Consider the following 57,263-nt stretch of genomic DNA (forward strand, 5'->3'; position numbering starts at 1 on the left):
GAACCCGGCTGCTGGCTGCATCTCGACGGCTTCCATATGGGCGTCGGCGGCGACGATTCGTGGAGCCCGAGCGTCAGCCCGGAGTTTTTGCTTTCTCAGCGGCGCTGGCACTATGCGCTGACGCTGCGTCAGCCGGCTTAGTGGCGGCCGCCGGGCTAAGGGGTTTCAGCTCGGTTTTTGGCCGGCGATAGAAGCGCTGCAGCAACAGCACATTGAGCAGGACGACGACCGCAGTAGCGAAGAATACCCAGCGGTAACCGGTGGCGGCTGAGACCGCTGCGCCCAGCAGCGGTCCGGCGACGTTACCGAGGTACATGAACGACTGGTTATAACCAAAAATACGGCCGGTGACGTTATCGCGTGAATGACGCACCAGCAGGGTTTGCACCGCCGGCATCATCGCGCCATCGGCAAAGCCGAGCAGAAAGCGCAGGACGCCCAGCTGCGTGGCGCTGGTGACAAACGACATGGCAATCAGCAGCAGCAGCGAGGCGATCATGGTCGCCAGCAAAATACGCTGGGTACCGATGCGATCGCCGAGTTTGCCGAGACGCGGTGCGGCGATGAGTGCCGACACGCCGGGCAGCGCGGCAATCACACCACTGAGAAACGCGATATTCTGCGCATCCGGCGCCAGCTCACGCACGAACAGCGTCAGGATAGGATTCACCGAGCCGTTACACATCTGAATCACCATGGTGGTGACGAACAGGCAGAACATCAGGCGTGGATTATCGAGGCTGCGCATCACCTCGCGTCCGCTCAGTTTGTCCTGCTTGCTCACCGGCGTGTAGCCGGTCTCCTTAATCAGAAACAGCGTCACCAGAAAGCTGACCATCAGCAGTACCGCGGTAACGATAAACACCATGCGCAGGCCCAGCCAGTCAGCCAGCAGACCGCCAATCATCGGCCCGAGGATCACGCCGCCAATTTGTCCGGTCGACACGCAGCTCAGCGCCCAGCCGCTGCGCTCACGCGGCACCTGCGCGGCCACCAGCGCCATGGCGTTGGGAATATAACCGGACGTCAGTCCCATCAGCGCGCGCAGCAGCAACAGTTGCCACGCCTGGGTGACAAACGCCTGCAGCAGAATCACCGCGCCCATGCCAAACGAAGCGCGCAGTAGCATCAGCTTGCGCCCTTTGCGATCGGCAAGGCTGCCCCACAGCGGCGCCACGGCGGCAGAAACAATAAAGGTGACACTGAAGGTCAGGCCTGACCAGATACTGAGCGCGTTGCCGCCACGGATACCCAGCTCTTCCACGTAAAGCGGCAGGAAAGGAATGATCTGACTAATGGCCAGGCCGGTAAAAAAGCAGCCAAACCAGACGGATATCAGATTGATCTTCCAGGATTCGATGGAGCGTAGCATGAGCGCAGATGTCAGAAAAAAATGAAACGAGGGTTCAGTCTAACAACCTCGTAACATTACCGGACGGCAAAACATGGCATGCGGATGAAAACGCAGTTTTTCGCTGCCGGGCGTGATTCTGCTCACAGCAAATAGGGCGATGTCTCACTTTTGTAGTGTCTTTATGTGCGGTTACCTGGCCTAAGGCCCGATAAGCGCATCGCGAGAGACGGCAAACGTGAAAAAATATGACGATTCGTTACTGACAATATTCCACACCGCATCTATGTTTAAAAAATCACCAGTCATCACTGGCGAGGCGCTGCCCGTCCTGGACAGTCCGCATGCTTAATTCAGGTTTTCAGTTGCTGCCCGTCGAGGGTGGCAGGCTTCGTTGTCTCTGCGGAGGTCGGCTATGAGAACGCACCATGACAGCGCCAGTCGGGCGATTACCGACTATTTCAACAGCCCCGCCTGGCACGCGCCGCACGAGAGCGATTTGCTGGCCGCCATCATGCGCGAGCTGATGGATGATGGCCAGCCCGCCACCAATAAAGCGGTGATTGCCCGCGTGATTACCCGGCTGGAAGTGGAAGGCGATGAACAGCGCCTGCAGAGTTACCGCAACCTGCTGGCGCAGCTGTTAGAAGCAGGGCCGCAAAAATAGCGGCCCCGGAGATTATTTCACCACCCGCAGCTGGTCGGCTTCGCTGACCACTGCTTTACCGCTCTGACGCTGATACAGGCACAGTTCCCGCCCCAGCTGATTTTTCATGTGCTTTTGCGGATAGCGGCCTTCCAGCAACAGCGCATCGTAGCCAACGCTGTCGTCGTACATGATCGGCTTGCCCACCACTTTCACCGCTTTCAGACCGCTGGCCTGCACACATGCCTGCTGCAGGTTTTTATCGTGCTGCTGCCATGCCGCCTCGCTTGAGGCCTGCGCCAGCGGGCTGAGCAGCAGCGTCAAACACAGCGTTCGGGTCAGGTATTTCATCGTCACTCCTGTAAGGTCAGTCTGTTATTGCTGCCTGTACGCCTGACGCCGCAGAACCGCGATTAAACGCGCGCTTTGGCGGGGGCAATATGGCGCAGCAGGCAGGTTATAGCGAAAAAAATTCCCGCCGTAGCGGGAAGAAACAAGACGAGCATTGCATATTCGAGAGTGACGAGGAAATCTCCGTAATGCGCAGCTATCCTCGCCCGCCGCCGTGACAGCCCGATGACAATGCCGTGTCCGTTTGGTGTTACCCGCAGTAAACCCGGGAAATTTTCCCGTTCTGATCGCCGAGGAAATTCAGGCGGCGCAGATTGAAGTCCATGGTGGCGGCACCGTTCCACGGAATCGCGCGCACCGGTACGGCAAAGCGCTGGGTATCAAGCGCGCTCAGCGGCTGACCGAGGTAGTTCTGATACTGCGAGGCACCGCACTGGTCGGTTTCCGGATCGTGGCTGACGGCGTGACTGCTGTCAGTTTTACTGGCTGACTGACAGGCCGTTAAGGCGAGCATCGCCGTCAGCAGCAGCGCTTTTCCATAATGGTTCACAATTTTCTCCTCCTGGATAATGAACAAGCGGGTTCCTGAGAGTAACAAAGCGTGCCGCCGATGCGAAAATTTTTCCAGCAGACTGGTCGCATTGCGTGACAAAAGGCGCGATTTCCTGCTCACATTTTCGGATTAATCGCACGCTGTGTCTAAAAATCACCCGGGCAGACGCTACAATTATCTAAGACTTTTCTGAGGAGATAATGATGGAACTGGCTATTTTTATCGGCTTCGCCATCGTGATGACCTTCGTGGCCGTCCGGGTGCGTTAAGCCTCGTTAATTTTCTCTCTGCCGTTGTGCACCAAACGGTGCCAGCGGCATCCTCCGCGCCAGATAAGTGATTCGATGCCCTCTCCGCCTGCTCGTCAGCGATGAAAGCGCAAGCTACCATGCCGCGCATCGTCTGCGATGAGGCGGTCGGTTAGCGCCGCGATTGTGACGTATCTGAACCGGTGAAAATCTCCGCAAACGCACCTCGACAGCACCGATCGCCGTTGCTACTATGCGTCTTCCTCTGCCCGCTGAGTCGCCTATGGACACCCAATCCGACAAAGTTACGTTGACCCTGTTTTACGTCGGTAGCTTTGTGGTTTATTACCTCGTGACCATGCTGATTACGCTGTTTCCCAATTACGGGACGCTGCGCAATAACGGCTTGCTGGTGCCAGTGCTGTGCCTGTTTGAATTTGCCGTGATTTATCCCCTGTACCGTTTCTACTGCCAGCGCCGCAGCGACATTCCTCTGGGCTTTCTACGTCCCGGCCAGGCACTGCTGTTTATCGGCGCGCTGTTTGTGCTGATGGTGGCGCAGACGCAGTTCCTGCAGCCGGAAGGCTGGCTGATTGAACAGAGCCAGCAGGGACGCAGCTCAATGCTGATTCTGCTGCTCACCGCCGTGCTGCTGGCGCCGGTGTTTGAAGAGGTGCTGTTCCGCGGCTTTCTGCTGCAGGCGTTTTTGCTGTGGGCGCCCAAAAGCCGTTTTGCCTGCATGTTGCTCACATCGCTGCTGTTCGCCGCGTTGCACACGCAGTACGTGCACTGGGAAACCATCGTTGCGCTGACGCTGTTCTCGCTGCTGCTGTGCTACGCGCGTCTGCGCAGCAACAGCCTGGCGCTGCCGATTTTTCTGCATACGCTGAATAACCTGATCGCCATCCTGCCCGCCTGGTTCTACGCCTGATCCCCCTCACTGTTTGCTAACGATGCCATTAATTTCCCTGCATTTTCAGGTACTATCGCTTTTTAGCCTGCAGGAATGATGGTCGAAGCGCTGATGATTACTATGCTGGATGTGGCCCGCAAAGCGGGCGTTTCTAAAGCCACCGTGTCGCGCGTGCTGGCGGGCAACCGCTATGTCAGCAAATCCACGCAGCAGAAAGTGTTTCAGGCGATTGAAGAAACCGGCTACCGCCCGAATCTGCTGGCGCGCAGTCTGGCGACGCAAAAATCGCAGAATATCGGCCTGATCGTCACCCATTCGCTGTTTAACGGCCCCTATTTCAGCGAGCTGCTGTACCAGACGGCCACGCTGACCAATAACTATGGCCGCCAGCTGATCCTCGCCGATGGCAAAACCAGCGCTGACGATGAGCGCGCGGCAATTGAGTTTCTGCTCGATCTGCGCTGCGACGCCATCATTATCTACCCGCGTTTTCTCGACACCGCCGCGCTGGAAGCGATCATCGACCAGCACGATATCCCGATCATGGTGGTTAACCGCCGTCTGACGCAGCACGCGGCGAACTGCGTCTGGGCTTCGCACCAGCAGAATACCCGCGATGCGGTGAACTACCTGATTACGCGCGGTCACCATGACATCGCGTTTATCACCGGACTGGCGGGATCGCCCACCGCCGCCGCGCGTCTGGCTGGCTATCAGCAGGCGCTGGCCGATCATCAGCTGCCTTATGACGCAGAGCGCGTACTGCCGGGCGCGTGGACGCCGGAGAGTGGTCAGGCGGCGGCACGCCAGCTGCTGAGTGCCGGCGTACCGTTCAGCGCGCTGATGGCCAGCAATGACGATATGGCGATTGGTGCCGCGCTGGCGCTGAATGCGGCGGGCAAACGGCTGCCGCAGGATGTATCGCTGATGGGCTTTGATGATATTCGCATGGCCGAATTTTTCCTGCCGCCGCTCACGACGGTTCACGTGCCGGTGGCGGAAATGATTCAGCACACGCTGGCGCAGCTGGTGGCGATGCTCGAGGGCGAAGCGATTGCGCCCCTGCCGCCGTTCAGCGGACGGCTGATTGAGCGCGCTTCCGTGGCCGATGGACCGTTTCGCCGCTCATAACGCCTCGCCAGCATCCTGCGTGATCAGCCACTGCTCCAGCTGCTGTAGCGTAGCAGCCTTAACGCTCTCCTGCGGGCGCACCAGGTAATAGGTGTGCCGGCCACAGTCCAGCTGGTAATCCTCCATGGCGATCAGCGTGCCCGCCTTCAGCTCCGCTTCCACCAGCACGCGCTGCGCCAGCGCAATCCCCTGCCCTTCAAGGGCGGCCTGATAGGCCAGCGCCGAACTTTCCATCTGCCGCCGGTGCGGCAGCGCGTCCATTTCCACGCCAAATGCTTCGCACCAGCGCTGCCAGTCATCAGGACGTCCGCGCACCAGCAGCAGGGTATGCTGCGCCAGCCCGGCCAGATGCATGCTGGCGCGCCGGTCAGCCGTCGGACGGCACACCGGCACCAGCACGTTTTTCACCAGCGGCGTGGCGTGCTGCTGCGGCCACGTACCGTCACCAAGCCGAATCGCTGCGTCGCAATCCACCGTATCGTCCCATTCCGACGCGGTCGTCAGGCGCACGTCAATCGCCGGATGCGCCAGCTGAAACTGTGCCAGCCGCGGAATAAGCCAGCGGGTGGCGAAGGTGGTGAAGGAGTGCAGCCGGATGACCGTGCGGCCGGCATTGCGCTGCAGCGTGGCGCTCGCCTGGCGAATACCGTCGAGGTGCTGGCTGATTTGCAGAAAATAGGCATTGCCGGGCAGCGTCAGTACCAGCCCGCGCCCCTGACGCTGAAACAGCGCCGTGCCAAAGTACTCTTCCAGCAGACGAATCTGACGACTCACCGCGCCTGGCGTCACCGACAGGCCATCAGCCGCTGCCCGCACGCTACCGCTACGGGCGACATATTCAAACGCCAGCAAGGCATTCAGGGGTGGCAAATCACGCATCAGTTAACCGTTCAGTTTTTCTCAATGATGGAGCAATTTTAATCGATTGTGGCGAAAAGGCCAGACGCGCATCATTTCTGCACAGCGGCAGCCAGCCCGATAGCGCTGACTGCCAGGTTGTCACATTGATTCTGACACTGGAGCACACTGGAATGATTAAAGTCACCAATCCTGCCGACGGCAGCCTCGTCGGCGAAGCACCGTTCATGCGCCACGACGAGGTCGCGGCCGCTATCGATCGCACCTGTGCCGCGTTTCCGGCATGGGCGGCAAAAAGCGCGAAACAGCGCAGCGACCTGCTGCGTGGCTGGTACGATCTGGTACGCGCCGATAAGCACCTGTTTGCTGAACTGATGGTCAGGGAGAACGGCAAATGCCTGAGCGAAGCGCTGGGCGAAATCGAGTACGGTCTCGGCTTTATTGAGTGGTATGCGGAAGAGGCCAAACGCGTCAACGGTGATACCCTGCCGTCGCACGATGCTAACGCCTCCGTGCTGGTGGTAAAAGAACCGGTCGGCCCGACCGCGGCCATCACGCCGTGGAACTTCCCGTTTATGATGATCACCCGCAAAATCGCTACCGCGCTGGCCGCGGGCTGCACCATGATCATCAAACCGGCAGAAGAGACGCCGCTTACCGCGTATAAACTGCTGGAGTATGCACGTCAGGCTGGTATTCCCGCTGGCGTGTTTGAGATGGTGACTGGCGATCCGCAAGTCATCGGCGAAGCTTTTACCAGCGATACGCGCATCCACAAAATCTCCTTCACGGGATCTACCCGCGTCGGCAAACTGCTGGCGCAGCAGTGCGGGGCCACGCTGAAAAAGATGACCATGGAGCTGGGCGGCAACGCGCCGTTTATCGTGTTCGCCGACAGCCCGCTGGAAGAGAGCGTGGCCGGGCTGGTCAGCGCCAAACTGCGTAACTCCGGCCAGGTGTGTATTTCGCCTAACCGCATCTTTGTGCATGACGCGATTTACGATGCCTTTGTGCAGCAACTGGTGAAAACAGTCAGTGAGATCCGTGTCGATCAGGGTATGCAGCAGGAATTTGTGGTTGGCCCGCTGATTAACCGCATGGCGCTCGATAAAGTCACCGCACTGGTGGATGATGCGGTAGCACAGGGGGCGACGCTGCGCCTCGGCGGTAAGCCACACGCGAAGGGCGGGCTGTTCTATGAACCCACCATCCTGTGCGATCTGGACGCCTCGTTTGCCGTGCACAACACCGAGATTTTCGGACCGGTATTTGCCCTGTACCGTTTCAGTGATGAAGAGCAGGTGATTCGCTGCGCTAACGACACCGAATACGGTCTGGTGGCCTATGCGTGGACGCGTGACGTTGGCCGCGCTTTCCGCCTGTCGAAAAAACTGGAAGCCGGCATGGTGATCCTCAATTCCGGCTCAGTCGGTACGGCGTCAGTGCCGTTTGGCGGTATCAAGCACTCCGGCTACGGCCGCGAGGGCGGCCATTACGGTATTGAAGAGTATGTGCAGGTAAAATATGTGCTGATGGCGGGACAACACCGCTAATCACGCTGCTGGTGCGGCGGCGACCCAGCCGGGATGCCGCCGCACCGCGCGTTAGTATTCCACCTCCGCATCAGGCTGTGCGCCGTTATTGCGGATCAACTGCTGATACCAGAAAAAGCTCTTCTTGCGATAGCGCGCCAGATCGCGCAGATCGTGTTCATCGCGGTTAACGTAGATAAAGCCGTAACGTTTGCTGATGCCCTGATGGGTGCTGACCAGATCGATGGCCGACCACGGACAGTAGCCAAACAGCTCGACGCCATCGGCAATTGCCAGCCGCAGCTGGGCGATATGCTCACGCAGATAGGCGATGCGATAGTCGTCATACACTTTGTTGCCCGCCTCCAGCGTGTCGAACGCACCGAGACCGTTTTCTGTCACAATCAGCGGCAGGCGATAGCGCGCGTAGATCTCGCGCGCGGTAATGCGGAAACCGACCGGATCGATATACCAGCCAAACTGATTCTGCTGCAGATGCGGATTGTTGCAGCCGACGTACACTGATTTGTCGATGCCGGCCATCTGCTGGTCGGCCTGCTGCTTGCTGTTCAGCTCACCGCGCGCGACCTCAGGCATGTCAGCACTGACGGTGGCCGATGCATAATAGTTGAAGGCGATAAAGTCCGGCTGGCCGGCGGCGATGGTCGCCATATCCTCCGCCTCAATGTGCGGCAGCCAGCCGCGCTGCTGCAGAAACGCCCACACCACGTTGTTGTAATGGCCGTGTACCGCCAGGTCGAGGTAGAGCCAGTTGCGGATCGCTGAAAAGTTATCGGCGGCCAGCACATCTTCCGGTCTGGCGCTGGCGGCATAGATACAGGAGATGTTCGGTGCCGGGCCAATTTTGGCCTGCGGCAAGCGCTGGTGACAGGCAATCATCGCTTTGGCCTGCGCCAGCATCATATGGTGGTTCTGCTGATACAGCGTCTTCTGCGCATCCACCGTGCCGGCTGGCAGCGTGCCAATCACCTCGCCTTTGAGGATCATCATGTTCTGTTCATTGATGGTCAGCCAGTATTTCACCCGGTCGCCATAGTGCTCGAAACAGGTGATGGCGAAGCGCTCAAAAGCGGCCACGGTGCGCCGGTTTGACCAGCCGCCATCCTGCTGCAGCGCCCACGGCAGGTCAAAGTGATAGAGCGTGACCAGCGGCTCAATGCCGTGGCGGCAAATTTCATCAATCAGCTGCTGATAAAACGCAATGCCCGCCGGATTCAGCTCGCCGTCTCCCTGCGGATAGATGCGGCTCCAGGCGATGGAGAAGCGATAGGTTTTCAGGCCCAGCTCCGCCAGCAGCGCGATATCTTCCCGGAAGCGATGATAGTGATCGCTGGTGACGGTGAAATCCGTCATCCCCTCAGGAAAATGGCCTTTATCGATCACCGACGGCCCTTTGCCGTCTTCGTTCCAGGCACCCTCAACCTGATACGCCGAGGTTGAAGCGCCCCACAGAAAGCCGTGCGGAAACGCACCGGGGTTAGGATGTTGCATACTGCCTCCTTGTTAGTCCGCAGCCAGCTCGCGCCGCAGCTGGATGATCTCTTCCGCCAGTTCACGGCACAGCATGGCGTTCATCAGATGATCCTGCGCATGCACCATGATCAGATTGACCGGAATTTTGCCGCAGCCTTCGTCGGCACCAATCAATTCGGTCTGGATACGGTGCGCGGCTCTGGCCGCCTCGCTGGCTTCGCTCAGCAACGCATCGGCGCGTGGCCACTCTTTGCGCCGCGCCGCGCGCAGCGCCTCCATCGAGCAGGAGCGCGCTTCTCCCGCCTGAATAATCAGTTCCATGACCGTGCTCTCATCAATTTCCATCATGCCTCCTTAACCGGTTGCGCTGCGGCGGCCTGCTCAAGCTCCTGCTGCAGCAGTTGCCGCTCATAAATTTTGAAAAACGGGTAGTAAATCAGCGTGGCGATGGTTACCAGCACGGCAATCAGCACGATGACGCGCCAGTCCCAGCCGGTCGACCAGGCCGCCCCGATCGGTGCCGGCGTGGTCCAGGGGGCCAGCGACACCACGTGGTTAATCAGGTGGGTTTTGGTGGCTGTCCAGGCGAGCGTGGCGTTGACTAACGGCGCGCAGATAAACGGAATGAACAGAATCGGATTCATCACCACCGGCGAACCGAAGATGACCGGCTCGTTGATGTTGAACATGCTGGGCACAATGCTCAGCTTGCCAATCGAGCGCAGATGCGCCGAGCGGCTGCGCAGGTAGAGCAGCACCAGCCCCATGGTGGAACCGGAGCCGCCAATAACGATGAAAAACTGCCAGAACGGCTCGATAAACACGTGCGTGATCGGCTCACCGGCGTTGAGCGCCTGCTGGTTGAGGCCGAGGTTAGTCAGCCAGAACGCCTGCAGAATGCCGCCGACAATCACCGCACCGTGAATGCCGGCGAACCACAGCATGTGGCACAGCAGCACCGCCACCAGCACCGCCGGTAACGAATCCGAGGCGGAGATAATCGGGGCGAACAGCGCCATGATCGCCTGCGGCAGCAGCAGGCCAAACTGCGCCTGCACCCACAGGCTGAGCGGAAACAGCGTGATGAAGATGGCGATGATCGGGATCAGCAGATCGAACGACTGACGAATTTTGGGCGGCACCTGCTCCGGCAGCTTAAAGCCGATGTTGTTCTTTTGCAGGAAGTGCATCAGCTCAGTGGCGAACAGCGCCACCAGAATCGCGGTGAAAATGCCCTCGCCGCCGAGTGAGCCAACCGGCAGCGTGCCGTTGCTCTGTGGCGCTGCCACCACCAGAAACGCCATCAGCGCCAGGCTGGCCGCCATAAAGCCGTTCATCTTGTAGCTGTTCGCCAGGTTATAGGCGATGGCGCTGGCGATATACAGTGCCATGATGCCCATGGTCATGTTATACGGCATCATGATTTGCGCTTCATGCGCGCGCACCATACCGAGCCACCACTGGGCAAACGCCCATGAGCTGTCAGCTGAGAACGGCGGATGGGCAAACAGCAGCATAAACGAGCCCACAATCAGAAACGGCATCGAGGCGATAAATCCATCGCGGATGGCAATCACATGGCGCTGGCTGGAGAGGCGTCCGGCCAGCGGGCTGATGCGGTTTTCAATCACACCAAATAACGATTCGCTTATGCTGCTCATCGGCGAGCTCCTTGCATCAGGCAACAACAGAATAAGCCTGTGCATTGGCGCACAGGCGTAAACAATTATTTTATTTTCGGAACAATCGTCAGGCGTGAATCAGCTTTAGCGAATCATCTAATATTTTCGCGCCATTCATCATGCCGTAATCCATGCTATTAATCACAGTGATAGGCTTATTTAGCTGCTGCGCCAGCGGCTGGAAGTCCGCCAGTTTGTATTTAATCTGCGGCCCGAGCAGACAACAGTCAAAGTTCGCGATCTGATCGTTAAACTCTTCAATGCCAACGGCTTTTATCTCAACCTCGACGCCCTTCTCTTTGGCGGCCTTCTCCATTTTCTGCACCACCATGCTGGTGGACATCCCGGCGGCGCAGCAGAGTAGAATCTTTGGCATCATTCAATCCTCAGTGTGGGGTTTAATTAACGAATACCCGCGCTAAAGATTTTCTGCAACCGGTTTCAGATTTGCGTTACGGATCTGTGAGAAATATCAAAAAGCGCACTGCAAATTTAATCGGGATGCAATAATAAACGGAAGATATTATGTGAAAGTCGAGGAACAGTGGCGCGGCCAGACACAGCGCGCCACCGGGGGCAGAACGTCAGGAGATGGCGGAATCTTTTTGCTTGTCGGCTTCGAAGTGTGCCTTGAACTGTTCGTAGATGGAGATCATATTGGAAGCATCGCCGTGCAGCGGGCTCAGTTTACCGGCGCGCACCAGTTCGATGACCAGTTGCAGGGCGGCCTGTTTTGGGCTGCTGGCCGGATGGGCAATTTCATGAGACATCAGATATCACTCCTTATTGTTGTCAGTGCCGCACAGTTTAGCCCAGATTGTGCTGCTAATGGGCGCGGCGCTGGTTATCATCATTCTGTTCGGACAAAAAAGCCGCTCAGGCTGTTCATTGACGCCTGAGGCGTTTAGCTATACTGGATCAAAAAAAGGAACACACAGCCACGCATTCCGTACCACGGGAATGGTGCAGAAGGAGTCGGTTATGTTGATTGGTTTTGTCTTGTTAGTGAGCGCCTGCGGCCACGATGCCTGTGATGCCCTGCCGGTGTCGGAGCGGATTTACCCCACGAAAGTGGCCTGCGAAGAGATGGCCGATCGCATCCATAAAGTCCGGCCGAACGTGGTGCTGCTTTGTGGGGAAGTGCACCGTTAATTCGGTGCCAGTACGTCATCAATTGCATAAAAAACAGCCAGGCGGCATTGCAACCTGGGCCCGCAGCGTTCAAAATATAAGCTGCTTTACACTATTACAGTTGTGAATCCCATGAAAAAAACTCGCCCCCGTCGTCCCAACGGACGCTGGGTTTATTACATTTTGTATGACGGCATTCTCTGGCCCTGTCCGGTGCGCTGGGAGTGGGAGAGCGGCTTCGGCGGCTGGCTGCCGTTTTACTATTCGCCCACCTTTGAATTTGTTGCGGGCGATCCGCGCAAGGCCTACCGCATTGCGCGCAGCAGCGTGCGCAATCTGCGCCAGCATGAGCATGACGGCGAATATGCCTGAGACGTCAGAACTGCCACGGCAGCCACGAGGCCGTCAGCAGGTAGTGCACCAGTTCCAGCACCAGAATAATCATCACCAGCACCCCGAGCTTGTGGCGGCATACCCAATCCTTTAGCCCCATATCATCGCCGCCCAGCGAATCAGCATCAGCGCGCCGCAGATGCACAGCAACACCACAATCATCTTCCAGTGTTTTGTCGCAGCCAGTTTTTTTGCCACGTTTCCTCCAGACAGCAGAAAGCAACGATGCGCCCGCAGGCGCATCGTATAGTCTACCGCTGGTCACCCGTGAGGGCGATTAATTATTCAGCGTATAGTCGAGGGTGATTTCGGCATTCAGCACCTGAGACACCGGGCAGCCGGCTTTGGCTTTCTGAATGATTTCATCAAATTTGGCATCATCGATGCCCGGCAGCGCAATGGTGCTGTTGAGGGCAATTTTGGTGATGGCGAAGCCGTCGCCCTTTTTGTCCAGTGAAACATCGGCGGTGGTGTCGATGCTTTTCGGTGGATGACCGGCCTGGCCCAGCATCAGCGACAGCGCCATGGAGAAGCAGGCGGCGTGTGCCGCGCCAATCAGCTCTTCCGGATTGGTGCCCTTCTCGCCTTCAAAACGGGTGTTAAAACCGTATGGCTGGTTGCTGAGCACGCCGCTTTCAGTGCTAACCGTGCCTTTGCCTTTGATGTCGCCTTCCCAATGGGCCGATCCTTTCTTATGAATGGTCATGTCATTCCTCCTGTTAGTCAGACAGCTATTCAGTATAGACAAGAGCCAGCGCTTTGCCTGGCTTAGCGCACCGCGTGCGGGCGCGCCGGGCTGAGTCCGGCTTCGCTCAGCAGCGCATTCGCCTGCACCAGCGAATCCTGGGTGATGTCCGCAATGGTTTTCGCGCCGGTCAGCGTCATCGCCACCCTCATCTCTTTCTCAACCAGACTCAGCAGATTCTCCACGCCGCGCTGGCCGTGCGTCGCCAGCGCATAGATAAACGCGCGTCCCAGCAGCACGCTGTCAGCCCCCAGCGCAATCATGCGCACCACATCCAGCCCGTTACGAATGCCGCTGTCGGCCAGAATGGTGATGTCGCCCTTTACCGCGTCGGCGATGGCCGGCAGCGCGCGCGCCGACGACAGCACGCCATCCAGCTGACGTCCGCCGTGGTTGGAGACCACGATGCCATCGGCGCCAAAACGCACCGCATCGCGCGCATCTTCCGGGTCGAGAATGCCTTTGATCACCATCGGCCCTTCCCAGAATTCGCGAATCCACTCCAGATCCTGCCACGAGATCGACGGGTCGAAATTTTTCGCCAGCCAGCCGATATAATCTTCCAGTCCGGTAGGGTTACCGAGGTACGTGGAGATATTGCCGAGATCGTGCGGACGCCCGTGCAGCCCGACGTCCCACGCCCACTGCGGATGGGTGACCGCCTGCCAGTAACGGCGCAGCGCGGCATGCGGGCCGCTCATGCCGGAGTGCGCATCGCGGTAGCGCGCGCCCGGCGTCGGCATATCGACGGTGAACACCAGCGTCGAGCAGCCTGCCGCTTTGGCCCGCTCCAGCGCGTTGCGCATAAAGCCGCGATCGCGCAGCACATACAGCTGAAACCACATCGGGCGGTTAATCGCCGGTGCCACCTCTTCTATCGGGCACAGCGACACCGTCGACAGGGTAAATGGAATACCGCGATTGGCTGCCGCACGTGCCGCCTGCACTTCACCGCGTCGCGCGTACATGCCGCACAGGCCGACCGGCGCCAGCGCCACCGGCATCGACAGCGTTTCATTGAACAGCCGCGTTTCCAGACTCAGCTCAGCCATGTTTTTCAGCACGCGCTGACGCAGCGCCACGTCAGAGAGATCGGCCACGTTGCGCTTCAGGGTATGTTCTGCGTAGGCCCCGCCGTCCAGATAGTGAAACAGGAATGGCGGCAGGATACGTTGCGCCGCGGCGCGATAGTCACTGGCAGCAGAAATAATCATCAGTTGTCTTCCTTACGGGTAACCTGCGTGGCGCCCGGTAGCCGCGTGATGCGGGCCTGGCGCGCTTCGTCTTCATGCAGCGTTTTCATGGTGGTGTGAACAAAGCCGAGGTGATCCATCGCCGCCTGGCGCGCCGCGTCGGCGTCGCCCGCCATCACCGCATCGAACATCGCCTGATGCTGGGCGTTGAGCTGGTTGAAGATCACCGGCTGGGTGTACATACGCTGGCGGCTGTGCAGCACGGAGGATTGCAGCAGATCGAAAAATCCGCGCATGGTCTGCAGCAGCACCAGATTATGCGAGGCTTCGGCAATGGCGAGGTGGAAGCGCAGATCCGCCTGCGCGGCCAGTTCGGGATCGTCGCAGTCGTTCATTTGTATCAGCGCGTCAAAGGCATAGCGCAGCCGCTCTTTATCCGCCTCGGTAGCGCGCTGCGCGGCGTGCCAGGCGGTGCTGGCCTCAATCGCGTGGCGCGCCTCAAGAATATCCCAGCGGTAGTCAGGATCGGCGGCCAGCAGCTGACGAATCGGCTCGACGATGCGCTGTTCTGACCACGGCTCCTGCGGCTCGCACAGCCAGGTGCCGCCGCCGCGTTTACTGATCAGCACGCCACTGCTGATCAGCTGCTGGATGGCCTCACGCACCGACGAGCGCGACGCACCGAAGCGGGCGGCCAGCGCACGCTCCGAGGGTAAACGCATGCCGGGTTTCAGCTGATGCTCTTCAATCCAGGCGCTAAGACGCGCGCGCAGCGTATCCGCCAGCCGCGGTGTGGGTTCAGTCATGGAATCATCCAGGTAAAGACATACGCCTGCAGCGTGGTGATCACGCCGACCATACAGGTAAAAATCAGGCTGTGTTTAACGGTAAACCGGAACAGATCGGACTCGCGCCCCACCAGCCCCACGGCGGCGCAGGCGATGGCGATCGACTGCGGCGAAATCATTTTACCGGTGACGCCACCGGTGGTATTGGCGGCCACCAGCAGCACATCCGACACACCAATCTGCTGCGCGGTGGTCGCCTGCAGCGCGGCGAACAGCGCGTTGGAAGAGGTATCGGAGCCGGTCAGAAAGACGCCCAGCCAGCCGAGGAACGGCGAGAAGAAGGTGAAGGCCTGGCCGGTGTGCGCCAGCGCCAGGGCCAGCGTGGCCGATAGCCCGGAGTAGTTTGAGATGAACGCAAAGGCCAGCACCATGCCGATGGAGTAGATCGGCAGCGCCAGCTCCTTCAGGGTTTCGCCAAAGGTGCGCAGTGCCGCCGCCGGCTTCATGCGCAGAAAAATCACCGAGATCACCGCCGCCAGCAGAATCGCAGTGCCGGTGGCGGAGACCACGTCAAATTTGAACAGCGCTGCATACGGCGTTGCTGCGCTCACTACCGGCGGCATGCGTGCCACCAGCTCGTGCAGCAGCGGCACCGGCACGCTAAACACCCACTCATACAGCGCGCCGCCCTTAGCGAACAGCGCTTTAAACGGCGGAATACTCCACAGCGTAACGGTCGCGGTAAGGAACAGGAACGGCATCCAGGCACGCACAATCTGCGCCAGCGTGTAGCGTTGCGTCCCTGAGGGCGCAGCCTCTGGCGCGGGTTCTTTAAAGCGGAAGATGCGCACCGGCTGCCAGCGGCGCAGAAACAGCGTCAGGCAGATCAGCGAAGCCAGCGACGAAATAATGTCCGGCAGCTCCGGGCCAAGGAAGTTAGAGCTGAGGTACTGGGCGATGGCAAACGAGCCGCCTGCCACCATCACCGCCGGCCAGGTCTCTTTGATGCCGCGCCAGCCATCCATGATCGCCATGATCCAGAACAGCACGATGAGGGTGAGGAACGGCAGCTGGCGTCCCGCCATCTGGCCAATCTGGAAGCTGTCCAGCCCGGTGACCTGACCGGCGACGATGATCGGAATCCCCATCGCGCCGAATGCCACCGGCGCGGTGTTGACGATCAGGCACAGGCCGGCGGCATAGAGCGGATTAAAGCCCAGCCCGACCAGTAGTGCGGCGGTGATCGCCACCGGTGCCCCAAAGCCTGCCGCGCCCTCTAAAAACGCGCCAAACGAGAAGCCGACGATCAGCATCTGCAAACGCTGGTCTGGCGTGATGGAGAGAATCGAGGCGCGAATGATATCGAACTGGCCGGTTTTCACCGAGATCTTGTAGACAAATACCGCCGCCACGATGATCCAGGCAATCGGCCACAGGCCGTATAAAAAACCATACGCCACCGACGCCAGCGCCTGGGGCACCGGCATGCCGTACAGCAACAGCGCCACCAGCAGCGCCAGCACCACGGTGATCGTACCGGCCTGATAGCCCTTCAGCTTGAGCTTAATCAGCGCGAAGAAGAAAAAAACAATCGGGATCACCGCCACCAGGCTGGATAGCCACAAATTGTTGAGCGGATCGTAGTTTTGTTGCCACACCTGCATGCCGTTTCTCCAGAGGTCACCAGAGGGATGCGGCGCATCGGCAAAAGCAGGCGTGCGCCGCAGATTGTTGCCCGGTTCCGCACCACAATTGGTAGGACCACATTGCGGCTGACGGGCTTTCTGGCTCCAGATAGTTAATGCATTGTTAACCCAAAGCAACGCGGCAGGCGTGATTTTTCGTGTTATGTGACCATGTGGCTACATTTTTATAACATTGGTAGGACCAGTTAGCATGCAGCAGAACCAAAGGCGCGTGCATAGCTGCGCGGGTGAAAGCGCAGATTGAGCCCGATCAGCCCCAGCGTCACGACGCCCTGCATCAGCCAGACGCTGGCAAAGCTGTGGGTGAGCACCTGCAGCTGACCGGCAATAAACGGCATGCAGCCGGCGATGATGAATCCTGCGCCCTGCATGAAGGCCACCAGCCGCGCGCCTGCCTGCGGCTGCGGCAGATGATCGAGCGCCAGCACCATCGCCAGCGGGAACGCGGCACCGAGACCGAAGCCGGCGATGGCGGCCCACAGCCACGGCGCCAGCAGCGGCGCAAAAAGAAACCCGCTCATCCCGGCCAGCTGACACAGCAGACTGACAATCAGCTGCGGACGGCGATCGGCACCGCGCGCCAGCAGCGGCATCAGCAGCGCGCCGGCAACCTGGCTCAGAATCATCACGCCCAGCAGCGAGCCGCCGGCCTGCGCCGACCAGCCCAGCCGGTGATACGCATCCGGCAGCCAGGCCACGCAGGTGGCATAGCCGCCGTTGACCAGGCCAAAGCTCAGCGCCAGCGACCAGGCGCGCGGCTTACGCCACAGCGGCGGCAGCGTTACCTGCGCGGCATCCGGCGCGGCAGGCACGCGCACCAGTAGCCACAGCAGGATAGCCAGCAGCACCGGCAGCGCCCAGCCGCTGAGCGCCAGCGGTACGTCAAGCTGCGCGCTGAGCCACGGCGACAGCGCAGCGCCCAGTCCGCCGCCGCCCATTAGCGCGCCCGCCCACAGCCCGGTGACCGCCGCGCTGCGCCGGCTAAAACGCTGTCGAATCAGTCCCGGCATCGCCATCTGCACCACGCCGACGCCGATGCCAGCAAACAGTGCGCTGAGCACCAGCCCGCTGCCGCTGTCGATTACGCCGCGCGCCGCCAGCGCCAGCAGCAGCAGCGTCAGCCCGGCCAGCAGTAAGGGCTTTAAGGCCACGCGCTGCATCAGCCTGGCGCTGAACAGCGCCACCGCGCCCATCATCACCATCGGCACCGCCGGCAGCAGCGAGGCGGCCAGCCCTGACAGATGCAGGCTGTGGCGCAGCTGGCCCAGCAGCGGACTGACCGAGGTCAGCAGCGGGCGCATGTTCAGCCCTGCCAGCACCAGCGCAGCCAGCGTTAACGTATTGGCATGTCGGTTCATAACCCATCCTGCAGTGAAAAGGTTGTCAGCATCGCAGCAGACAGTACTATTTGGAAATGAAATAACACCATGATGGGCAGTGGATAAATGAATCGTCAGCCAATGTTTACGCCGCAGCAGCTATTGAGCTTTGTGGCGGTGTGCGAGACCGCCAGCTTTACCCGCGCCGCCGAGCGTGTGCACCTGTCGCAGTCGACGGTCAGTCAGCAGGTACGGCGACTGGAAGAGATGGTGGGTAAAGCGCTGTTACAGCGCACCTCACATCAGGTGGCGCTGACCGAAGAGGGAGAAAAATTGCTCGGCTACGCGCGGCGCATCATCGCCCTTAACGGCGAAGCGCACGATGTGCTGAGCGATAAGTGGCGCGACGGCATTGTGCGCATTGGTGTGCCGGAGGATTTTGCCGCCCCGACCGCCAGCCTGCTGGCCGGATTCAGCCGACAGCATCCGCAGCTGCGTCTTGACGTGATGAGCGGCATGTACGTCGATTTGCATCGCGCATGGCAGCGTGAAGAGCTGGATCTGATGCTGATCAAGCAGCCGGGCGGCGATCGCCCGCTGGCCGCCCGGCCCGAGCCGCTGCTGTGGCTGGACAGTGCTGAACATCCCTGCTTTGACCAGACGCCGCTGCCGCTGGTGGTGTTTCCGCAGCAGGGGCTGTATCGCGAAGAGATGTGTCAGACGCTGGATGCGCTCGGCCGCAGCTGGCGCATCAGCTACAGCAGCGCCAGCCTGGTGGCCCTCGCCAGCGCCAGCGCCGCCGGTCTCGGCCTGACGCTGCTGCCCGCCAGCTGCCGCCTGCCCGGTCACCGCGTGCTGGGCAGCGCTGAGGGTTTACCAGTGATCAGCCATTTCGAGCTGGCGCTGTTCTGCCGTAAGCCGCAGGATGCGCTGCAACAGGCGCTGGCCGCTGCGCTGGTGCAATTCTGCCAGCTACAGTGGCAGTGATTTTTCCACTGCCAGGCAGTGGGAAATATCGCAGCGCGGCGGCGTCGGTTTTGCCAGATTAGGTTTTTTCCTTTTGCCTGGAGTTTCCGATGCCTCTGACCGCTTCCAGCCGCCGTGATTTTCTCAGCCACGGCGTCCGCCTTACTGCCGCAGGCAGCCTGATGATGGCTGGCATGAGCAGCGCCGCCCGTCCCGACACATCACTGGTCTCGTCCACACCGCCGCCTGCCGTGGCGCACTATCAGCTGCTGAATGTGCGCCTCGAAGAGGGATTTGAGCGCGACGGCGCGGAGATTGTCGCCACCCGCACCGCGCTGTACGACATCACCATTAAAGAAGGCAAGTTCAGCGCCATTAGCGCCGCCGGCCAGGCGCGCCAGCCTGCCCTGCCGCAGTGGGATGCCGGCGGTGCGCTGCTGTTACCGCGCACGCGGGACATGCACATCCATCTGGATAAAACCTTCTACGGCGGACCATGGCAGGCACCGCGCCCGCGGCAGGGCAAGACCATCATGGATATGATTGCGCGCGAGCAGGTGCTGATTCCCCAGCTGCTGCCAACCTCGCAGGCGCGCGCCGAAGCGCTGATTGGCCTGCTGCAAAGTAAAGGCAGCACCGAAGCGCGCAGCCACTGCAATATCGATCCGGTCAGTGGCCTGAAAAGTCTCGAACATCTGCAACTGGCGCTGGCCAACCATCCGGCGTTTCGCTGTGAGATCGTCGCCTTTCCGCAGCATGGTTTGCTGCATTCGCAGGTCGATGGTCTGATGCGTGAAGCGATGCAGCTCGGCGTGCAGTATGTCGGTGGGCTGGATCCCACCAACGTGGATGGTGCCATGCAGGCTTCGCTTGATGCGATGTTCCGCATCGCGCTCGACTACGATCGCGGCGTGGACATTCATCTGCATGAGACCAGCGCCGCCGGCGTGGCAGCCATTCAGTACATGATCGCCACCATCGCCCGTAATCCGCAGCTGAAAGGCAAAGTGACACTGAGCCACGGTTTCGCGCTCGCCACGCTGGAAGGTAAGGCGCTGGATGAGATCATCGCCGGCATGGCCGAACAGCAGATGAGCGTGGCGTCAACGATTCCGATTGGCAAGCTGACGATGCCATTGCCGCAGTTGCAGGCAGCGGGCGTGACGGTGATGACCGGCACCGACAGCGTGATCGATCACTGGTCGCCGTTCGGTACCGGCAGCATGCTGGAGAAAGCCAATCTGTATGCCCAGCTGTATCGCGGGTCGGATGAGTTTGGCCTGAGCCGCGCGCTGCATATCGCCACCGGCGGCATTCTGCCGCTCGCCAATAGCGGTGAGCGCCAGTGGCCGCAGCTGCAGGATGAAGCCAGTATGATGCTGGTCGACGCCAGCTGCTCGGCGGAAGCCGTGGCGCGCATTGCGCCGGTGCGCGCTACGTTCCAGCGCGGCACGCCGGTATTCAGCGCCTGAAGGCGCATCGCAGCCAGCACCAGCACGCCAGACCCGGCCAGAAAAAAGCCTCCCGCAGGAGGCTTTGGAAGGTGACACCGGCGCGGCAAGCCCGATGATAATGCTGGATTTAAGACAACATCTGAATCGCCAGCGCATACAGGCGCTGGTGCTCATCGTCATTAACAGGCTCTTCTTCCGCATAACAGGCAATCATGGAGCTGACTTTATCGGAGGATAACGTCTCTCCATGCAGATGCAGCGTTAGCACGGCGCGGCCGACGATTTTCAGAACGTCTTCGTTTTGTCCCTGGACATAGTGACTCAATGAGGTGACCTCTGAAGTAATTATTAATTGCCAAATGGCGCGCTAAATATAAAGCAAAGCGGTTAGGATTTTTACTCAGATTTTCCGCGTAACAGGTAACATATAAGCGAAATCTTACTGAAAATAGCCGTAACATGCGGCGATATTGCCGCTTACCTGCCGCTAATATCATTTTTCCCCTCGAAAAAGCGTTTTTACCGTTCGTGCTGCCTGGTGTGAAATTCGGAACATTCATTAAAACTTTGCGATAGTTGCACCTCATCATTGACCTGACAAAGCGCAACGACTGACTAATTTCACAACGTGATTATTACCGCAATTGCCGTTGCCGATAGGCCGCCTTTCTGCCAGACTGGCCGCCGCTATTCCTGCTACTACCTGAGATGCTCCTGTGACTGCTTTTTCTACCCTGACGCAACTGCCTGCCAGCCAACTCGACAACCTGCGCGAGATGGGCTTCGACGCCATGACGCCGATTCAGGCCGCTTCCCTGCCGGCCATCCTTAGCGGACGCGATGTGCGGGCGCAGGCGCAAACCGGCAGCGGCAAAACCGCCGCCTTCGGTATTGGCGTGCTGAACCGCATCGACAGCGGGCGTTTTCATACCCAGGCGCTGGTGCTGTGCCCGACGCGTGAACTGGCCGACCAGGTCAGCAACGTGCTGCGTCAGCTGGCGCGCTTCACCCGCAACATCAAGATCCTGACGCTGTGCGGCGGCCAGCCAATGAGCGCGCAGCGCGACTCGCTGGTGCACGCGCCGCATATTGTGGTCGGCACGCCGGGGCGCATCCTCGATCATCTCAAGCGTGACAATCTCGATTTAAGTCAGTTGCAGAGCCTGGTGCTGGATGAAGCCGATCGCATGCTGGAGATGGGTTTCCGCGACGATATGGAAGCCATCATTGGCTTTACGCCGGATTCGCGTCAGACGCTGCTATTCTCCGCCACCTGGCCCGATACCATTGCCAGCCTGAGTCAGCGCTTTCAGCGCGATGCGCTGGCAGTAGCGACCGAAGCGAAGTCGGAACTGCCAGCGATTGAGCAGCAGTTTATTGAAACCAGCGCCAGCGAGCGTATCAACCTGCTCAGCGCCCTGCTCAGCCAGCAGCAACCGGCTTCCTGCGTGGTGTTCTGTAACACCAAATGGGAATGCGATGAGATTGCAGCCGCGCTCAACGATCGCCAGATCAGCGCGCTGGCGCTGCACGGCGATCTGGAACAGCGCGATCGCGAACGCGTGCTGATTCGCTTTGCCAACGGCAGCATCCGCGTGCTGATCGCCACCGACGTCGCCGCGCGCGGCCTCGACATTAAATCGCTGGCGCTGGTGGTTAACTTCCAGCTGGCGTGGGATCCGGAAGTGCACATTCACCGCATTGGCCGTACCGGCCGCGCCGGCGAACAGGGGCTGGCGGTCAGCTTTGTGGCGGCCGACGAAATGGTGCGCGCCCATGCGCTGGAAGATTACCTGCAGCAGAAGCTCAACTGGCAGCCGGCCAGCACGCTGAAAAGCAAAGGCGCACAGCCGCTGCCGGCGGCAATGATGACGCTGTGCATTGACGGTGGGCGTAAAGCCAAGATGCGTCCCGGCGATATTCTGGGCGCCCTGACCGGTGAAGCCGGTTTCAGCGGCGATCAGATCGGTAAAATCGATCTCACCCCGACCCATGCGTATGTCGCCATCGACGCCGCACAGGCGAAGAAAGCACTGATCAAGCTGAAAGAGGGCAAGATCAAAGGCAAAAGCGTGCGCGCGATTCTGCTGAAGTAACTGTCGTGAGCGTGAGGGCGATCGCCCTTACGCTAAATTTTCATCGCCCTTCCCTTCATTTTTTTCCTCCGCTGCCGATAAGTTAATCATGGCGCTATTGCCCTGCCCTTTACTCCGCCCAGATTCTGCCCCGAGGCCACAATGGATAATTTTCAGAAAGAGATCGATGAACGCGCCAACCTTGCGCTTTCTAACAAATTCGAACTGCTGCTGTTCCGGCTGGGTTCCGATCGGCTGAAAGGCAAGTCTGAGCTGTACGGCATCAACGTATTTAAACTGCGTGAAATTGTGCCAATGCCGACGATTACCCGCGCCGCCGGCATGAATTCACCGCTGCTCGGCATGGCCAGCATTCGCGGCCAGTTTATTCCGGTGATCGACCTGCCGGCAGTAACCGGCTGCAAACCGGAAACCGGCCTCAACCTGCTGCTGGTCACCGAATATGCGCGCAGCACCCAGGCATTTGCCGTGGAATCGGTGGAGAACATTGTGCGTCTCGACTGGAATCAGGTGCACACGGCGGAAGCGGGCATCGGCAGCCGTAACATCACCAGCATCGCCTGTCTGGACACCGACGGTCAGAGCAACAATCTGGCACTGGTGCTCGACGTCGAGCAGATTCTGTATGACATCATTCCCTCGGTGCGTGGCGTTGAGCCGAGCGAAGAGACGGCGAAGAATTTCAACCTTAAACCCGGCCAGGTAGCGATTGTTGCTGAAGACTCTAAAGTGGCGCGTCAGCTGCTGGAACAGGGGCTGAAAAGCATGGGCATTCCGGCCATCATGCACAATACCGGGCTTGAAGCGTGGATAAAAATCAGCGAGATGCAGAAAGAAGCACAGGCTAACGGCGAGTCGATTCACGACAAAATCGCGCTGGTGCTGACCGACCTCGAAATGCCGGAGATGGACGGCTTTACCCTGACGCGCAACATCAAGCGCGACGACGCGCTGCGGCAGATTCCGGTGGTGATTCACTCTTCGCTTTCCGGCAGCGCCAACGAAGATCACGTGCGCAAAGTGGGCGCTGACGGTTACGTCGCTAAGTTTGAAATCAACGAGCTTTCCAGCGTGATTTATCGCGTGCTGGAGAAGAAGCGCTAAGCGCTTGCCCCGATTTTCCCCTCAGGCGCGATGTTCGCGCCTTTTTTGTGCCCGCTCGCCAGCCTTCAGCAGCGTTACCGTAACGGCGTATTTATCCTGTCTTACTGATCTATTAATCGTCTGAGGTCACCATGAATGGTGACCCTACAGGGCCTCTGCGCGTTTTTTGCAGGGTGCAGTTTATTGCGCATTCCGCCACGGTGCGGAAAATGAAATGCGCGATGAATCGCGCCGCTACGGTTTGTGCGACGGGATAATGCGGATATCCCATCCGCAATGAATGATGATGGCGCAACGTATCGCGCAGATATTCCTTTCATGTGATGCCGCTGATAACCGCACGGTTGACTGATATTCCTTCCATGTGATGCCGCTGATAACCGCACGGGTGGTAGCGGCGCAATTTATTGCGCATTCCGCCACGGTGCGGGAAATGAAATGCGCGATGAATCGCGCCGCTACGGTTTGTGCGACGGGATAATGCAGATATCCCATCCGCAATGAATCATGATGGCGCGACTTATCGCGCAGATATTCCTTTCATAGGATGCCGCTGATAAGCGCACGGGTGACCGACATTCTTTTCATGTGATGCCGCTGATAACCGCACGGGTAACTGATATTCCTTCCATGTGATGCCCTGATAACTGCACGGGTGGTAGCGGCGCGATTTTTTGCGCATTCCCCACGGTGCTGGAAATGAAATGCGCGATGAATCGCGCCGCTACGGTTTGTGCGACGGGATAATGCAGATATCCCATCCGCCTCTGCGCGTTTTTGTAGGATGCGCAATTTTGCGCACCGACATAGGCCGTGACGCCAGCTAATTACGACCAGTGATTAATCAACCTTAAGCCCTCTTAACCGTTTTGTGACAAATCCCTAAAAAATTAAAGTTAAAACATTAGCAACCGATAACTTTAGCGCCTGCGCTGGTGGCGCCAGACCCGTCTCGTCGCAATGGCAAAAAATCTTTCCTTTACACATCATCGACATATTGCAGACTCGTCGTCTGCGTTTCCGTTTTAATACAACAGCATTCTGGCATTGCGGGGAGATCCAATGTTGAGCTTAAAGAATATGAAGGTCGGCGTCCGCCTGGGCATCGCCTTTGGTTTAGTGGTGGCACTACTGGTGGTGATTGGTATCACCTCAATCATGAAGATCAACAACATCAAGAGCGGCATTACCTCGATTGTGGAAGATCGCTATGTAAAAGTGCGGCTCGGCTTTGACGTGCGCGATGGCGTCAACGATCAGATCAAATACCTGCGCGGCATCGTCATCGATACCACCCGACCGCAGTTCAACGTGCAGCGCTTTCAGCAGCTGGCAGACGCCACCGCCCGCACCAATGCGGCGATGAAGAAGATCGAAGCGATTCAGATTACCGCCGTAGGCAAAAAGAAAATTGCCAGCCTGCTGGCTGCCAGTCAGCAGTTTGAACAGCAGAAAAATGAGGTACTGGATTTGGTGCGGGCCGGTAAAGCCGATGACGCCAGCTACTACGTACTGAAAAAAATTACCGCCGTGCAGAATGCCTACCTCGACCTGGCGGTGGCGTTTGCTGATTCCCAGTCCTCGCAGCTCCAGCAGGAAGGCGCCGGCATTATTGATGATGGCACCACGGCGATTGAAGTCACGCTGGTGTTCTCCGCGCTCGCCATTCTCGCTGCCGTGGTGATGGGCTGGCTGCTGACCCGTTCGATTGTGCATCCCCTGAATGAAGCGGTGACCATCGCCAGCAAAGTGGCTGCCGGCGATCTTAGCTCGCGCATTGAAATACGCAGCAAAGATGAAACGGGCGCGCTGATGCAGGCTCTGCAGGCAATGAACGATAACCTGCTGACCATTGTTTCCGATGTACGCGCCGGCTCCGACACCATCGCCGTGGCGTCCAACCAGATCTCCAGCGGCAACATCGATCTCTCTTCGCGCACTGAACAGCAGGCCAGCTCGCTGGAAGAGACGGCGTCCGCGATGGAGCAGATGACCGCTACCGTGAAGCACAACGCCGACAATGCGCGCGAAGCCAACTCGCTGGTGGCGAAAACCTCCGGCGTCGCCAAAGAAGGCGGTGAAGTGATGGAGCAGGTGATTGTGAAGATGGAGGCGATTGCCCTCTCCTCGAAGAAGATTGTCGACATCATCAGCGTGATCGACTCTATCGCCTTCCAGACCAACATCCTGTCGCTTAACGCGGCGGTCGAAGCGGCGCGCGCCGGTGAACAGGGTCGCGGATTTGCCGTTGTCGCTACCGAAGTGCGTAACCTGGCGCAGCGTTCTGCCTCCGCGGCGAAAGAGATCAAAGTGCTGATTGAAGACTCGGTGGCGAAGGTGGATGAAGGCAGCCGTCTGGTGACGCACGCCGGTTCAACCATTGGTGAGGTGGTCAACAGCGTAAGCAGCGTAGCGGAGATCATGAGCGAAATCACCATCGCCAGCAGCGAACAGAGCAGCGGCATCAGTGAAATCAATCAGGCCATTACGCAGATGGAAGCGGTGACACAGCAGAACGCCGCGCTTGTACAGGAAGCGTCCGCTGCGTCTCAGGCGCTGCAGGAACAGGCCGACCGTCTGGCGCAGTCGATGAGCGTGTTTAAAACCGCTGCGGTTTAAAACAGACAGCCCCGTTCTGCATGCGTCAGACGGGGCCGTTCAGTGTCGCTGGCGTTGTCATGGCGGTGCGCATCGGGTCCGGCGCACCGCGTCCTGCTGTTAATTCATCAGCGAATAAGCGATGGACGAAATCGCCAGAATCCCCACCAGCACCACAAACAGGTTGCTGATTTTGCCGCTGTACTGGCGCATCGCCGGGACTTTATGAATAGCGTACATCGGCATCAGGAACAGAATCATCGCAATCACCGGCCCGCCCAGCGTCTCAATCATGCCGAGAATGCTCGGGTTCAGAGTGGCAACCAGCCAGGTAGTCAGCAGCATAAACAGCGTGGTCAGGCGATTCATTTTCTGCGGCGTGATGGTTTTGCCGCGGCTGCGCAGCGACTTCGCCACCATGCCGTTGAAGCCTTCACGCGCGCCCAGATAGTGGCCGAGGAACGATTTGGTGATGGCCACGATGGCGACAATCGGCCCCATCCAGGCAATCATCGGCACGTTAAAGTGGTTCGCCAGATAGGACAGAATGGTGATGTTCTGCGCCTTTGCTGCCTGTAAATCGGCGGGCGACAGGCTCAGCACGCAGCTGAACACAAAGAACATCACGGTCACCACCATCATCAGATGGGCGCTGGCGAGAATGCGTGAACACTTCTTCTCCGCGCCGGCGCCGTACTCGGCGCGTTTCGCCACGGCAAAAGACGAGATAATCGGCGAATGGTTAAAGGAGAACACCATCACCGGAATCGCCAGCCACAGCGTCATCCAGATACTGCTGTCGCTGCCGCTTTGCGCAAACGATAAGGTCTCCAGCGCCGCGCCGTGCCAGTGCGGCACCAGATACGCAGCCAGCAGCATCAGCACCGCCACAAACGGAAACACCAGCACGCTCATCGCTTTGACAATCATCTGCTCGCCGAAGCGCACCACCGTCATCATGCCAGCGATCAAAATCAGTGACAGCAGTGCACGCGGCGGCGATACCAGCCCGAGCTGGTGCACAATAAAGCTGTCCACGGTATTGGTGATCGCTACGCTGTACATCAGCAGGATCGGGTAGATGGCAAAGAAGTAGAGCAGCGTGATGATTTTACCGGCGCCGACACCGAAATGCTCTTCCACTACGTCCGTGATATCCGCACCGGGATTTTTGCCGGAGAGCACAAAGCGCGTCAGCGCACGGTGCGCAAAGAAGGTCATCGGGAAGGCGAGAATCGCCATGATGAGTAACGGAATCAGCCCACCCGCGCCGGCGTTAATCGGCAGAAACAGCACCCCTGCGCCAATCGCGGTGCCGTACAGGCCCAGCATCCACACCGTATCACTCTTGCGCCAGCCGGTTGCTGCCGCCTCCACCGTACCAAGGGTACCGGTTTGTGAGTTATCCATCTGTCTCTCCAAAATTGTCTCAAATGCAGCCGGAACGACGGCTAAAAATTCGCGGCGGCCTGCAGCGTGCGGTCGCTTCACAAAACGCGCCTATGCTACCCGTTTTTGCCCGGCGTGGATTGCCGCAACGCAAGACATGCATCACAAAGGCGGTAAAAATGCGCGAGATGGCGATAAAAGCAACAATAACGCACGAAACACGCACGCAATCGATTGCCTGGGCGCTATTTGACCTGAGAAGCGTCAGGAGTGCAAGACACAGCGCAAAGTGGACGTGAGCGGGAGAATGAAGTGCGGGGATGTTGCCAGCAGCAGAGCGCTAAGGAGGAAACTCCCCCGGCAGCTAGCCTCGGGCAATGCAGCACGTCGCCAGAGGATAACGCCGGGAGAATTGAAAATCAGAACGCCCGCATTCTGTAGAGGGCATAAAGGAAATAGTACGCTGTGAGAGTATTCAAATTCATAATCATGTACTTCAGTTTTTCATTTTTATTCAGCAGCGTAAAAATACCCTTAGAATATTTTCCGCGCTTGATTTGATTAATTTCCTGCGCAATATCGGCAGGTGAAAACGAGGCGTGATACATAGCGGTGACAATCTGCATATCCAGTGCCAGCACGCGTTTCGAGATTGCTTTTAAAAAATGGTCGAGATTACCCGACGCGTACTTTTCCACAATCGAATCGTACAAATCGGTAAGCGACTGTTTACGCACTTTCAGTTCGCTGTACTGCACTTTACGTTTCGACAGCGATCCCGCCACATCCTCATAATGATAAGCCGCGCCTGGGGTGATCAGAAAATTACTGACGCAGCTGAAAAACTTCAGGTTAAACAGCAGGTCTTCACTCATCGAGACGCCTTCCATGAAGCGCAGATGAAGATCGTCAATAATCTGGCGGCGATAACATTTATTATGCAGATAGCCAATGTTGTCGCTCATCTCCAGCTCGCCCAGCACGTAAGGAATATCCTGCTGACTGAAGAATCCCGCCTGCGAGACTTTGCCGATACGGTTGTCGTTGAGATTGCCAACCATTAAGTCCACCGCTTCGGCCGGCCAGGCATTGAGATTGAGTTTGAAACTCATCAGGAAGTTATCGTCAACCCAGTCATCCGCATCGAGAAACAGGACATATTCCCCGCTGGCCTGCTGCAGCCCGCTATTACGAGCCGCACTGACGCCCGCGTTAATTTGATTTAGCACCGTAACCTGCGGATAGTGAGCAAACTCCTGCAAAATCCGGGCACTGTTATCGCGACTGCCATCGTTAACAACAATTATTTCATAGCTACTGAAGGTTTGATTTAATACGCTTTGCAGCGTACGCCGGATAGTGTTTTGCGCGTTATAGACGGGAATGATAATACTAAATAGCGTTTTTTCATTCATGATAAACTCTCTTTACTGTCTGAGGTTTTGATAGTGCTAAAGAGCTGCCATAGTTTCCTGGGGTTGAAAAAGATCAGATGAATACGCATGACCGGCTGTGCCGGGAAAAAGTAATTCAGCAGGGAGAATGATAAAAACTCGGTTAATACCACGCTCATGGCGGCACCGGTTAAGCCGAAATGCGGCACCAGCAGTAGCGACGACAGCAGGCAAATCACTAATACCGCGAAGGTTTTCTTCACCAGATAGCGGTAGCCGTTATATTTAATGATGAAGCGATCCATGACGCTGCTCAGCACCGCGCACATCGCACCGAGGCTGAGTAATAACGTTGGCGCGACGGCATCAAGATATTGCTCACCGTAGAAGTCACGAATAAACCAGCCCGACAGCAGCCAGATCGCCACAATTACCGCAGCGGAAACGCCAATCACCAGCAGATGCAGTTTCTGCGCTTTGACGATCGCCTGCTGGTCATTCCGCTCGGCAAAAAATGCCGGATAAAACGACGCCAGCAGCGCGCTGGGTAAAAATACCCAGGCGGTCGACAACGTCAGCGCCACGGAAAAAATGCCCGCCTCTTTCACGCCGAGAAAATAAGAGACGCTGATTTGATTCACGCGGGTATAGAGCGCAACGGCAATCGCAGAGAAGATCAGCGACATGCCGGAAACCAGCATGTAGCGCGAATACTTTTTCACGTGGCGCAGCGCCGGAAGCGGTGCACGCCGCTCATACAGCAGAAACAGCGTTAACTTGATGGTGAAAGGAATAAAGGTGGCGAGCACAATCGGAATCGCCAGCCAGGCCGGTTCCAGCTGGTAATAGGAGATCAGAAAGCGCACCGTCAGGCTGATCGCCAGGCCAATGACGTTGGCAATCACATTGAGACGCGCGTTGAGCCTCGCTTCGTTGTAAATATTGACCAGGTCAATGGATGAGAACAGGCAGGCAATGGCTGCCGCGCAGATAAAGACCAGCGCGTCGGCGCTCCACTCCTCTTCCATAATCGCCATGCCGACAATCGACAGCACGCAATACAGCACCAGTACCAGCAGGAAGGTCGCCATCATCAGGCGCAGGCCGGAATGATGATTCTGCGCGATGCGTTTCAGCAAAATCACATCGCTGCCCATCAGTGCGATGGTCTGAATAAACTGAAATACCAGCATGGCGATGGAGATAATGCCGAAGGTGGTGGGCCCGACGTATTTCGCCACGTAGGAGGTGACAAAGATCAGGCCGAATACCGCAATCAGCTTTTCGGCAATCATCCACATGGAGTTTTTTAATTTGTCTTTCACAACGCCTCCGGTGCGATTATTTCTCTGCCAGCCGGCGCAGCCGTGAAACCAGGCGCGGGCTAATGAAAAACAGCGCAAAATACAGGCTCCACGGATTAAATAGCGGTCCGGCGGAGCACCAGCTGCGGAAACTGCGGCGATAGAGCGTGATGTATTCATCAATAAAGGCGCGGCTCAGGCTGTCGCTGTGCAGCCCTTTGTGGATGTAAGACGCCGTGACTTTTAAATAGAGGTGGTAATAGCAGCGATAATGCTGGCTCGATAAAAACGCCTTCATGCCGCTGAACGAGCGGGCAAAAGAGAAATGTTTTTCCCGCAGCGCCGAACGCGTGGCGGAGTGCGTAGATTTAACGTAGTGATAAACCACCCGCTGCGTCATCACTACCTGGCGATCCTGTTGCAGATGCAGGTAGTTCATGACAAACAGCAGGTCTTCGAAATTGGCGATCTCTTCGTTGAACCGCAGCCGGTGCTGACGAATGACGTCGCCGCGAAACACCTTGTCGCAGATACCGTGGCGCGGGTGGTAATAGAGCAGATCGTTAATCGCCGCCGACACCGACAGCGCGTGCGCCTGTTCACGGTTGGCGGGAAAATCCAGCGGGGCGCCGTCCGGGTTGAAGTGTTGTGACTCGCCCACCACCATCGCCGTTTCATCACTCATCAGCCGCACATACGTCGAGAAGGCCTGGGGCGGCAGGAAGTCATCGGCGTCTAAAAAACACAGCAGCCGGCCGCGCGAGGCGCGAATGCCCCGGTTGCGCGCCGCCGAGACGCCCGCGTTGGCCTGGCTGATAAGGTGGAACTGCGGATAACCGGCGTAACGCTGCAGGATCGCCAGCGAGTCATCGCTGGAGCCGTCATTAATAAAAATGGCCTCAAAGCGAACCTCATCCTGCTGCAGCAGGCTGTCGATGCATCTTTCCAGATAAGCTGCGGCGTTATACACCGGCACAATGACGCTAATCAGCACGTCGTTAACGGGAGTTTGCATATGACCTCAAAACATAATTTATTGGGGGTTGAACCCGCCGTGACAAAATAAAAATCGATACTGAACCGTTAATGCTTAACGTTTAACGGCCTATGCTTTCATCCGGCTTAACATTAATACACCGCTGTTTTCAGAGTTTCCTCAGCAAAATATGACCGCCGGAACACGTCTATTTTTTGCTGGCGGCAGATAAGAATTTCGCTATATATTCAGGTCAGGTTTATCTGGCGATTTAAAGGATAAAAACCGCAGGCTACCGCCCCTGGCTTACGGCGCCCAGCGTGCTGGAATTCTCTTTGGTGCATTTTCAGGCGTAAAGAGGGGGCGCTGCACTCCGCAGAGTACAGTGATTTATCAGCCAGTTAGCCCCAACGCTTCCTGCACAGCAACGTATTTATTGCGTTGCTGCCGGGTAAAACATTTATCAGATAGAGGTTTATTCGTTATCCTGAACGGCGCTACCTCTCCAGCTATTTTTTGCCGCATCAGGAGAACGGGAACTGCCGACCGCGGTTGAAAAGGTGCATCTTTCGACGGGCCTTCGCAACGAGCGTCACGACATTAACGATATTTGCTGTATGCCCTGCACTTTTATTACGCCGCGATGTGTGTTGCGCGGCGCGGGGTGCAAGTGGCGTTAATTCAGTCCGGCTATCGCAGACGGACTGCAAATGGCACAAGGCCCAAAATTGCGATCTGATTCAAAACTTTTACCGCATTCTTACCAGGCGCAGTTATAAGGTCAATGCCTTCCAGACCAAAACGGAATTTACTCACTCGCCCCGCCACAATATTTCGCGCTGACTGATTAGCATGGATAAAGCGCAACCGCGGCGATTGATAAGGGCGGCGCGCGCTGCTGACCAGGAATAAGAGCAGGGAAACCGGCGGATAAGTCCAGTAGCGTCCTAAGCGGTTGTTATCGCAATGGGTTACGCCCTCTCCGCTTCGCTTAAACAGTAATAACCTTTATTCATTCTGCTGACCTGCTATTTTTAGTAGTCGTCAAGCCCTGCCTCTATAAATTAGCGCCGTGCGAAAAAATACAGATCCTTACCGCATCACAAACTCAACTTAGCGCGATTTCATGCTGCTTATTTTAACAATCAGCGCTTCGCTGACGTGACTTAGGCCAAATATTTTTTTAAAGAAAGCCGGTAAATGCCGATAACGCTATCAGTGTATTTATCAGTGAGCCCGGAAATGATCAGCCTGCAAACCAATCTGTCTGCCCTCAACGCCAGCAAGCAATCTGCCAGAAGTGGCGCGGCGCTGGGCGATGCGATCCGCCATTTATCGTCGGGTATGCGCATCACCAGCGCGCGTGACGATGCGGCAGGTCAGGCGATTGGTAACCGTTTTAGCAGCCAGCAGAACGGCCTGGCGGTGGCGCAGCGTAATACCGGTGACGGCCTGTCACTGGTCGAAACCGCGGAAAGCGCGCTGGATGAGATTAATAACCGCCTGCAGCGGATTCGCCAGCTGGCGGTTCAGGGATTAAACAGCACCAATTCGCAGAGCGACTCAGACGCCATTCAGGCGGAGATTAACCTCAATCTGAAAGAGATTGACCGGCTCAACACCAGCAGCAGCTTTAACGGTATCAGGCTGCTGGATGGCAGCGCCGGTAAGCTGGGATTCCAGGTGGGCGCTAATGACAACGAGAAAATCAGTCTCGACCTGTCGGCGCCCGGCTTCAGCGTGGAGGCACTGGGACTTAAGGATTTGGTGATCAGCGGCATCAGCGGCAAAGTGACCAATGTCACCACCCTCACCGGCCTCGCCACCAATATGGCGTTCAGCAACCCGGCGATTACCGTGAACTATCTGCCCGCCAGCGGCTCACCGCAGCTGGTGCGCAGCAGTGGTGATAACCGCCAGTACGTGCAGAGCAGCGACGCCGCCGGCAAGCCGGTCTATTATCTGGCCGCCGTCAGTGCGCGCTGGGATACCGCCACGGCTGCCGGTAACGTCTCGATTAGCCGCAGCAATCCGGCGCCGCTGTACAGCAACGTCAGCAGCATTGCGTCGCGCACCATCCCGGCGGTTAATTTTCAGGACAGCAGTGGCAGCGCGCTGAGCACCACGCCCGCAGCCACGTTAACGCAGGATAATGGCCAGTATTATATTGAGCAGAACAACAGCTGGTATCCGGCCACGCTCAGCTTTGGCAGCAGCGGCGCGGTAACGGCACGCATGACCGGCGGTGCCGCCAAATCCGACAGCGATTTCGCGACCCTGCCGACCACGGTGACCGACACGCCGGCGATCGACACCAGCACCGCCAGCCTTAGCTTCAGCGATGCCAGCGGCAACGCGGTGAGCAATGGCCGTCTGCTGCGCAGCGGCGGGCAGTATGTAATGGAAGTGGATAACGGCGGCGGTAGCTACCAGTATTACAACGCCGCCGTCAGCGCGACCTCGGATGGCACCAGTAATGCCCTGAGCATCGTCGCGACCAGCGCCAGCAGCATTAACAGCTTCAGTGCGGTAAACAGCGTGACCGGCACCTCCTACATCACGCTCGATCCGGCCAATGTGGATGTGCGCTATACCGATGTCGACGGCAACAGCAGTAATGATGTGCTGAAACTCGACGCCGACGGCAATTACTACATGGATGTGCCGAACGGCAATCTGGATAAAACCGCCACCTTCGTCCGCAGTGACAGCAGCGGCAACCTGATGCTGAAAACCCTGCAGGGCGTGGGTGACGTGCAGATTTACTTCCAGGCGGCTTTGTCGTCAGTGACCGATGCCTCCACCAACTTTACGACGCTGCGCGTGGCCGAGACCGGTTCAGAGATCCGCCTGAAACATCCGGACGATCCGCTCGCCACGCTGGATCGCGCCATCGGGCAAATCGACAGTCAGCGCACCCGTCTGGGCGCCGTTGCTAACCGGCTGCTCTCGGCGCAAACGTTGCAGGGTAACGCCACCGCCGCGATTGCGGCATCGCGCTCCCGTATTGAGGATGCAGATTACGCCACGGAAGTTTCCAGCCTGTCGCGTCAGCAAATTCTGCAGCAGGCCAGCAGCGCCCTGCTGGCGCAGGCTAATCAGCTGCCGCAGCAGGTGCTGAAGTTACTGAACGCCTGATAAAGGGTGTCATCCGGCTTCAGGTGAGGCAGAAGCATTACGCTGCTCACGCACAAATTCGCTGAGCGCCCGCAGTGCCGGCGGCACCAGCCGGTGTCCTGGATAGTAGAGGCAGAGCGCACCGAGGGGCACCTGCCAGCCGGGCAGCAGGTGCACCAGTCGGCCCGCCTGCACATCCGCCGCGACCTGCTGTTCCGTCATGCAGGCAATGCCCAGACCCGCCAGCGCTGCCTGGTGGATGGCGCTCATGTCGCTGGCCGCCATACGCGGCTCGCCCTGCAGCCGATAACGCTGCTGCTGCTGGCTCAGCTCCCAGCGGTAAACGCTGCCGTCCGCCATACGCATACACAGGGTTTGATGCTGATCGAGCGCCTCTGGCGTCTGCGGTGTGCCCGCGTGTGCGAGGTAGGCTGGCGCGGCCACCACAATCATGCGCATTTCCGGCGTCAGCCTGACGGCAATCATATCGCCCGGCACATCTTCTGCCAGCCGAATGCCGGCATCGAAGCCGTCGGCCACGATATCCACCCGCTCTTTCTGGCTGTAAATATCGACGCGAATGCGTGGATAGTGCTGCAGGAACGGCAGCAATATCGATGCGTACCATAGCGCGCTGCTCTCGGGCGGCACGTTGAGACGCAGCATGCCGGCCGGATCGCCCGGATCGCTGCCGGCTTCCTCAGCCGCGCTGCGGATCATCGCCAGCGCTGGCACAATTTTCTCGCTGAAACGCCGTCCGGCATCGGTCAGCGCGACGCTGCGCGTGGTGCGGTTGAAGAGCCGCACGCCCAGCCGTTTCTCCAGCGCGGCAACCGCATTGGTCACCGCCGAAGGCGACATCTCCAGCTCGCTGGCCGCCGCTTTAAAGGTGCCGCGCCGCGCGACCGCCAGCACAATTTCCAGTTCAGTCAGACCTGTCCGGTTCATCAATTATTCCGTTTCGCGCAATACCCTTTGCAGGCGGAGGCGGATTATCGCCGCCGGTGGTGCGTGCTACTTTGCCGCCACGCAACATGCAAAGGAGCATAGCCATGCACATGATTGAACACATCTATATCAACGGCCAGTTTGTCACTCCTGACGGCGATGAATGGCTGGATATTATCAAACCTGCCGACGGCAGCGTAATCGGTAAAGCGCGTCTGGCCAATGCGCAGGATGCTGAACGCGCAATTGCGGCAGCCGCGGCGGCGTTTCCCGCCTTCGCCGCGACCACGGTGGCGCAGCGCATCACCCTGCTGGAACAGATGTACCATGCGGTTAACGGAGCCGAAAGCGAGCTGCGCGCGGCGATCCTTGAGGAGTACGGCGCGCCCACCGCACGCTCCGAGTGGATGAGCCGCTATCCGGCTGACGTGATTCTGCAGGTAATTGAAGAGCTGAAACGCTATCCGTTTGTACAACAGGCAGGCCGCGCGCAGGTGCAGATGCTGCCGCTCGGCGTTGCCGGCCTGATCACACCATGGAACAGCAACGCGGGCTTTATCTGCCACAAACTGGCGACCGCGATTGCCGCAGGCTGTACCGCCGTGATCAAACCCAGCGAGTTCAGCCTGTTGCAGACCCAGGTGATCACCAGGGCGCTGCACACCGCCGGTTTGCCTGCGGGAGTGTTTAATATCGTCACCGGACGCGGTGCCAGCGTCGGTGAAGCCCTGAGCCGCAGTCCGCAGGTGGCAAAAATCTCCTTCACCGGCTCGACCGCCACCGGCAAAGCGATTTTGCGCAGCGCCGCCGACACCTTTAAACGCGTCACGCTGGAGCTGGGTGGTAAATCACCGACGCTGATTTTGCCGGATGCCGATGCCGCCCAGGCAGCCGGGCTGGCGGTGCAGGCTGGCTTTATCAACAGCGGCCAGGCCTGTATTGCCGGCACGCGCATTCTGGTACCGGAGCAGCGCAAGGCCGAGTTCGAACAGGCGCTGACGGCGGCGGTCGCTGCGGAGATCTCCGGCGATCCGGCTGACGCGCGCACCACTATCGGGCCGATGGTTAACGAGAAACAGTGGCAGCGCGTGCAGCACTATATCGCGCTCGGCGAGCAACAGGGCGCGCGCCTGCTGACCGGCGGCAGCGGCCGCCCGGACGGACTGCACCACGGCTGGTATATCCGCCCGACGCTGTTCAGCGATGTCACCAATGAAATGCCGCTGGCGCGCGAAGAGATTTTTGGCCCGGTGCTGAGCATCCTGACCTACCGCGATGAAGCCGAAGCCATCGCCATGGCCAACGACAGCGATTACGGCCTGTCGGCACTGGTGATCGGGGCGGATGAACAGCATGCGTGCAACGTGGGAGAACAGCTGATCGCTGGCCGCGTGATGATCAACACGCTGGCTCACGAACCACGCGCGCCGTTCGGCGGTTTCCGCCACTCCGGCATCGGCCGGGAAATGGGTCAGGCGGGTATCAGCGCGTTTCTGGAACCGCGGGCGCTGATTGCTGAGTAGAGAGGGTTACAACATTTTAGTATGGTTATGTGTAAGCGTTCAAAGAATTGATTAGACTGATGCCGGAATCAGAAAAAAAACAAATCCAGTTACGTTATTTATTTTAATTATCAAATAGTTCTTTATTCACATCCAATCTCGATTGCAAAACGCTAAATTTATAAATTCGTAGGCTGTACTGTCTGTGCAGCCATACGAAACTGCAGCCTTATCAAAGTAAAGCTCACAATTCTTCCATCATTTTCCTGAGAAATGTTCAGGATATTTCACTACGACACGCCCACTAAAGGCAATCTTATCTGCCCACTGAATTTTTTCGATAATCCTATATACCAACCTTCTTGAGCACCATGGCTGCGGATATAATTAGCTCTTATTGGAACCTTAAGATATTTTAACTTCGAGAGAACATCTAAATGCTGTAGTGATGATGAAAAAATCTAGTTGTGGATATTGCTAAAAAGATCATTATGAAAAGTCTGACACTCGATAAGGATGTGCAGATATAATTTAAAAAATGTCAAAGCAATAGCCATGTTCAAGAGCTTGTTATTTACCAGTGCGCAGCTAATTTAACGATCACAAAAAAAATATGAAAAAGCCCCTGCTGACCGAATGAAAATTATAAAAATAAAAACCAACCGTATAAATATATCAGATTGCAGATTTTTATGCGCCCGAGAAATTACCGGACGCAACTATTTATCAAAATTAATTCACATTAGAGTTAACAACTTTTACAAATAGTAGCTAGGAAATCCTTCATTATATAACAACCCCCACCAATAAAAAGATTCTTTTATGTCACCATTATTTGCAGCATCGCGCGCTTTCTTAGCCCTTTTTACTGCGGAAGTTAATTTGGAAATAGCATCATCTTTTTGATGATTAGTCTGACAAGGATGTATGTAACCTGCTACTCCCATAGGATCTTGCATTGCGGCCAAATTATTATCGAGAAGCATGCAAAGCACGCGTTCCACATCAATATCAAAAACAATTAATGTCTCTTGGTCAGCATATTTAGCAACTCTCATTTCTAAATAAAAAGATTTAATTGGAACATTTTGGTAGTATTTCCATGCTTTTATAAATCGGATTAACTTTTTTACTTTCCCACCATGTTTATTATCCACATCTCTAACGTAGGCGTTATGAGCATCTGGGCTAATCCTCATCCAGTCATCATTTCCGTCCGCAATCTCATACACTTTAAATCCGTTATTATCATTTATATAATCTGCGACTACAACTTCAGTATCCTCCGAACGATATGTTCCAAACGGACAAACAACAGCAGGGCTACTTACCCGAACATCTGTATTAGGAAAGCGAATACTCAAAGCATTCTTGACTTTACTTAAGGAATTAGTCGAGTTAGCAGTTAACTGGCCAGTCGGAATACATGCCAGGTAATCAACATCACTGTAACCAGAAATATCAGTTCCATTACCGAACGAACCGATCCTTATAAATCTTTTCAATCCAAAGTTATTTTTCAAACAAGCCTCTATTGAAGCTCGATGAGACTTTGCAGCAATGCTCTCAGCTACAGTTGTTTTTATCTTATCATGAAAATCACAAAAACCTTGATCAATTGTACGTGGCATATAATACATCCTTATCAAATAAAACCACTAACGAGCTAACTCATCGCCTAAATATACACGTATAGTAACAACTTGGTTGTATAATAATGAATAAAGGTTAACCTAAAACCTTTTCATTGATTCAGATCAATAAAAATTCGTAAAGTTCTGATCATTTAAATTTTTCAAAATAGCAATCAAAATGTTGTTTAAATTGCTCCTCATTTTTCGAACGGAAACACTTATGAATCATATCTGGTACAGGTTGATTACTAACTCTATGGGAGTAAATTTCATCCTGAATAGAACGGATAATATATTCCACATCTCGTTCGTCTTCTTTTTTATCAGCAAGGTAAGAATCAATGTTTTTCTCAATGATTTCATTTACACGAATGCATCTTTCAATGGTTGACTTATTATCTTTTAGTTGCAAATAGAAATGCCTAAAAAAAGGAAGCAAAAATACAATGTAAAATAAAAACTCACTAATCTTCATATCACAGTAAAAACCATACCCTATCAACAGTAATGCAGATAATGATAGAATAGATAAGAGAATTCGATTCAGAATAATTCTTTGAGATAAATCCCAACCAATATTTTCATTCTGACATAGCAAAGCGGCTGCATTTTTATCAAACTCGTACTCCTCTTTAAAGTACCAATTTTCAAATATAGTTTTCGCCTTTTTTTTGCGAAAGTATCGTGAAGATTTATGTATATCTAGTGAACTAACTTTCTTGCCTACCTTAACATCATTCCATTTAATCGATAACACATAGCAATCAAACATCTCTTGAATTTTAGCAGCTTTCCTTTTTAGTTCAGTAACCATACCACCTGTGACAATAGTAAATAATAGCACAGCAATACCATAATACCCAAGATAAGGTATAAACTCCTTGTTATTTACAAATTCATATCGGGATGCAAATATTTTAGCCAATGAAATTAACACAGGGACAATCACACTAAAAACAAAAGTTATTTTGTTGATAAACTTAGCATTAGAATATAATCGCCTCATGGCCATTAATTTATACAATGACTCATTTTCATTCTGCTTAAGATAAACTGAATTTATTTCCATGTTCTATTCCAGTTACAACCCTACAAAAGATAAAGTTTCCAAAAGATTTTTATAATACAATATCATCAACTAATTTATCAATACTCTAACATGCCTTCCTAAACCTACAAGCAATTCCAGTACTCAGCATCATATTTATACAAATTGCAGATATCTTTAACATCGCTACATATATGTCTTAACACAGCCTCTGCCACATCTTTTAGACACTGCGACCGCGATAATCGTGTTTGTACTGTACGACGTAGATTTTGCGGCGTCCAATAAGTTATATCAGGCATTGATCACTTTCACGAAAAATCCATGATTTTTTAGTTAGGTATTTCTGCTAAATTGGGTCATTAGTGAACTGTGAAGGGTACAGATATTTGTCAGAGAAAAGTAGTAGTAGCTTTAGAAAATCGATTGCCTGAACAGATAACTTAAATTAGCGTTTAATACATATCTGGATCTCTTGCAGATGATTGAATCCTTTTTCAAGATCGATGCCCCCGTCGCATAATACAGGTACTACTTGGCCTTAATGTAAAGGCCAAGAAGCATTACGCGATCCCCTTCGGATGCTTGCGAAGCTGAGACAAGGTGATGAATATGGCGTTTGCTACAGTGGCAACATCGAACAAGAGGCGAATGGCATCGCCACTGGAGATGTAGCCCTGAGCCTTGTCCACTGCATGAGTGATCTAAGGCGCTACGTTCACCAGCTGTGCGACTACGATACCGTTAGTAATGGTTGCGTCAGCGAATTCTGCAGCAGGCCAGGAGCGCCTTACTGGCGCAGGCTAATCAGCTTCCTCAGCAGGTGATGAAGTTACTGAACGCCTGATAAAGGGCGTTATCCAGCTTCAGGTGAGGCAGAAGTATCACGCTGCTCACGCAAAAATTCGGTGAGCCCCCGCAGTGCCGACGTTACCAGCCGGGCAGTAATTGCAGCGACACATATGGATCGAAAGCTTAGACGATATACTTTGTAACCTTCAAAGCCCTCATGTTTGATTATCAAACTCCCTCTCAAGGTTATCCGTGTCATGCCAACCATTTATGGTAGAGGAGAAGCCTGATGAATATTAGCGCACACATCCTTAGAAAAAAACATAACACCATGAATTATATGAACAACACAGGAGTTTTCTAGTCGAATTCATTGAATTTATCAATACCGCAACCATCCAAAATTGCACGAAAAATCGCGCAAAAAAAATAAATTACTTAACACACGCACATTATGTATTTTGTTTGAAAAAACGGGGGATGTGAAATGACAGATTCAACTGGTAAAAAACCCAAAAAAGATGACACGCCGACTGGTAGAGCCAAGGGAGGTAAGGCTTTAGCAGCCAAGCGTACTCCAGAAGAAAGAAAAGCCGCGTCAGTCAAGGCTGCAGCGGCTAGAAAAGAGTTGGCATCTCTTCCTGAAGTCGCTTATGGTTCTCCCGAAGAACCGCTCAGAATAGCTGATATTTCCCTGGAATGTTATGTACTAAACGATGAAGCTAAAACTCGTGTATTAGCGGCAGGGGGGGTCGGCAGTAGCCTCGGTTTTCATCCTGCAAGCGCTTCAGCACGATTAGTAAACCTTTTAACTAGTGATCGTGTTTTACCTTTTATTAATGATGAATTAGTTCATCAACTCCAAAATCCAATAAAATTTAAATATCCATCCAGTAATGTAGTTGGAATGGCTTATCCTGCAACGATTCTTGCAGACATATGTGATGCAATTTTAGGTGCAAGGAAAGAAGGCACATTGTTAAAGCAGCAATCGCATATTGCAGACAAAGCTGAAATCCTTATAAGGGGATTCGCACGAGTAGGCATCGTTGCATTAATAGACGAGATAACTGGATTTCAAAGAGATAGAAAACGTGATGCTTTGGCTGCAATTCTTGAGAAATTCGTTTCAAAAGAAATGCGTCCTTGGTTGAAGACCTTTCAGTTAGATTTTTTTGAAGAGCTTTGTCGCGTCTGGGGATATGCTATGCCTGAAAAACCTGGTGCATACCCTCCTGTTTTTGCTCATGTGATTAGAGATATCGTATATGACAGATTAGCTCCGGGCGTGCGTAGTCAGCTGCAAGAATTAAAAAAGAAACGAGGTGGTAAAATGCATCAATGGCTCAGTGCTAATGCGGGATACAACGATTTAACTCGTCATTTAGGAGAACTAACAATGCTGTTAAGAATGACTCCAGATGGTGGTAAAGAACAGTTTATGTCTACTCTTGACCGCTTAAAGCCAAAGATAACGATTGAGCAATTAATCGATGCTTCGGATGCTAAATCTCTTAGAAACTCTAAAAAATAAACTTGAAAAATGTAGCTTACAATCATGTAGGCTATTTTTACTGACACCAACACCTTGATTACAAGCCTAACCAGATAAATCACAATAAATAACTTACTATGCAGCGAGCCAATCGTGAGAAATTATTTATCAAGGCATTAAACGCCAGGATTTCTTCAAAATTTTTAAGGTAATTTTGTAATTCATCTCAGAGTACAGGTTGCCAGCTAAATGCTATAGGAATATTCATGGTACAAATTTGTCACACAGGCTGAATCGGGACAGTAACAATATTAGATAAGGGATTGATTTAACTGGTGCCGGAAACAGGAGTCGAACCTGCGACCTTCGCATTACGAATGCGCTGCTCTACCAACTGAGCTATACCGGCATTGAGGCGGGAACTACGGGGAGTAAACATAGAAAAATCGGGGGGATGAGTCAAGATGGTGCCGGTTAAGTGCTGCGTTTTTCAGCATCACCCGGGCTGGCCTTACGATTTTGACGCGAAAAAGCCGCGGCGAACAGCGCCCTCTCGCGCCAGGCACAAAAAAAGGCGAGGCTGCAGCCTCGCCAAAAGGTGCTGGCCTCAATCGTAATAAGGAAGCTTACGATCGACACCGTTGATATTGACCAGCACAAAGCCCGTCGGCGTGGTTTTATTGGTCGGCGTACCTGCTGCCGTCGCGACGGTAAGCACGCCTTTCTCGTTAGCCCCAATACCCGCGACGCCATTGTGCAGGCCAAAGCGCGCCGCCGGTTTGAGGGTGCCCATTTTGGTGGTATCCGTCACCACCGAGAAGTCAGGCTGGAACAGCGAACAGGAGCCGGCTTCAAAACGCGTCGGACCGGTGGTCTTCAGGTTAATCAGCGTGTCGCCGCTGTTGGCGCGCAGCTTCACCCATACCACGGCATAGGTGGTGCCGACGCGGCTGTAGCGAATATCCAGCACCGCCGGCTGCCCCATATGGCAGGCGTCCGCCCATACCGTTTCCAGCCGCTGCAGGTTAATCCACGTTTTCCCGGTGCCCGCCAGATTGACCGGCGAAGCGGCCGTTCCGGTTGGCTGGGTGGCGTCGGCTTTACCAATCAGCTCCATCACCCACTGCTGATTCGCCGTCGGGAAGAACAGCTGGCCGAGGCGATACCAGTTATCGGTGTCGGTATTGTTGGTGACTTTGTGGCCGCTGTAATAGCCCGCGCGGAATGAGCCGGTGATCAGCGTGCCGTGATGCTCTTCGCGGCGATAGCCGTAGTCAAAAGTCGACAGCCAGCGCGTGCCGGCCATATCGTTCGTGATCTTTGCTCCGGACTGCAGGCCAATCTGGCGCATGATGACGCGCGCATTATTGAGATTGAACGGCGTGCCGCAATCCTCAATGTTCAGCGTATCAATGCTCCAGGCACCGTCCGACAGATCGCCCGGATTACGCGTGTGCTCAATCCACACGTTACGCATGATGCCCTGCGTCACGCGCGGCATGTACAGCGTGGCGTCGCCATAGCCGGTCTGGAAGTTACAGTTGCAGATCTCGATAGCCGTTGAGTGGTCCCACTTGCCGTTTGGCGAGTTCGACCAGCCAATGTCAAACACCCGGCCATAGGTCCACAGCGTGTAGATCTGGTCAAATTTACTGTCGAGCGTATCCAGCGCTTTAATCACCGTGCCGCCGCTGTTTTGCGCGCGGAAACAGTAAATATTTAACGTGGTGCCTTCGATGCAGGTGTTTTCGAAGAACGGCTGCACGTTGGTACACATCTCGGCGGTAATGGTACCTTTGTTGGTGGTGACGTCGGCCGATGCCTGACCGTGCCAGGTGATGCCTTTGATCGCGGTCCGCCGTGCCTTCACTTTGAACACCGTGTTGGCACTTTTGTCGGAGATGATGGTGGTGCGCGGCAGCGAACCCAGCTCCACGTCATCCCCCTGCAGACCAAAAAAGGCGATCTCGGTAGCGCTGATGTCGATCGGGTTAATCAGGAATTTACCGCCCGGGAAACGCACCGGCAGGTCACGGATATTCCCGCTGTAGCCCTGCGTCCACGCCAGCATGCGGTTAAAGGCGTCGGTATCGTTAGCGTAACCGTCCCCTTTCGCGCCGAAGTGGTAGACGTTGACGTCGGCCGGATCGTTGATCACGCGTTTCCAGTAAAAGCCATTGCCGACCGCCAGCGTACCGCCGTCATCGGCGGCCGTGGTGGTGCCGATAAAGCCGGTGAAATCACCGCCGCCACGGAAGGTGGAATCCGGGTTATAGCGGCGCAGGAACGCCAGATCGCCGTTTTTGGCCGGCACAGTGGTACGCAGTTCAGCAAAAGAGTTAACTTCGATCATCTTAGCCTCCTCGGCATTTCAGGTTTGCAATACAAAGCGAGAGAACAGCGTCAGTGCGCCGCCAGGCGGCAGTGCTGGTCCCAGAGATCGTTGTGGTTGTTGATGGCGCGCACGGTGCGAATGTCCATGCGTTCGGCGTCATTGCCGTGGGTGTAAATCGGGGAAAATAACGAACAGGCGGAGTCGATAACGACGGGCGCCTCAGGGTTGGTGGTATTTCGACTGCTGCAGCTTGTCACGAGCAGCAGCGTCATCAAGATTACCGTTGCGGGTTTCCACACGTCTGGCCTCCTCACGCAGCTGTTGCTGCTGCTGATTAACTTCAACCGCCTGCGCGGCGGTCTTTTCGGCCTGCGCAACATCAGCTTTCGCCTGCTGCTGCACCTTGCCGATTTTTTTGCCGCCGGCGTAGCTGGCAATCAGCGCGGCAATCACGCCGCCAATCGCCGCCAGCCAGTGCCAGCTGCCGGCAAGCTGAGAAAGAAGAAAGCTCATGGTTTGTCCTCCAGCGTTTTTCTCTGCTCCACCAGGTTCTTCTGACGCACGAACTGCGCCAGTACGCCCATCGCCACCATGAAGGCACCGATCAGGCCGAGATAGTTGTGCGGCAGGATCTCTTTGATATCCGCCGGCAGTGCGTTCCATGCATCCAGCGCTGACGAGGGAAACGACTGCACCCAGGCGCTGAGCATTGAACCCAGCGACGCCAGCCACACCGACCAGGTTTTAAACAGCAGGCGCGCGTGTTTAACAAACTCCAGCGTGGTGAAGCGCTGCAGCAACAGCAGCAGGATGATGGCCGCCAGCACGGCGATAATGAACAACAGCCAGCGCATGTTCATAACAGCCCCCTGTAGATGTCGTAGGTGCCCGTGCGCATCACTTCGGCATGACGCCGGGCGCGCCCCGCAGTTTGCCGCGCCCACAGGCTGTCGAGCATGGCGTTCGCCGCCGCGTCGAAATCGCGTTGCGTCACCGCGGTGAGCATGCCGCGAAACAGCGCCAGACCGTCGACGCCCATCTGGTAGGCCATGCTGATCAGCACATCGCTGCGCGCTTCATTGCATTGACTCAGTGCCTGCTGCACCAGTGCGCGCTGCTGCATCTCCTGCACCTTGCCTTCAACGATGCACTGCTTCCACACGTCGCCAACGCGGCGCGGTACGCGGAAGATATAGTGGCTGAGCGACGCGCCTTTCGGCCCGATGCGAATACCGCCCGCAACGGTGGGAAACCCCTGCGTGTCGAGGTAAGGCGCTTCGCGGTATCCCTCTTCGAAATTCAAAATGGCAATGATTTGGCTCATAACGGTTCCTCTTTGACGGGCGCAACGGCATGAAAAGCTGCGCAAATAACCACAATACATAAACCTCGCTGATCGGTTGCGCCGGGCGACAGGCAGCCGTTAAGCGCAACGCTCAAGCGCAACTAAACAGTGAGGGAAGGTGAAACGTTCCGTTCAGAACTGGGAAAACAGCAGAGAATTAACGCACGGCGTACAAATGAACGTGGGGCAAACAGCAGTTATCAAAGCTGGGGTTGTCATTGCAGGGCCGCGTGGGCGCCAGTACTGCGCGGTCTACCCGGGAGCGGATTTCCCGCTGGCAGATGCGCTCGGCGGTGCGCAGGGTGATCTCATCACACTCCAGGCCCAGGGCACTGTCGATGCTGCGCTTCAGGCGGCTGAGCGGCTGACGCCGCCGGTGGCGACGGGTGCGCGCGTTTCCGCTAAAGACTGATTTGCCATATTGAATAATCGCCATAACTCCTCCTGTGAATGAGTCTTTGGCGATGGGGTGGTGAGCACGGCGATTCGGCACAGACCGGGACGTCCGTGGCCCCTCTGCAATCACCCGCAACTGGCTTGCCCGGCCGTAAAAAACGGCCAGGCATAAGCAGAGGAGAGTAAAAGCAGAGGACAACTGACGACGCTGCTAAGTGCGTATCCACCCCATCCCAAAATTCACTGACTTTGGGTGGGTTGTCTCGCGCTTGTGCAGCGCCTCAATTGTTTAAGAGCGGGCTCATCCGGGAGCAGAGATGTCGTCCATCTATGGTCAAATTATTAACAGGTTCTAATGCATTGGCAAACACTGACAGTTAATTTTTTATTTACCGGCAGTTAAATTTTTGATTTCAGCCGGATTATTTTTTTGCCGGTTAACGCACTGCTGCTCAGCCCAGAATCTGATAGTCACGCGCCTGGCTCATGATGACGCGAGCAATCACCTGCAGCGACGCCGCTTCGTCCAGCGTCAGATACCAGGTCTCGTAGCGTTTGTTGTCGGAGATCACCGCCACCTTCTTGTGCTGTAACTGCAGCCGCTTGAGGTAGAGCTGGTTGTCGAGATTAAACAGGTAGATGCCGTCGCCGTCGAAGCGGTGCACGCTGATATCGACAAACAGCTGATCGCGCGGTGCAAAAGTACCGGCCATGGAGTCACTGTTCAGGGCAATCAGCCGGATATTTTCGGCCGGGCGGCCGTTAAACAGCACGCGCGCCTCATCCAGACCGTATTCAATCGCCTGAATGGTCTCGACCAGTTCGTCGCGCGCGACAATACCCTGTGCGCTGCGTTGCCCGATATCCAGGCTTTCGACGCGGAACATGTGCTGCGGATCGATCAGGCGCTGACGGGCAAGCGCCACATCCGGTTTTTCCATGCCGAACTGTAGCCACTCCACGCGCACGCCTAACAGCTGGCTGAGCGCCAGCAGATTACTGTCATCCGGAATGGATTGCGCGTTAAACCATTTCCAGACCCCTGGAGTTGAGATCCTGCATCCCCGTTGTTGCAGTGCCTGAGCGACCTGTTTGTTCCGTCCATGTCCGACAATTCCCGCGCTCTCGCATGCGGCAATCAGCCTGGCAGTAAAAGCTTGTCTCGTAATCTCTTTTTTAACCATCAGTTAATAGTCTGCCATCAGTAAAAGACTGAATGTTATTTTCATTTTTGCTACCAGTTCATTTTATATTACCGCTAGTTTACTACCCAACCGCTTTTATCAATAAAGCTGGACGATCATTATCCTCTTCGCCCTGGTGGAAACCAGTAATGAATCTCTGACAGCTTGTTCTGACAGGGGTTTTCAGGATTGTTCTGTAACGCTGAGACCAGCACCCACAGCAAAAAATGGGCGAAAAGCCGCAGGCGCGCCACAGATGACAGGAATAAAACGAAAAGCTCTGGAAATAACTGGATCGAAAGCGATCAAAAAGGGCACCGCGTCAGGTGCCCATTGTGATGCCGGAGAGAAAACTAACGGCGCAGGGTATCGTCGCCCCAGCCAATCCATTTGTAGGTGGTGAGCGCTTCGAGGCCCATCGGACCGCGCGCATGCAGTTTCTGCGTACTGACCGCTACTTCAGCGCCGAGACCGAACTGGCCGCCGTCGGTAAAGCGGGTGCTGGCGTTGACGTACACTGCCGATGAGTCGACCTGATTCACGAAGCGATTGGCGTTGCCAATACTGCGCGTCAGAATGCCATCGGAGTGCTGGGTGCCGTGCATGCGGATGTGCGCGACCGCTTCATTGAGGTCCGCCACCAGCTTGACGTTCAGATCGTTCGACAGCCACTCATCGTCGTATTGGTGCATCTGCACCGCCACCACGCTGGCCGGGCCCTGCTGCAGCAGCGCCAGCGCGTTTTCGTCGGCGTGCAGCGCAATGTTCTCCTGCGCCATACGCTGCAGAAACGCCGGAATGAAACGCTCAGCCTGATCGCGATGAATCAGCAGCGTTTCCAGCGAGTTACAGGCGCTGGGACGCTGCTTCTTGGCGTTAACAATCACCTCCAGCGCGGCGTCCGTCTCCATGGTTTCGTCGAGATAGAGATGGCACACGCCGATACCGCCGGTGATCACCGGAATGGTGGAATTTTCGCGACACAGCTTGTGCAGCCCGGCACCGCCGCGCGGGATCAGCATGTCAACGTAGCGATCCAGCTTCAGCAGCTGATTCACCAGTTCGCGATCCGGGTTCTCAATCGCCTGCACCGCTGCTGCCGGTAAACCATGCTCGATGAGCGCGTTCTGGATCACCCGCACCGTGGCGGCGTTGGTGCGCCAGGTCTCTTTGCCGCCGCGCAGAATCGCCGCGTTGCCGGTTTTCAGACACAGTGACGCCACATCGACCGTGACGTTCGGGCGCGCTTCGTAGATCACCCCGATCACGCCGAGCGGCACGCGACGTCGTTCAATGCGCAGGCCGCTGTCGAGCCGCCCGCCGTCGATCAGCTGGCCAACCGGATCGGCCAGACGGCACACCTGGCGCACGTCATCCGCGATGCCTTTCAGGCGCTGCGGGTTGAGCGTCAGACGATCGAGCAGCGCCGCACTCATGCCGTTAGTGCGCGCATCGGCCAGATCCTGCTGGTTAGCCGCCAGAATGTCGGCGCTTTCCGCTTCCAGCCGATCGGCGATGGTCAGCAGTACCTGATTTTTTTGTTCGGTGGAGAGCTCCGCCAGTTTGTACGACGCTTCACGCGCCGCTTTACCCATCTGTTCTAACATCATCCGCTCCTTAACTGACGATCATATCGTCGCGGTGCACCGCAACCGGGCCATATTCGTAACCGAGGATCTCACCAATCTCCTGACTGTGATGACCGGCGATCATGCGCATCGCATCGCTGTTGTAGCGCGTGACGCCGTGGGCGATATCGCGCCCCTGCAGGTTACGGATGCGGATCACTTCGCCGCGCGAGAAATTGCCCTGCACGTCACGGACGCCTTTCGGCAGCAGCGAACTGCCGCGCTCCAGCACCGCCGCCAGCGCGCCGTCGTCAATGGTGATCTCGCCCGCCGGTGGCGCGCCGAAGATCCAGCGCTTGCGATTTTCCAGCGGTGACTGCTGCGCGTGGAAGCGCGTCCCCACCGGTTTGCCGTGCAGCACATCCCCGATCACATCCGCGCGGCTGCCGGCCGCAATGATGACATCAATGCCGGCGCGGCAGGCAACATCCGCCGCCTGCAGTTTGGTGGCCATGCCGCCGGTGCCGAGACCGGAGACGCTGCCGCCAGCCAGCGTGCGCAGCGCATCATCAATCTGATGCACATCGCTGATCAGTTCTGCCTCGGGATTGGTGCGCGGATCGGCGGTAAACAGACCTGGCTGATCGGTCAGCAGCAGCAGTTTATCGGCACCGCCGAGCATCGCCGCCAGCGCGGACAGGTTGTCATTATCGCCCACCTTGATTTCCGCGGTTGCCACCGCGTCGTTCTCGTTAATGACCGGCACGATATGGTTGTCGAGCAGCGCGCGCAGCATATCGCGCGCGTAGAGGAAGCGTTCACGATCTTCCATGTCGGCGCGCGTCAGCAGCATCTGCCCGATATGGATACCGTAGATGGAGAACAGCTGCTCCCACAGCTGGATTAAACGACTCTGCCCCACCGCAGCCAGCAGCTGCTTTGAGGCGATGGTCGGTGGCAGTTCCGGGTAACCAAGGTGTTCGCGACCGGCGGCAATCGCGCCTGAGGTGACGATGATAATGCGATGACCGGCGGCGTGCAGTTGTGCACACTGCCGAACCAGCTCCACCATATGCGCCCGGTTCAGCCGGCGCGATCCGCCGGTGAGGACGCTGGTACCCAATTTGACCACCAGGGTCTGACTGCCACTCATGTTTTTCCTGCCATGTAAGAAAAAAATCTGCGAAGGGACGTTTTAACAGGAGTCAGCAAGGAAGCCAACAGCGGCAAGGGGAAAAGCACAAAAAACGCCTGACAAGCGGGTAGACCAAAAGTTCGCGATTAACAAGAAATCAGAAAAAATGTCATAAAACTTTCATTGCCAGTCGGTAAAACGTCCCGTGTTTTACAAACCTTTTCACGGGTACAACAAATTTTACTCATTGGGATTGATAGCAAAATGAAGAAAAGCACACTGGCACTCATCGTTTCCGCGCTGGCTCTGGCCTCAACCGCACAAGCCGCTGAAGTTTATAACAAAGACGGTAACAAACTGGATCTGTACGGTCGTGTGAAAGGCATGCACTACTTCAGCGACAACGCAGCCGCTGACGGCGACAAAACTTACATCCGTCTGGGCTTCAAAGGGCAGACGCAGATTAACGACCTGATGACCGGCTACGGTCAGTGGGAATATCAGTTCCAGGGTAACCGCGCAGAAACCAACACCGACGCTAATATCGGTAACAAAACCCGTCTGGGCTTTGCCGGTCTGAAGTTTGGTAACTACGGCTCTGTTGATTACGGTCGTAACTACGGCGTGGTTTACGATGTGCTGGCATGGACCGACGTGCTGCCAGAATTCGGTGGCGACAGCGCCTACACCGACACCTACATGCTGGGCCGTACTTCTGGCGTCGCCACTTACCGCAACAGCAATTTCTTCGGTCTGGTGGATGGCCTGCGTTTCGCGGTGCAGTATCAGGGCAAGAACGATTCCACCAGCGCCAACGGCCGTTCAGAGATTCCTAAGCAGAACGGCGACGGTTACGGTGCGTCACTGGGTTACACCCTCGGCGATAGCGGTGTCAGCCTGATGAGTGCGATCTCCTCTGCTGACCGGACCAACTCGCAGGACGTGGCGACCCGTCTGGGCCGTGGTGACAAAGCGGAAGCCTGGGGCGCGGGCATCAAATATGACGCGAACAGCATCTACCTGGCATCGACCTACTCTGAAACCCGTAACATGACGCCAATCACGGGCGGCGTGGCGAATAAAACGCAGAACTTTGAAGTGGTTGCGCAGTATCAGTTCGACTTCGGTCTGCGTCCATCGCTGGGCTACGTGCAGAGCAAAGGCAAAGACATTGAAGGCATTGGCGATGCGGACATCGTGAAATATGTCGACGTGGCGATGACGTACTACTTCAACAAAAACATGTCGGCCATGGTTGACTACAAAATCAACCAGCTGGATGACAACAACCCGCTGGGCATCAACAGCGATGACGTGGTGGCGGTCGGTCTGACCTACCAGTTCTAAGCTTCAGCATTACCCTGTCTGTGTCTGTAAAAAAAGAGCCGGCTCATCACCGGCTCTTTCTTATTCAGGTCTGACTCAGGTTCAGGCACTGAGTTTAACCGGCTCTTCTTTGAACCCCGCCGCGGGCCTGAGATCAAGCTTAAACTCATGCAGCGTGGCTTTCAGGCGCTCGTGGAAATTACGCAGCGTGCTCTCCACTTTCTCATTGTTCTCTTTGCCCTTGATGGCGGCCACGCTCCAGTCGCCGTCTTTATCAAACAGGCCGAAGTGGTATTCGTAGGTGAAGTGATCTTCATAGGCGTTCAGCGTCATCCACCAGCCCCAGAACTCGCGGCTTTCCGGCGCCGGTTTGACGTTGACGCACGCCGCCAGGCAATCAAAGAAGAAACGCGTCTCTTCACACTGTCCTTCACGGATGTACGGCCCCAATTCGGTGAAGCGCTTAAGCAGGCGACTACGGGGGTGACCACTCGGTAACGTCATGCTAACTCTCTCCCTCAAATAAACCGTATAAAACGCAGCGCGGCGGCAAAACGCCACCGCACGTATTTTCCCGAAGATAAGTTGTAGCAGAGTCTGCGTATTTCGCCAGTTAGCGCTGCAACTGTTTTGCCAGCCAGTCGCAAATTTGATTAAGCGCTTTGTCAAAGCTGGCAAACACTGGCGTGGCGGGAATCGCCAGCGCCTTGCCCTGCGCCGAGGAGTTGACGATCAGCTGCGCCTCCTCTTCCGGGCTGAACAGATCGTTGGGCCAGTAAGCGGCCAGCATCGGCACCGGCGTCCGGCGGCCCAGCAGGCCCTGCACTTTGAGCGAATAGCGATTGAGCTCGATGCGCAGATTGCTGTCGGAGGTCGACGACATGCCCAGCCGGCTGGCCAGCATGTCCATATACATATCCGGCAGCTGCTGCTGGCGCTGCGCATCGACAAACACGTGATGCACCATCGGCCCGAGCGACGCCACCGCGCGCAGACGCGGCACCTCAAGGTAAGCCAGCCGCGTCGCCACGTTGGCGCCAAAGCGGTAACCGAACAGCGCCACGCGCGTGTGGTCAATCCACGGCACGTTGCTCAGTTCGCGCAGCACCTGCTGATGCAGCTGGCTGGTGTCCTGATTGAGCGTCCATTTGCTGCTGAAACCCACCGACGGCATATCCAGCGTCAGCATGGCGATGCCGCGCGGTGCCAGATAATCGTGAAACAGCCGGTAATGGTCGCTCTGCAGCGAGTCGAGACCGCCGCACAGCAGCACGGTGGGATACGGCGCGCTGGCCTGCGCCGGCATATGCAGGAAGCCGGTGACCGGACTGCCGCCGCTGATGGGAAAGGTCAGGGATTTCAGCTCGCCGGGCAGGCGCTGGGTGGCTTCTTCATAAGCGCGATTCGCCAGCACCTGCGCCTGATCCGCCAGCTCATCACCTTTAATGTAGGGATACGCGGCCAGGCTGTACAGACTGGCGGCATGCAGCCACTGCTGGCCGGCCTCATCGTGATCGGCGTTCTGCATCGCGCGCTGCTGCCACAGCGCCGCCTGCTTCGACCACTCATAGTTCCAGTTGCCGCCGCGATAGCCAATCACCGTGTCCAGCAGCGTTTCGTCGGTGTGTTCAAACTCACTGACGGCAATGCGCGCCAGCACTTCGCTGATCTCCTGCGGCGCCAGGCCGCGCCACGTCCACAGCAGCTTATTCAGCATGCGATACCAGCCGCGCTGGGTATCGCCTTCCAGGGCATTGTGCACCTGCGCCGTCGGGTGGTGCTGGCGATGCACCAGCGAGGAGGTTTCCGGGTGTTTGAAGCGGGGTTTGAACAGTTCTTCGCTGAGATTTTTCTCGGCCATCTTAAGCTTCTCCTGCGGCAGTCGCATAGATGGCTAAGAGTGTACTGCACCCGCCGCACGGGCGCGAGGCGCAGAAAGCACAACGCCCGGCATAACCGGGCGTTGTTTGCGTTGCATCAATCAGCTTTTTACAATCGGCGGAATGTACACCACGCCCATGTCCCACGGCTGCTCGATCCAGGTGTTCTGCGGAATATCGACAATGTAGTCGTCCACCAGTGCGCGGCCAGCCGGCTTAGCGAAGATGGTGCAGAAACGCGCTTTTGGATACATATCACGAATCGCCTGCGCGGTACCGCCGGTATCCACCAGATCGTCGATGACCACAAAACCTTCACCGTCGCCTTCTGCGCGCTTCAGCACTTTCATTTCACGCTGGTGATCGTGATCGTAGCTGGAGATGCACACGGTATCGACGTAGCGAATCCCCAGTTCACGCGCCAGAAGCGATGCCGGAACCAGACCACCGCGGCTGACCGCGATGATGCCTTTCCACTGTTCCACAGGAAGCAGGCGCTGGGCCAGTTTACGGGCATGAATCTGCAGCATGTCCCAGGTAACGACGTATTTTTCGCTCATAAAAGGAATCCCGGCCAATGAGATTGGCTTAAAAATATGCAAGGGGGAAAAGGTTGCGCGAGATTATAAGGATCTGACGCGTTAAAAACCAGCACCCGTCACATCGGTTGCAGGTTTTTAGCGCGCCCGATGGCGCACCCGGCAGGAAACAGTGATATTCTCTGGCCCATCACGTCAGATGTGCTGACGGCGATCTTTCACTGGAAACCCGCGTGCGAGCGGTATGTCCGCCGCGCTGACACAGGAGACGCGTTGTGTCTGAATTGTCTCAACTTTCCCCGCAGCCGCTGTGGGATATCTTCGCAAAAATCTGCTCGATTCCGCACCCTTCTTACCATGAAGAAGCGCTGGCCGAATACGTTGTTGGCTGGGCTAAAGAGCAAGGTTTCTGGGTTGAACGCGATCAGGTCGGCAATATCCTGATTCGTAAACCTGCTACCGCAGGCATGGAAAACCGTACTCCGGTGGCGCTGCAGGCGCACCTTGATATGGTGCCGCAGAAGAACAATGACACGGTACACGACTTCACCAAAGACCCGATTCAGCCGTACGTTGATGGCGAGTGGGTGAAAGCGCGCGGCACCACGCTGGGTGCGGATAACGGTATCGGTATGGCCTCTGCGCTGGCGGTGCTGGCGGACAACAGTCTGACCCACGGTCCGCTGGAAGTGCTGCTGACCATGACCGAAGAGTCGGGCATGGACGGTGCCTTTGGTCTGCAACCAAACTGGCTGCAGGCGGACATCCTGATCAACACCGACTCGGAAGAGGAAGGTGAGATCTACATGGGCTGCGCCGGGGGTATCGACTTTATCACTACCCTGCCGCTGAGCCGCGAGGCCGTGCCTGCCGGTTACGAAACCCTGAAACTGACGCTGAAAGGTTTGAAAGGCGGCCACTCCGGCGCGGACATTCATCTTGGTCTCGGCAACGCCAACAAGCTGCTGGCGCGCTTCCTTGCCGTCCACGCTGCTGAGCTGGATATCCGTCTGATTGAGTTCACCGGCGGTACGCTGCGCAATGCGATTCCACGCGAAGCGTTCGCTACGCTGGCCATCGACAGCCATAAAGTGGATGCGCTGAAGTCTGCTGCCGCCCATTTCCAGGCCACGCTGCAGAATGAGCTGGGCAGTAAAGAGAAGAACGTCGCCGTGCTGAGCGAGCCACTGGCGCATCAGGGCCAGGCGCTGACCGCAGACAGCCGCGATCGCTTCATCAACCTGCTGAACAGCACGCCAAACGGTGTGATTCGCAACTCGGACGTGGCGAAAGGCGTGGTGGAAACCTCGCTTAACGTCGGCGTGGTCACGATGGAGCAGGACAGCGCCGAGATCATCTGCCTGATTCGCTCGCTGATCGACACCGGTAAAGATTGGGTGGTCGAAACCCTGACTTCGCTGGGTGCGCTGGCCGGGGCGAAAACCGCGCCGAAAGGCGGTTACCCGGGCTGGCAGCCGGATGCCGACTCGCCCATCATGGCGCTGACGCGTAAGACCTATGAAGCGCTGTTTGGCAAGACGCCAAACATTCAGGTGATTCACGCCGGCCTGGAGTGCGGTCTGTTCAAAAAACCGTATCCGGACATGGACATGGTGTCGATTGGGCCAACCATCACCGGTCCACACTCGCCGGACGAGCAGGTGCACATCGACAGCGTCGGTCTGTACTGGAAACTGCTGACCGCGCTGCTGAACGTGGTGCCGGAAAAAGCGTAACGCCGTTGCGATAAAAAAAATCCTGCCCCCGGGCAGGATTTTTTATTTACGGTAACGGTGCCGCGTCAGGCGACCGCGCTGTAGCGCTCTTCCAGCGGCAACATCTCCAGCAACGGCAGCGTCTCACTGCGTGCCAGCTGAACGCCGCTCTCGACGCGCAGATCGAGGTTGTCCAGGCTGAGCGTGGCGGGAGAGGCAGACTGCGGCGACTCACTGAACAGCTGCGGTGCAGCATCGCTTAGCAGCGACGTCAGCGTCAGCGAGCTTTCATCCAGCGCCAGCATCGTGAAATCCTCTTCAACCGGCTCTTCAACGATCAGTTTAAACACCTCCGTTTTAAAGAAGCGTCCCTGAACCTGCAGATTATGCTCGCCCGGATCGAGATACCACTTAGGCTCCAGCGTCCATTCACCTTTGCTGTTGACCTTAGCGGAGCCAATTTTGACACCGTCATCAAGCAGATAAACGAACTCACCCGGTAAGCCGGTACCTTTAAATGACGGTCTGTCATCGTCCGTGGTGTCGCCTGGCTGCAACAGCGCCGGCTCGTTAACGTCATCAAATACCTGGGTAATTTTCAACTCAATCACATTGATCGGCATAGTGTTACTCGCAATGCCGGCCATTTTCGCGACCAGTTCATGTTTACCCACGGCCAGATCGCTATGCGGCTGGAAACGCCACATGCCATCCGCACCCACGCCAGCGCTACCAATCAACACGTCATTATCGTAAATTTCTACCATCTGGCCCGGGCGGCCTTGTCCGATAATAGTCGGGCGACGATCGTAAAACTTATCGTTTTCAGCCATGTAATCGTAGTTACGGACATGATCCTCAAGCCATAAGATGTCCGGCGCATCTTCCATCGCGGCAACAATATCAACATAGAAAGGCTTGCTGTAGAACCCCTGACTGATAGCGATCAGTTTGTGCGAACCCAGCCGCATATCACGCCCAGGTTCAATAAACCATGTGCCGTTTTCACCGACGATGGCTGTGCCCAATAGCGTACCACCTGAGACCAGTTCAACCAGACTACCTGGCTGCCCAATACCGCTGATATTCGGACGCGTATCATCGGTCACACCGTTGTCGCCAATTGTTCCAGAAAGACCCGCATCATCGTACAGGCTCCAGATACGGGTTTCCGCCACGATATCAATTTTCCACGGCGCGCTCTTCTTACCGTTGCTATCGACCACCAGACTGTAGCTGCCCGGATCCAGATCGCTGTAGGGTTCCATCTTCCAGTGACCGTTGGCATCTACGATAGCATTCGCCACCTGAATACCGTTGGCCAGCAGCGTGACGGTTTCGCCCGGAATGCCTTTACCGCTCAGGGTTGGCCGTGCGTCATCCGTTTTACGCCCCTGCGCAACATTACCTGAATCGTAGCCCGCATCGTCATACACCGCGTGGATCTCCGGTGCCTGACCCTGCATGGGCACAATGTTAATCGGATAGATGTCGCTTACCGAGTCGCCATTGCTGACCCAGAGTTTATTCATACCATAACGTAATTCGATATCCGGCTTGATGCTCCAGTTACCTTGCGCATCCGAACGCGCGCTGCCGAGGATACCGCCGGAATCCAGCAGCCAGATGGTGGTGTGCGGCAGCGCGGTGCCGCTGACAATCGGACGGCGATCGTCGCTGTCTTTACCTGGCTCAACCACCCCCACTTCATTCACATTGTCATGAATAGCCACGATCACCGGCTCAGACCCTTCACGGATCACCACGTTGAGTTCAACCGGTTCACTGACCACGCCATTGATGTAAACCGCGAGGTGGTGTTTACCCAATGCCAAATCGTTAGACGGCTGCAGCGTCCAGTTGCCCTGCTTATCCACCACGGTATAAGTAATGCCGCGGCCATTATCCATCAGCCACACCACCGCACCCGGCGTGCCCACGCCTTTCAGCAGCGGACGACGGTCGTCGGTATCATCTCCAGGCTTCAGC

54 protein-coding genes and 1 tRNA gene (2 of these 55 running past the window's edge) are annotated in these 57,263 nt (G+C 56.2%); 18 read left to right on the forward strand and 37 right to left on the reverse strand.

Annotated elements, in window-relative coordinates:
- Window positions 1-141, forward strand: partial view of a beta-galactosidase gene (locus F3I21_RS06365; RefSeq protein ID WP_150058510.1) — the 3' end only. It extends 2,946 nt beyond the left edge of the window; only the last 141 of its 3,087 coding nucleotides appear in the window; its start codon lies off the left edge, out of view; the stop codon is at window positions 139-141.
- Here F3I21_RS06365 and F3I21_RS06370 read toward each other — a convergent pair.
- Window positions 74-1,372 carry a multidrug efflux MFS transporter gene (locus F3I21_RS06370; RefSeq protein ID WP_058775196.1) on the reverse strand — a complete coding sequence of 433 codons (1,299 nt, stop codon included), beginning with the start codon at window positions 1,370-1,372 and terminating at the stop codon, window positions 74-76. The two genes, F3I21_RS06365 and F3I21_RS06370, sit on opposite strands and share 68 nt — an antisense overlap.
- 394 nt (window positions 1,373-1,766) lie before the next feature.
- Between F3I21_RS06370 and F3I21_RS06375 the strand changes: the two genes are divergently transcribed.
- A complete protein-coding gene (locus F3I21_RS06375) occupies window positions 1,767-2,018 on the forward strand; it encodes a biofilm development regulator YmgB/AriR family protein (RefSeq protein ID WP_021313231.1) in 252 nt (83 codons plus the stop codon).
- Between the two features lie 12 nt (window positions 2,019-2,030).
- Here the strand turns inward: F3I21_RS06375 and F3I21_RS06380 are convergent, their stop codons facing one another.
- A complete protein-coding gene (locus tag F3I21_RS06380; RefSeq protein WP_021507239.1) occupies window positions 2,031-2,348 on the reverse strand; it encodes a hypothetical protein in 318 nt (105 codons plus the stop codon).
- Between the two features lie 250 nt (window positions 2,349-2,598).
- A complete protein-coding gene (locus F3I21_RS06385) occupies window positions 2,599-2,898 on the reverse strand; it encodes an I78 family peptidase inhibitor (protein ID WP_058758053.1) in 300 nt (99 codons plus the stop codon).
- A gap of 534 nt (window positions 2,899-3,432) precedes the next feature.
- Between F3I21_RS06385 and F3I21_RS06390 the strand changes: the two genes are divergently transcribed.
- Complete coding sequence (locus F3I21_RS06390) at window positions 3,433-4,080, forward strand: CPBP family intramembrane glutamic endopeptidase (RefSeq protein WP_021507241.1); 648 nt, start codon at window positions 3,433-3,435, stop codon at window positions 4,078-4,080.
- Window positions 4,081-4,173: 93 nt separating this feature from the next.
- Window positions 4,174-5,193 carry a LacI family DNA-binding transcriptional regulator gene (locus F3I21_RS06395; RefSeq protein ID WP_150058576.1) on the forward strand — a complete coding sequence of 340 codons (1,020 nt, stop codon included), beginning with the start codon at window positions 4,174-4,176 and terminating at the stop codon, window positions 5,191-5,193.
- On the opposite strand, the gene F3I21_RS06400 is transcribed toward F3I21_RS06395, so the two are convergent.
- Window positions 5,188-6,072: a LysR substrate-binding domain-containing protein gene (locus tag F3I21_RS06400; protein WP_150058511.1), complete on the reverse strand. Its 885-nt coding sequence runs from the start codon at window positions 6,070-6,072 to the stop codon at window positions 5,188-5,190. The genes F3I21_RS06395 and F3I21_RS06400 overlap by 6 nt on opposite strands.
- Before the next feature lie 152 nt (window positions 6,073-6,224).
- Here F3I21_RS06400 and F3I21_RS06405 point away from each other — a divergent pair, with 152 nt between their 5' ends.
- Window positions 6,225-7,604 carry an NAD-dependent succinate-semialdehyde dehydrogenase gene (locus F3I21_RS06405; RefSeq protein ID WP_150058512.1) on the forward strand — a complete coding sequence of 460 codons (1,380 nt, stop codon included), beginning with the start codon at window positions 6,225-6,227 and terminating at the stop codon, window positions 7,602-7,604.
- Between the two features lie 51 nt (window positions 7,605-7,655).
- Here F3I21_RS06405 and F3I21_RS06410 read toward each other — a convergent pair whose 3' ends face one another.
- The 5 genes from F3I21_RS06410 to F3I21_RS06430 form a co-directional block, all read right to left on the reverse strand.
- Window positions 7,656-9,095 (reverse strand): glycoside hydrolase family 1 protein, encoded by a 1,440-nt coding sequence (locus F3I21_RS06410; RefSeq protein WP_058757993.1) that lies wholly within the window; start codon window positions 9,093-9,095, stop codon window positions 7,656-7,658.
- A gap of 12 nt (window positions 9,096-9,107) precedes the next feature.
- Window positions 9,108-9,422, reverse strand: a complete 315-nt coding sequence (locus tag F3I21_RS06415; protein ID WP_010618140.1) for a PTS lactose/cellobiose transporter subunit IIA — start codon at window positions 9,420-9,422, stop codon at window positions 9,108-9,110.
- Window positions 9,422-10,738 (reverse strand): PTS sugar transporter subunit IIC, encoded by a 1,317-nt coding sequence (locus F3I21_RS06420; RefSeq protein ID WP_150058513.1) that lies wholly within the window; start codon window positions 10,736-10,738, stop codon window positions 9,422-9,424. The genes F3I21_RS06415 and F3I21_RS06420 overlap by 1 nt, the downstream gene beginning before the upstream one ends.
- An 88-nt stretch (window positions 10,739-10,826) precedes the next feature.
- A complete protein-coding gene (locus F3I21_RS06425) occupies window positions 10,827-11,135 on the reverse strand; it encodes a PTS sugar transporter subunit IIB (RefSeq protein ID WP_031279665.1) in 309 nt (102 codons plus the stop codon).
- A 208-nt stretch (window positions 11,136-11,343) separates the two neighbouring features.
- Window positions 11,344-11,529 (reverse strand): hypothetical protein, encoded by a 186-nt coding sequence (locus F3I21_RS06430; RefSeq protein ID WP_021507248.1) that lies wholly within the window; start codon window positions 11,527-11,529, stop codon window positions 11,344-11,346.
- Window positions 11,530-11,740: 211 nt separating this feature from the next.
- Between F3I21_RS06430 and F3I21_RS23165 the strand changes: the two genes are divergently transcribed.
- Both F3I21_RS23165 and F3I21_RS06435 read left to right on the forward strand, forming a co-directional pair.
- A complete protein-coding gene (locus F3I21_RS23165) occupies window positions 11,741-11,911 on the forward strand; it encodes a hypothetical protein (protein ID WP_190286072.1) in 171 nt (56 codons plus the stop codon).
- Window positions 11,912-12,022: 111 nt separating this feature from the next.
- Window positions 12,023-12,262 carry a hypothetical protein gene (locus tag F3I21_RS06435; protein ID WP_021507249.1) on the forward strand — a complete coding sequence of 80 codons (240 nt, stop codon included), beginning with the start codon at window positions 12,023-12,025 and terminating at the stop codon, window positions 12,260-12,262.
- 111 nt (window positions 12,263-12,373) lie between these two features.
- On the opposite strand, the gene yniD is transcribed toward F3I21_RS06435, so the two are convergent.
- The 6 genes from yniD to F3I21_RS06460 all read right to left on the reverse strand — a co-directional run bounded on the left by yniD (window position 12,374) and on the right by F3I21_RS06460 (window position 18,073).
- A complete protein-coding gene (gene yniD / locus F3I21_RS23320; RefSeq protein ID WP_021507251.1) occupies window positions 12,374-12,481 on the reverse strand; it encodes a small membrane protein YniD in 108 nt (35 codons plus the stop codon).
- Between the two features lie 79 nt (window positions 12,482-12,560).
- Window positions 12,561-12,989, reverse strand: a complete 429-nt coding sequence (locus tag F3I21_RS06440; RefSeq protein ID WP_021313986.1) for an OsmC family protein — start codon at window positions 12,987-12,989, stop codon at window positions 12,561-12,563.
- Window positions 12,990-13,051: 62 nt separating this feature from the next.
- Window positions 13,052-14,242, reverse strand: coding sequence for an FMN-dependent L-lactate dehydrogenase LldD (gene lldD / locus F3I21_RS06445; RefSeq protein ID WP_088516211.1), 1,191 nt, complete (start codon window positions 14,240-14,242; stop codon window positions 13,052-13,054).
- On the reverse strand, window positions 14,242-15,027 hold the full coding sequence (gene lldR / locus F3I21_RS06450) for a transcriptional regulator LldR (protein ID WP_058775192.1): 786 nt from the start codon (window positions 15,025-15,027) through the stop codon (window positions 14,242-14,244). The genes lldD and lldR overlap by 1 nt, the downstream gene beginning before the upstream one ends.
- Entirely contained in the window at window positions 15,024-16,673 is a 1,650-nt protein-coding gene (gene lldP, locus F3I21_RS06455) for an L-lactate permease (RefSeq protein WP_150058514.1), read from the reverse strand. The genes lldR and lldP overlap by 4 nt, the downstream gene beginning before the upstream one ends.
- Window positions 16,674-16,900: 227 nt before the next feature.
- The gene (locus F3I21_RS06460) at window positions 16,901-18,073 is read right to left on the reverse strand and encodes a cyanate transporter (RefSeq protein WP_150058515.1); all 1,173 of its coding nucleotides are present in this window, start codon (window positions 18,071-18,073) and stop codon (window positions 16,901-16,903) included.
- Window positions 18,074-18,160: 87 nt separating this feature from the next.
- Between F3I21_RS06460 and F3I21_RS06465 the strand changes: the two genes are divergently transcribed.
- Together F3I21_RS06465 and F3I21_RS06470 are read left to right on the forward strand one after the other, a co-directional pair.
- The gene (locus tag F3I21_RS06465) at window positions 18,161-19,021 is read left to right on the forward strand and encodes a LysR family transcriptional regulator (protein WP_031279666.1); all 861 of its coding nucleotides are present in this window, start codon (window positions 18,161-18,163) and stop codon (window positions 19,019-19,021) included.
- 89 nt (window positions 19,022-19,110) lie between these two features.
- Entirely contained in the window at window positions 19,111-20,472 is a 1,362-nt protein-coding gene (locus F3I21_RS06470) for an amidohydrolase family protein (RefSeq protein WP_058757999.1), read from the forward strand.
- Window positions 20,473-20,581: 109 nt separating this feature from the next.
- Here the strand turns inward: F3I21_RS06470 and F3I21_RS06475 are convergent, their stop codons facing one another.
- Window positions 20,582-20,779, reverse strand: coding sequence for a hypothetical protein (locus F3I21_RS06475; RefSeq protein ID WP_010618157.1), 198 nt, complete (start codon window positions 20,777-20,779; stop codon window positions 20,582-20,584).
- Between the two features lie 391 nt (window positions 20,780-21,170).
- Here F3I21_RS06475 and dbpA point away from each other — a divergent pair, with 391 nt between their 5' ends.
- From dbpA to F3I21_RS06490, 3 genes are all read left to right on the forward strand, one after another.
- A complete protein-coding gene (gene dbpA, locus F3I21_RS06480) occupies window positions 21,171-22,550 on the forward strand; it encodes an ATP-dependent RNA helicase DbpA (protein WP_150058516.1) in 1,380 nt (459 codons plus the stop codon).
- Between the two features lie 141 nt (window positions 22,551-22,691).
- On the forward strand, window positions 22,692-23,654 hold the full coding sequence (locus F3I21_RS06485; RefSeq protein ID WP_021507259.1) for a chemotaxis protein: 963 nt from the start codon (window positions 22,692-22,694) through the stop codon (window positions 23,652-23,654).
- A 1,062-nt stretch (window positions 23,655-24,716) separates the two neighbouring features.
- Entirely contained in the window at window positions 24,717-26,273 is a 1,557-nt protein-coding gene (locus F3I21_RS06490; protein ID WP_058758001.1) for a methyl-accepting chemotaxis protein, read from the forward strand.
- A 99-nt stretch (window positions 26,274-26,372) separates the two neighbouring features.
- On the opposite strand, the gene F3I21_RS06495 is transcribed toward F3I21_RS06490, so the two are convergent.
- The 4 genes from F3I21_RS06495 to F3I21_RS06510 all read right to left on the reverse strand — a co-directional run bounded on the left by F3I21_RS06495 (window position 26,373) and on the right by F3I21_RS06510 (window position 31,354).
- Entirely contained in the window at window positions 26,373-27,662 is a 1,290-nt protein-coding gene (locus tag F3I21_RS06495) for an HAAAP family serine/threonine permease (protein ID WP_021507261.1), read from the reverse strand.
- Window positions 27,663-28,060: 398 nt separating this feature from the next.
- Window positions 28,061-29,056 carry a glycosyltransferase family A protein gene (locus F3I21_RS06500; RefSeq protein WP_141496669.1) on the reverse strand — a complete coding sequence of 332 codons (996 nt, stop codon included), beginning with the start codon at window positions 29,054-29,056 and terminating at the stop codon, window positions 28,061-28,063.
- The gene (locus F3I21_RS06505) at window positions 29,053-30,360 is read right to left on the reverse strand and encodes an oligosaccharide flippase family protein (RefSeq protein WP_058758004.1); all 1,308 of its coding nucleotides are present in this window, start codon (window positions 30,358-30,360) and stop codon (window positions 29,053-29,055) included. The genes F3I21_RS06500 and F3I21_RS06505 overlap by 4 nt, the downstream gene beginning before the upstream one ends.
- A 16-nt stretch (window positions 30,361-30,376) precedes the next feature.
- Window positions 30,377-31,354 carry a glycosyltransferase family 2 protein gene (locus tag F3I21_RS06510; protein WP_150058517.1) on the reverse strand — a complete coding sequence of 326 codons (978 nt, stop codon included), beginning with the start codon at window positions 31,352-31,354 and terminating at the stop codon, window positions 30,377-30,379.
- 1,203 nt (window positions 31,355-32,557) lie between these two features.
- Between F3I21_RS06510 and F3I21_RS06515 the strand changes: the two genes are divergently transcribed.
- Window positions 32,558-34,453 (forward strand): flagellin, encoded by a 1,896-nt coding sequence (locus F3I21_RS06515; protein WP_190286073.1) that lies wholly within the window; start codon window positions 32,558-32,560, stop codon window positions 34,451-34,453.
- Between the two features lie 9 nt (window positions 34,454-34,462).
- Here the strand turns inward: F3I21_RS06515 and F3I21_RS06520 are convergent, their stop codons facing one another.
- Window positions 34,463-35,380, reverse strand: coding sequence for a LysR family transcriptional regulator (locus F3I21_RS06520; protein WP_150058519.1), 918 nt, complete (start codon window positions 35,378-35,380; stop codon window positions 34,463-34,465).
- 104 nt (window positions 35,381-35,484) lie between these two features.
- On the opposite strand from F3I21_RS06520, the gene F3I21_RS06525 reads away from it, so the two are divergent.
- Complete coding sequence (locus tag F3I21_RS06525; protein ID WP_150058520.1) at window positions 35,485-36,903, forward strand: aldehyde dehydrogenase family protein; 1,419 nt, start codon at window positions 35,485-35,487, stop codon at window positions 36,901-36,903.
- Window positions 36,904-37,640: 737 nt separating this feature from the next.
- On the opposite strand, the gene F3I21_RS06530 is transcribed toward F3I21_RS06525, so the two are convergent.
- Together F3I21_RS06530 and F3I21_RS06535 are read right to left on the reverse strand one after the other, a co-directional pair.
- Complete coding sequence (locus F3I21_RS06530; RefSeq protein WP_150058521.1) at window positions 37,641-38,513, reverse strand: nucleotidyltransferase; 873 nt, start codon at window positions 38,511-38,513, stop codon at window positions 37,641-37,643.
- Between the two features lie 151 nt (window positions 38,514-38,664).
- Entirely contained in the window at window positions 38,665-39,585 is a 921-nt protein-coding gene (locus tag F3I21_RS06535; RefSeq protein WP_150058522.1) for an S-4TM family putative pore-forming effector, read from the reverse strand.
- A 733-nt stretch (window positions 39,586-40,318) separates the two neighbouring features.
- Between F3I21_RS06535 and F3I21_RS23565 the strand changes: the two genes are divergently transcribed.
- Together F3I21_RS23565 and F3I21_RS06545 are read left to right on the forward strand one after the other, a co-directional pair.
- A complete protein-coding gene (locus F3I21_RS23565; protein WP_150058523.1) occupies window positions 40,319-40,411 on the forward strand; it encodes a flagellin in 93 nt (30 codons plus the stop codon).
- A gap of 432 nt (window positions 40,412-40,843) precedes the next feature.
- Window positions 40,844-41,890: a P63C domain-containing protein gene (locus F3I21_RS06545; RefSeq protein ID WP_150058524.1), complete on the forward strand. Its 1,047-nt coding sequence runs from the start codon at window positions 40,844-40,846 to the stop codon at window positions 41,888-41,890.
- A gap of 294 nt (window positions 41,891-42,184) precedes the next feature.
- Here F3I21_RS06545 and F3I21_RS06550 read toward each other — a convergent pair.
- The 10 genes from F3I21_RS06550 to proB form a co-directional block, all read right to left on the reverse strand.
- Window positions 42,185-42,260 (reverse strand) — tRNA-Thr (locus tag F3I21_RS06550).
- 198 nt (window positions 42,261-42,458) lie between these two features.
- Entirely contained in the window at window positions 42,459-44,204 is a 1,746-nt protein-coding gene (locus tag F3I21_RS06555) for an amylovoran biosynthesis protein AmsF (RefSeq protein WP_150058525.1), read from the reverse strand.
- Between the two features lie 50 nt (window positions 44,205-44,254).
- Window positions 44,255-44,458: a hypothetical protein gene (locus F3I21_RS06560; RefSeq protein ID WP_150058526.1), complete on the reverse strand. Its 204-nt coding sequence runs from the start codon at window positions 44,456-44,458 to the stop codon at window positions 44,255-44,257.
- Window positions 44,406-44,699, reverse strand: a complete 294-nt coding sequence (locus tag F3I21_RS06565) for a hypothetical protein (RefSeq protein ID WP_058769339.1) — start codon at window positions 44,697-44,699, stop codon at window positions 44,406-44,408. Before F3I21_RS06565 ends, F3I21_RS06560 begins: the two co-directional genes overlap by 53 nt.
- Complete coding sequence (locus F3I21_RS06570) at window positions 44,696-45,040, reverse strand: hypothetical protein (RefSeq protein WP_190286078.1); 345 nt, start codon at window positions 45,038-45,040, stop codon at window positions 44,696-44,698. The genes F3I21_RS06565 and F3I21_RS06570 overlap by 4 nt, the downstream gene beginning before the upstream one ends.
- Before the next feature lie 2 nt (window positions 45,041-45,042).
- A complete protein-coding gene (locus tag F3I21_RS06575; protein ID WP_021507272.1) occupies window positions 45,043-45,510 on the reverse strand; it encodes a glycoside hydrolase family protein in 468 nt (155 codons plus the stop codon).
- 178 nt (window positions 45,511-45,688) lie between these two features.
- Window positions 45,689-45,967 (reverse strand): hypothetical protein, encoded by a 279-nt coding sequence (locus F3I21_RS06580; protein ID WP_021507273.1) that lies wholly within the window; start codon window positions 45,965-45,967, stop codon window positions 45,689-45,691.
- Between the two features lie 412 nt (window positions 45,968-46,379).
- On the reverse strand, window positions 46,380-47,111 hold the full coding sequence (locus tag F3I21_RS06585; RefSeq protein WP_150058528.1) for a S24 family peptidase: 732 nt from the start codon (window positions 47,109-47,111) through the stop codon (window positions 46,380-46,382).
- 353 nt (window positions 47,112-47,464) lie between these two features.
- Window positions 47,465-48,718, reverse strand: a complete 1,254-nt coding sequence (gene proA / locus F3I21_RS06590) for a glutamate-5-semialdehyde dehydrogenase (RefSeq protein WP_150058577.1) — start codon at window positions 48,716-48,718, stop codon at window positions 47,465-47,467.
- A 10-nt stretch (window positions 48,719-48,728) separates the two neighbouring features.
- Complete coding sequence (proB, locus tag F3I21_RS06595; RefSeq protein WP_088517013.1) at window positions 48,729-49,832, reverse strand: glutamate 5-kinase; 1,104 nt, start codon at window positions 49,830-49,832, stop codon at window positions 48,729-48,731.
- Between the two features lie 246 nt (window positions 49,833-50,078).
- Here proB and ompC point away from each other — a divergent pair, with 246 nt between their 5' ends.
- Window positions 50,079-51,161 carry a porin OmpC gene (ompC, locus tag F3I21_RS06600; RefSeq protein WP_021507277.1) on the forward strand — a complete coding sequence of 361 codons (1,083 nt, stop codon included), beginning with the start codon at window positions 50,079-50,081 and terminating at the stop codon, window positions 51,159-51,161.
- Window positions 51,162-51,242: 81 nt separating this feature from the next.
- Here the strand turns inward: ompC and crl are convergent, their stop codons facing one another.
- The 3 genes from crl to gpt all read right to left on the reverse strand — a co-directional run bounded on the left by crl (window position 51,243) and on the right by gpt (window position 53,580).
- Complete coding sequence (gene crl, locus F3I21_RS06605) at window positions 51,243-51,644, reverse strand: sigma factor-binding protein Crl (protein WP_021313042.1); 402 nt, start codon at window positions 51,642-51,644, stop codon at window positions 51,243-51,245.
- Between the two features lie 109 nt (window positions 51,645-51,753).
- Entirely contained in the window at window positions 51,754-53,001 is a 1,248-nt protein-coding gene (gene frsA / locus F3I21_RS06610; protein ID WP_127833722.1) for an esterase FrsA, read from the reverse strand.
- 120 nt (window positions 53,002-53,121) lie between these two features.
- The gene (gene gpt, locus F3I21_RS06615) at window positions 53,122-53,580 is read right to left on the reverse strand and encodes a xanthine phosphoribosyltransferase (RefSeq protein WP_021507279.1); all 459 of its coding nucleotides are present in this window, start codon (window positions 53,578-53,580) and stop codon (window positions 53,122-53,124) included.
- Window positions 53,581-53,834: 254 nt separating this feature from the next.
- Between gpt and pepD the strand changes: the two genes are divergently transcribed.
- Window positions 53,835-55,295, forward strand: a complete 1,461-nt coding sequence (gene pepD, locus F3I21_RS06620) for a beta-Ala-His dipeptidase (protein ID WP_150058529.1) — start codon at window positions 53,835-53,837, stop codon at window positions 55,293-55,295.
- Window positions 55,296-55,360: 65 nt separating this feature from the next.
- Here pepD and F3I21_RS06625 read toward each other — a convergent pair whose 3' ends face one another.
- Window positions 55,361-57,263: the 3' portion of an Ig-like domain-containing protein gene (locus F3I21_RS06625; RefSeq protein WP_150058530.1), read on the reverse strand. The gene runs 650 nt beyond the window's last position; 1,903 of the gene's 2,553 nt are visible here — the last part of the coding sequence; its start codon lies off the right edge, out of view — the gene reads right to left on this strand; it ends in the stop codon at window positions 55,361-55,363.

Origin of the sequence: Pantoea sp. B_9 (genome assembly GCF_008632015.1) — a bacterium.
GTDB lineage: Bacteria > Pseudomonadota > Gammaproteobacteria > Enterobacterales > Enterobacteriaceae > Pantoea > Pantoea dispersa.

Excerpts from the sequence above, each read along its gene's own strand:
- F3I21_RS06570 (WP_190286078.1), bottom strand. The coding sequence starts at position 45,040 with ATGCGCTGGCTGTTGTTCATTATCGCCGTGCTGGCGGCCATCATCCTG.
- F3I21_RS06495 (WP_021507261.1), bottom strand. The coding sequence starts at position 27,662 with ATGGATAACTCACAAACCGGTACCCTTGGTACGGTGGAGGCGGCAGCA.
- F3I21_RS06575 (WP_021507272.1), bottom strand. The coding sequence starts at position 45,510 with ATGAGCCAAATCATTGCCATTTTGAATTTCGAAGAGGGATACCGCGAA.
- ompC (WP_021507277.1), top strand. The coding sequence starts at position 50,079 with ATGAAGAAAAGCACACTGGCACTCATCGTTTCCGCGCTGGCTCTGGCC.
- F3I21_RS06415 (WP_010618140.1), bottom strand. The coding sequence starts at position 9,422 with ATGGAAATTGATGAGAGCACGGTCATGGAACTGATTATTCAGGCGGGA.
- gpt (WP_021507279.1), bottom strand. The coding sequence starts at position 53,580 with ATGAGCGAAAAATACGTCGTTACCTGGGACATGCTGCAGATTCATGCC.
- proA (WP_150058577.1), bottom strand. The coding sequence starts at position 48,718 with ATGTTAGAACAGATGGGTAAAGCGGCGCGTGAAGCGTCGTACAAACTG.
- lldD (WP_088516211.1), bottom strand. The coding sequence starts at position 14,242 with ATGATTATTTCTGCTGCCAGTGACTATCGCGCCGCGGCGCAACGTATC.
- F3I21_RS23165 (WP_190286072.1), top strand. The coding sequence starts at position 11,741 with ATGTTGATTGGTTTTGTCTTGTTAGTGAGCGCCTGCGGCCACGATGCC.
- F3I21_RS06395 (WP_150058576.1), top strand. The coding sequence starts at position 4,174 with ATGATTACTATGCTGGATGTGGCCCGCAAAGCGGGCGTTTCTAAAGCC.
- lldR (WP_058775192.1), bottom strand. The coding sequence starts at position 15,027 with ATGACTGAACCCACACCGCGGCTGGCGGATACGCTGCGCGCGCGTCTT.
- F3I21_RS06425 (WP_031279665.1), bottom strand. The coding sequence starts at position 11,135 with ATGCCAAAGATTCTACTCTGCTGCGCCGCCGGGATGTCCACCAGCATG.
- F3I21_RS06375 (WP_021313231.1), top strand. The coding sequence starts at position 1,767 with ATGAGAACGCACCATGACAGCGCCAGTCGGGCGATTACCGACTATTTC.
- F3I21_RS06520 (WP_150058519.1), bottom strand. The coding sequence starts at position 35,380 with ATGAACCGGACAGGTCTGACTGAACTGGAAATTGTGCTGGCGGTCGCG.
- F3I21_RS06380 (WP_021507239.1), bottom strand. The coding sequence starts at position 2,348 with ATGAAATACCTGACCCGAACGCTGTGTTTGACGCTGCTGCTCAGCCCG.
- F3I21_RS06420 (WP_150058513.1), bottom strand. The coding sequence starts at position 10,738 with ATGAGCAGCATAAGCGAATCGTTATTTGGTGTGATTGAAAACCGCATC.
- frsA (WP_127833722.1), bottom strand. The coding sequence starts at position 53,001 with ATGGCCGAGAAAAATCTCAGCGAAGAACTGTTCAAACCCCGCTTCAAA.
- F3I21_RS06465 (WP_031279666.1), top strand. The coding sequence starts at position 18,161 with ATGAATCGTCAGCCAATGTTTACGCCGCAGCAGCTATTGAGCTTTGTG.
- F3I21_RS06580 (WP_021507273.1), bottom strand. The coding sequence starts at position 45,967 with ATGGCGATTATTCAATATGGCAAATCAGTCTTTAGCGGAAACGCGCGC.
- F3I21_RS06560 (WP_150058526.1), bottom strand. The coding sequence starts at position 44,458 with ATGACGCTGCTGCTCGTGACAAGCTGCAGCAGTCGAAATACCACCAAC.
- F3I21_RS06490 (WP_058758001.1), top strand. The coding sequence starts at position 24,717 with ATGTTGAGCTTAAAGAATATGAAGGTCGGCGTCCGCCTGGGCATCGCC.
- F3I21_RS06500 (WP_141496669.1), bottom strand. The coding sequence starts at position 29,056 with ATGAATGAAAAAACGCTATTTAGTATTATCATTCCCGTCTATAACGCG.
- F3I21_RS06485 (WP_021507259.1), top strand. The coding sequence starts at position 22,692 with ATGGATAATTTTCAGAAAGAGATCGATGAACGCGCCAACCTTGCGCTT.
- F3I21_RS06370 (WP_058775196.1), bottom strand. The coding sequence starts at position 1,372 with ATGCTACGCTCCATCGAATCCTGGAAGATCAATCTGATATCCGTCTGG.
- F3I21_RS06510 (WP_150058517.1), bottom strand. The coding sequence starts at position 31,354 with ATGCAAACTCCCGTTAACGACGTGCTGATTAGCGTCATTGTGCCGGTG.
- F3I21_RS06545 (WP_150058524.1), top strand. The coding sequence starts at position 40,844 with ATGACAGATTCAACTGGTAAAAAACCCAAAAAAGATGACACGCCGACT.
- F3I21_RS06430 (WP_021507248.1), bottom strand. The coding sequence starts at position 11,529 with ATGTCTCATGAAATTGCCCATCCGGCCAGCAGCCCAAAACAGGCCGCC.
- F3I21_RS06405 (WP_150058512.1), top strand. The coding sequence starts at position 6,225 with ATGATTAAAGTCACCAATCCTGCCGACGGCAGCCTCGTCGGCGAAGCA.
- F3I21_RS06435 (WP_021507249.1), top strand. The coding sequence starts at position 12,023 with ATGAAAAAAACTCGCCCCCGTCGTCCCAACGGACGCTGGGTTTATTAC.
- F3I21_RS06470 (WP_058757999.1), top strand. The coding sequence starts at position 19,111 with ATGCCTCTGACCGCTTCCAGCCGCCGTGATTTTCTCAGCCACGGCGTC.
- F3I21_RS06525 (WP_150058520.1), top strand. The coding sequence starts at position 35,485 with ATGCACATGATTGAACACATCTATATCAACGGCCAGTTTGTCACTCCT.
- F3I21_RS06585 (WP_150058528.1), bottom strand. The coding sequence starts at position 47,111 with ATGGTTAAAAAAGAGATTACGAGACAAGCTTTTACTGCCAGGCTGATT.
- F3I21_RS06565 (WP_058769339.1), bottom strand. The coding sequence starts at position 44,699 with ATGAGCTTTCTTCTTTCTCAGCTTGCCGGCAGCTGGCACTGGCTGGCG.
- F3I21_RS06515 (WP_190286073.1), top strand. The coding sequence starts at position 32,558 with ATGATCAGCCTGCAAACCAATCTGTCTGCCCTCAACGCCAGCAAGCAA.
- F3I21_RS06555 (WP_150058525.1), bottom strand. The coding sequence starts at position 44,204 with ATGATCGAAGTTAACTCTTTTGCTGAACTGCGTACCACTGTGCCGGCC.
- F3I21_RS06460 (WP_150058515.1), bottom strand. The coding sequence starts at position 18,073 with ATGAACCGACATGCCAATACGTTAACGCTGGCTGCGCTGGTGCTGGCA.
- F3I21_RS06400 (WP_150058511.1), bottom strand. The coding sequence starts at position 6,072 with ATGCGTGATTTGCCACCCCTGAATGCCTTGCTGGCGTTTGAATATGTC.
- F3I21_RS06530 (WP_150058521.1), bottom strand. The coding sequence starts at position 38,513 with ATGCCACGTACAATTGATCAAGGTTTTTGTGATTTTCATGATAAGATA.
- F3I21_RS06440 (WP_021313986.1), bottom strand. The coding sequence starts at position 12,989 with ATGACCATTCATAAGAAAGGATCGGCCCATTGGGAAGGCGACATCAAA.
- proB (WP_088517013.1), bottom strand. The coding sequence starts at position 49,832 with ATGAGTGGCAGTCAGACCCTGGTGGTCAAATTGGGTACCAGCGTCCTC.
- F3I21_RS06535 (WP_150058522.1), bottom strand. The coding sequence starts at position 39,585 with ATGGAAATAAATTCAGTTTATCTTAAGCAGAATGAAAATGAGTCATTG.
- F3I21_RS06390 (WP_021507241.1), top strand. The coding sequence starts at position 3,433 with ATGGACACCCAATCCGACAAAGTTACGTTGACCCTGTTTTACGTCGGT.
- F3I21_RS06410 (WP_058757993.1), bottom strand. The coding sequence starts at position 9,095 with ATGCAACATCCTAACCCCGGTGCGTTTCCGCACGGCTTTCTGTGGGGC.
- crl (WP_021313042.1), bottom strand. The coding sequence starts at position 51,644 with ATGACGTTACCGAGTGGTCACCCCCGTAGTCGCCTGCTTAAGCGCTTC.
- lldP (WP_150058514.1), bottom strand. The coding sequence starts at position 16,673 with ATGCAGGTGTGGCAACAAAACTACGATCCGCTCAACAATTTGTGGCTA.